The organism is Nocardiopsis sp. iso_238 (assembly GCF_056173325.1).
The window spans coordinates 6,171,525-6,227,955 of the sequence record NZ_CM149668.1 but is presented as its reverse complement, the minus strand read 5'-3'; the positions used below and the strand labels follow the sequence as shown (position 1 = coordinate 6,227,955).

Genomic DNA, 56,431 nt, shown 5'->3' with positions numbered 1-56,431 from the left:
TCCGGGGCGGTGCCGCCCGGCTCCCCGTCACCCTCGGGCGCGTCACCCTCGGGTCCGGCGTCCGTCTCCGAACCGCCGTCGGATTCGGAACGGTCGTCGGACACCGGTACGCCGTCGGCCTCGGAGCCGTCGGCGGTCTGCTCGCCGCCCGTCGGCCCCTCGCCGGCCTCGGCCGCCTTCGCCCTGGCGGCCTGCTTGCGGGCCCACTTGCGCAGCGCGCGGGGGGCCAGCGCCGCGACCAGGATCAACAGGCCGATCCCGCTGATCAGCAGGGCCTGCGTGCCCAGACCCGTCGCGTTCACCTGGATCAGCGTGTCCTGCGAGCTGATCGGCTCACCGTCGGCGTTCTGGAGGCTGACGTGCACGTTCGTGCTGCCGTTGATCCGGGCCGACAGCGGGACGTAGACCGTGGTCTTGGCTCCGGGGGCGATCTCGAAGTGGTGCGTGTACTCACCGATGCTCAGCCGCTCGGAGTTCTCCGAATAGAGCGACAGGTACACGTAGACGGCCTCGTCCTCGAGGTCGTTGGCCACGAGCACACCGGTGGTCCCGGTGCGGCTGGCCAGGGTGACCGGCTCGCCGGGGATGACGCGCACGTCCTCCCGGCGGCTCTGCACCGACTTGACCACCAGGGTGCGGGTGGCTCCGGCGAGCGCCTCGCGGTCCCGCCAGTGCACCGACTCCAGGCGCACCAGCGCGGGTCGGAACGGGTCGCTGTCACCGACCAGGATGCTGTTGAACAGCCGCACGTCCCGGCTGACGTCCTCGATCTGGCCGAGGTAGGTGGAGCTGAGCCCGTCGCCGTAGGCCTGGTCCGGGTAGTCCAGCTCCTGACGGGTCTCCTCGCGGTCCTTGGAGTCGGGGAGCTCGACCCGGTCCAGGCGCTCCGGGGAGAGCCAGGGCAGGTCGTCCGTGGCCCGCAGCACCCCCGAGGCGAACTCGGGGCTGGGGTCCCAGCCGGGTTCGGGGGCGGCGACGACCACCCGGTCGTCCTCACCGCTCTCCCCGGCGATCATCGCGGTCTCCGCCGCGAAGCGCTGGAGGGCCAGGGCCGACTCGCCCGGCTCCCACGAGGGCATCGACAGCACGTCGGTCAGACCGGAGTCCGAGACCAGCGCGTAGGGCTCCTCGTCCGCCTCCTCGTCCCCGCTCGCGGGCAGGGGGGCCTGCGCACCGGGGGTCGTGGACATCCAGGAGGCGGGCGGAAGCGCCTCCTCGGACAGCAGGAAGCGGTGGGCGCCGTGCTCGGTGAACAGCTCCTGGACGCGCTCGTCCATCATCCCCTCGGCCGGGACCGCGAACCGGTCGTCGGCCTCCAGGGCGAGAGCGCGCGCCACGGCCTCCTGACCGAGCCGCAGCGAGGCCTCGGCGTCGCCGTTCATGTCGTTGAGGAGCAACGCGACCAGGTCGGCGTCGGCGTACGGGGAGGCCACGACGGTGTCGGCGGCCAGGACCCCGCGCGCCTCGCGCAGCCACACCTGGGCGGCCTCGTCCGCGGCGCGCCCCTCGCTCCCCGGTTCCTCGACCGGGTCGTCCAACGGGCCCTCCAGGACCTGGTGGTCGGCCGCGGCCATGCGGAGGATGTCGTCAAGCGTGCCGGGGTCGACGGACCAGGTCACCGGGATGCCTTCGGTCCGCGACGGCCGCTCCTCGCCACCGTCCTCCTCGCCGTCCTCCTCCGGGGCGGCGGAGGGGTCCGCCTCCTCGTCGGTGCCCTCTTCGGAGGCCTCGGGGGAGACCGAGTCGGCGCTCTCCTCGGAGGTGGCCTCCTCACCGGCGGTCGGTGAGCTCTCGTCCGTGGCCTCGGGGCTCTCCTCGCCCCCCTGGTCCTCCTCCAGCCCCAGTTCCTCGACGAGGTCCTCGTCCCCCGCCTCGAAGGACAGGGGCACCTGCGCACCGGCCTCCAGGAGCCGTCCGAGGCGTCCGTCGGCGCCGACCGACCCGTGCAGCTCGTCGCTGAGGAAGGTGTCGTCGTCGGCGCGCTGGGGGGAGTCCATCAGCGGCCAGACCCAGGCCAGGTCCAGGGTGGGGACGTCGTCGGCGGCGGTGTAGGGGAGGAAGGTGTACTGCGCCCCGAGGGAGGCGCCGTCAGCGTCGACAGCCTCGATGACCATGGGGTACACCCCGTAGGAGCCCAGGTCCAGGTCCTCGGCGGGGGTACTCAGCGAGTACTCCAGGGTGCCGTCGGGCTCCAGCTTCCCCTTGAACTCCTCGTCGGGCCCGGAGGCGCTGGGCTGCCAGTCCTCGCCGGAGGCGAAGTCGTCCAGTTCGTCGCGCGACGTGAAGGGGTGCCGGGAGTAGCGCATGCGGACGGTGACGTCCTCGACGGTCTCCCCGGTGGTGTTGGTCACCTCGCCCGCCACCCGCAGGGTGCTGTCCTCGTCCACGGCGTCCGGGGTGATCCGGTCCACGACGAGCGGGGAGGCCGCCCCCTCCTCGTCGGGCTCGGCCGACGCGGGTGTGAGGGTGGCCGGTATCGGAAGCAGAGCGGCGGTCATGGCCATGACCGCGGCCGCGGAAGCAGTTCGACGCAACGCTTGGTTTCCTGATTCGGGTCCAGGTGTCCGTCCCGCCAGGGATACGGAAGGTGGGGCGGGGTCGGTCGGGGTGCCCGCGCGGCGCGCTCGGCCCAAGCGGGGCTGGTGGCCTCGGACTGACCGTGACATGCCACCACTTCACCCGAAGATACCGCGTTCCCCGAACCCCGGCTCTTGCGCGGACCGTTGTTCGTGGTCGTGGTCGGCCCACCCTTTCATTGACCGGGGTCCGACACCAGGGCCGCCACAGGGCCTCGGCGGTGTCGAACTGATTCGCGGTCACCCCGTGTGGCCGCCTAACCTGCGTGGTGTGCCGAACACAGAGCCTTCGCGTGAGAACGACGCCGCCCAGAACCCGTCCACGGGGGTGAACCCGCCCGCGGGTGTGCTCAGTGGTGCGCAGCGAGCGGCAGTCGCCGCGTTGGTCGACGCGATCCAACCGGTGGCCGACGAGCTCGGCGACCGTTTCGACGCCCAGGGTCAGCAACTCGCGATCGTCGGCGGTCCGGTCCGCGACGCGCTCCTCGGCCGTGACTCCAACGACGTCGACCTCACCACCGACGCCGTGCCCCAGCGCGTCCTCGAACTCATCGACGGCTGGGCGGACTCCGTGTGGACCGTCGGCATCGAGTTCGGCACCGTCGGCCTGCGCAAGCGCGGACTCCAGCTGGAGATCACCACCTACCGCAGCGAGGCCTACTCGCCCAAGTCCCGCAAGCCCGAGGTGGCCTACGGCACGAACATCCACGACGACCTGCTGCGCCGTGACTTCACCGTCAACGCGATGGCGGTGCACCTGCCCAGCCGGGAGTTCGTGGACCCCTTCGGCGGGCTCGCGGACCTCAGGGCCAAGGTCCTGCGGACCCCGGGCCGCCCGGAGGACTCCTTCAGCGACGACCCGCTGCGCATCATGCGCGCGGTCCGCTTCGCCGCGCAGCTCGGCTTCTCCCTGGCGCCCGAGGTGGCCGAGGCGGCCCGGAACATGGCGGACCGGCTCTCCATCGTCTCGGCCGAGCGCGTCCGGGACGAGCTCACCAAGCTCATGCTGAGCCCGGACCCGCGCCGGGGGATCGAGCTCATGGTGGACCTCGGCATCGCCGAGCACGTCATGCCCGAGATCCCCAGGATGCGGCTGGAGATCGACGAGCACCACCGCCACAAGGACGTCTACGAGCACTCGCTCACCGTCCTGGACCAGGCCATGGACCTGGAGCGCGAGCGCGGCCACGAACCCGACCTCGTGCTGCGCCTGTCCGCCCTGATGCACGACGTCGGCAAGCCCCGGACCCGCGCCTTCGAGGGCGGCAACAGGGTGACCTTCCACCACCACGAGGTGGTGGGCGCCTCCATGAGCCGCAAGCGGCTGTCCGCCCTGCGCTTCCCCAAGGACGTCATCTCCCAGGTGGGCACGCTGGTCGCGCTGCACCTGCGGTTCCACGGCTACGGCCGCGGCGAGTGGACGGACTCGGCGGTGCGCCGGTACGCCCGGGACGCCGGTGACCAGCTGGAGCGCCTGCACATCCTGACCAGGGCCGACTGCACCACCCGCAACCGGCGCAAGGCCGCCGCGCTCGCCCGTTCCTACGACGACATCGAGCGCCGCATCTCCGAGCTGGCCGAGCAGGAGGAGCTGGACCGCATCCGGCCCGACCTGGACGGCAACGAGATCCAGGAGATCCTGGGCGTGAAGCCCGGTCCGCTGGTGGGCAAGGCCTACCGGTACCTCCTGGAGCTGCGCCTGGAGAACGGCCCCATGGAGAAGGAGAAGGTCGTCGCGGAGCTGCGCTCCTGGGCGGCGGACCACCTGGAGCAGGACGGCCGCCGGGACGGGTAGGCCGCACGGAGCGCGGGGAGGGACGGCCCGGCGCCCCTCAGAGTCCGGGCTTGACCGCCGTGACCGCCATACCCGCGCCGAACACCCGCAGCGGAGTGCCCTCCAGGGCGCCCGAGACGCTCGGCAGGGACGGCGGACGGCGGTCGAGGGACGGCATGAGGTAGTCGATCGCGCGCACGCGCAGCCCGTGGCCGCGCAGCAGGCGCCCCAACTCCTGGCTGCTGAAGGACCGCGCGTCCGACATCCGCGCGTGGAGGGGACGCACCCAGGGCAGGAACGGGGCGGTGGCGGCGGGGCGCCGCCGCACCCCCCAGAGGACCCCGTTCGTCTCGAAGGGGAACCAGCGGTTGGACGTGGTCAGGGACAGCGCGCCGCCGGGCCTGAGCACCCGGTGGATCTCGCACAGGGCGCCGTCCAGGTCGTCCAGGTGCTCGATCACGTCGAACGCGGTGACCCGGTCGAAGGTGTTGGTGTCGAAGGCCAGGGAGTCGGGGGTCATCTTGTGCACCCCCACGCGGTCCTCCAGCTCGGTACCGGCGATGCGCACGCCGAGTTCGTCGAGCAGCGCGGGGTCGGTGTCGATGGCGTCGACGCGCACGTAGCCCGGGGCGAGCGCCACGGTGTGGGAGCCGTCACCGCACCCGACGTCCAGGAGGCGGTCGCCGCGGACGGGCAGTTGGCGGGTGACGGCCCCGACGCGTTTGGCCACCCCTCTGTCTCCACCGGACCCGCTCCTGGACCCGCTCGAAGGACCGCCGGGTCCGAAACCGCCGCTCATGGCCACCATCCCCTGCTCGTGCGCGAATGCCTGCGGGGGACACTACATTAAGTGTTGCTTTGGCTACTCATAGAGAGGGCGACATGTCGACTCGTGGTCAGAGGGCCTGACGGCGCCCTCTCCCGGAAGGACCCGCGCCCCCGGAGCGGATCCGCCGGTGCGAGGATGGCGCGATGACGATCACCACCTGGTACCTGGAGACGACCGACCCCGCCGAGCTCAGGCCCGGCCGCGAGCCGGAGGGCACCGTGGGCTTCGTCCGCGCGGAGGTACCCAGCCCCGAGCTCTCCCGGTTCCTCTACACGACGGTCGGCGGCGACTACCAGTGGACCGACCGCGCCCCCTGGAGCACCGACCAGTGGCGTGAGCGGGTGGCGGACCCGAACGTGGAGACCTGGGTGCTGTACGACCGGGGCACGCCCGCGGGCTACGCCGAGCTGGAGTCCCAGCCCGAAGGGGCGGTCGAGGTGGTCTACTTCGGCCTGCTGCCCGGCTTCCTCGGTCGGGGCCTGGGCGGGCACATGCTCACCGAGGCGCTGCGCCGGGCGTGGGACCTGGGATCCCGCCGACCGGACCGCGGAGCCACGCGCCGGGTGTGGCTGCACACCTGTTCCCTGGACGGTGACCGCGCCCTCGACAACTACCGGGCCCGGGGGCTGCGCCTCTACCGGGAGACCACCGAGGAGCAGCCGGTGGCCGGGGGCGTCGGCGGATAACGCGACCAGTCGACTCGTCGACGAGTCGACACGTCCACCCCGCTACCCGCGCGGGGCGGGCTCCCGGCCGGTGTCCTCCGGACGGGAGGGGGCCGACGGCGCGGCGGACTCCGGACCGGACGCGGCTCCCACCACCGCACGCGGGCGGCGGGCGCGCACCGCCCAGGCCGCCGCCATGAGCAGGTAGGCCAGGACCATCCCGCCCACCACCGGGGGACTGACACCGGACGGCGGGACCAGACCCGCGACGAGCGCCGCACCCAGCACGAACGTGGCGTTGAACAGCACGTCGTAGACGGAGAAGACCCGGCCCCGGTAGGCGTCGTCGACATGTCGCTGAACCAACGTGTCGACAGTGACCTTCACCGCCTGCGACACGAAGCCCAGGACGAAGGCGGCCGCCGGGAACAGGGCGGCGGAGAACGGCAGGCCGAACAGCAGCAGCGCGACGGCGGCCGTGCCGAGCAGACCGGCGATCCACGCGTCCTCACCGCACCGGGCGGTCGCCCACGGGGTGGCCACCGCGCCCAGGAAGAACCCCAGGGCGAGCAGACCGGCGGCCACCGTGAAGCCCGCGATCCCGGCGACACCGCCGCCGGTGAACGTGTTGTCGTACAGCAGCAGGGTCAGGAGCGTCGAGACGCCGAAGAGCACGCGGTGCCCGCCGATGGTGAGCAGACCGTCGCGGGCGGGCACCCGCTCTCGGATGTGCCGGACCCCGCTGGCCATGCCCCGTACGACGTCGCGCAGGGCCGCGCGGACCTCCTCCGGCTCCTCCTCCAGGTGCGGGCCCAGCTCGTCGCGGCGCAGGGTGAGCGAGACCAGGGCGGCCCCGGCGAAGCCCAGGGCCGCGGCGAGGAGGACCAGCCCGGTCCCCAGGGCCTCCGCCCCGCCCGCCACACCGATCGCCAGGCCCGCGCCGGTCCCGAGCGAGCTCGCCACGGTCCCGCAGGTCGGGGTGACCGCGTTGGCCGTCATCAGCTGGTCCCGGGGCACCACGTAGGGCAGGCCCGCCGAGAGGCCGGAGAGGAAGAAGCGGTTGACGCTCAGGACCAGCAGGGCCGCGACGAAGAACGCCGGTCCCTCGCCGGTGACGACGAGCAGCGCCGTCACCGCGGCCAGGGCCGCCTTGACCAGCGACGACACCAGGAGGACCTGGCGGCGCGGCCAGCGGTCGATGAGCACGCCCGCGAACGGGGCGACCAGGGAGAAGGGGAGCAGCAGGACGGCGAAGGCGGCCGCGACCTCCCCGGCGCCCGTGTGCTGCTCGGGATTGAAGAAGACGAAACCGGCCAGCCCGGCCTGGTAGATCCCGTCGGAGAACTGGGAGACCAACCGGGTGCCGAACAGACGGCGGAAACGGGGTCCCCGCAGGACCACACGCAGGTCAACGAAGAAGGACACGACCTGAAGACTAGGTCGTGTCCGGGTGCGGAGAGCGTGCCCGGGGCCGATCGGCCCCGGGCAGAGGGGGTGCGGCTACTCGCCCGCGATGAAGCTCTCGACCTTGTCGTGCGCCTCGGCGTCGCTGTACTGCTCCGGCGGCGACTTCATGAAGTAGGAGGAGGGCTCCAGGATCGGGCCGCCGATCCCGCGGTCCTTGGCGATCTTCGCCGCGCGGACCGCGTCGATGATGATCCCGGCGGAGTTGGGGGAGTCCCACACCTCCAGCTTGTACTCCAGGTTCAGCGGGACGTCACCGAAGGCACGGCCCTCAAGACGGATGTAGGCCCACTTGCGGTCGTCCAGCCACGGCACGTGGTCCGAGGGACCGATGTGCACCGCACCGGCGTTGAGCTCGTGCGGGATCTGCGACGTGACCGACTGGGTCTTGGAGATCTTCTTCGACTCCAGGCGCTCGCGCTCCAACATGTTCTTGAAGTCCATGTTGCCGCCGAAGTTCAGCTGGTAGGTGCGGTCGACGATCACACCCCGGTCCTCGAACAGCTTGGACAGCACCCGGTGGGTGATGGTGGCGCCGATCTGCGACTTGATGTCGTCACCGATGATCGGCACCCCGGCCTTGGTGAACTTCTCGGCCCACTCGGGGTCGGAGGCGATGAACACCGGGAGCGCGTTGACGAAGGCCACGCCCGCGTCGATGGCGCACTGCGCGTAGAACTTGTCCGCCTCGTCGGAGCCCACCGGGAGGTAGGAGACGAGGACGTCGGCCTTGGCGGCCTTCAGGGCGGCGACCACGTCCACGGCGTCCTCGGGGGACTCCTGGATCATCTCGCGGTAGTACTTGCCCAGACCGTCGTAGGTCGGGCCGCGCATGACGGTCACGCCGGTCGGCGGGACGTCACAGATCTTGACGGTGTTGTTCTCGCTCGCGGTGATGGCGTCCGCCAGGTCGTGCCCGACCTTCTTCGCGTCCACGTCGAAGGCGGCGACGAACTCGATGTCGCTCACGTGGTACGGGCCGAACTGGACATGCATCAGGCCGGGGACCCGCGACTCCGGGTCGGCGTCCTTGTAGTAGTGCACACCCTGGACGAGCGACGCCGCACAGTTGCCGACACCCACGACGGCTACACGTACCGAACCCATTGGTCCTTGCTCCTTCTTCTCCGCGAACATGGATTCCACAGCGCACGGCGACGGGCCCGCTCCGACGGCGGTCCGGGGCTCGTCATCCTGCGTCGTATTCCGTATGTGGTCAGCAGCGCGCACGGCGGTTCTGTTCCCCCTCACGGCCGTCGAAATCAGGGAGAACTGTCCATGTCTGGCTGGTTTGTTCTGATCTGACTCTATCCACGCCCGGTGGTGGGGACGCAGGCGGTCAACGGTGACGATGACACCAGGGTGGCCGCTGGTGACCACGGTGCGGGGCGGTCCCGCGCGATCCGGTGCGTGATCCCACACGAACACCTCCGAACAGGGACGACACCGAGCCGACCCGCCCGGGTGACCGCAGTCACACGCTGCGCCCCCTTCGGCCCCGAGCCGCTGAACTGCCAGGACCGGCGGTTCCAGGCAGAGGGTGACGAGGTCTTCCAAAGCGAGCGATACCCTCGCGCGTGGGTTGTGCTATATCGTTCGATCGCTCTAACGTGACCTTTGATTTGCGTGCGAAGCCGGTACAGACCCCCGAACGAAGCCATGCCGCGGCGACGTTGACGTCGGCCCAGAGCACCGACGCGACAGGGGAAGCGCTCCCGCAGGCCAACGATCAGGAGGAAGTAGCGGCCAACGTCTTCGCGACCTGTTGAAAACCTTCACCCCCGGGTGGGCGTCTCTTTATCAAGCCTTGACCACAGGCGAAAGCGGCGGAACCGGGCGAACCGCACCCGAGCCGCGCCGCTCCACGAGTACAGGTCGTGAATCACCGATCCCCCAGGGGGACCGACCCCCGTTTCCACCAAGGAATCGTCAGGCCGAGCGGCCGTGAGAGGCAATCGAGGACCACGTGAGTACCGAACGACGACGGAATGCCGACGGCGGCCGTCGCCGGGCCGACGGCCCGGACGACGGTCCGCGCGGCGACGGCGGAAGGCGCAGGGCCGGTGGCCCTCCCCGGGAAGAACGTGCGGGCGGACGGCGCCGACCTGACTCCGAGGACGCCCCGCGAGGAGACGACAGGCCCGCCCCGCGCTCCCGCAGAGCCCGCCCCCCCGGGGACGAGGCCCGCTCCGAGGGGCGCCCCCGCCCCGAGGGCGGACGCCGCCGCGCCGAGGGAGAGCGGCCCCGCCGCCCCGACGGTGAACGCCGACGCCGCCCCGAGGACGACGGTGAACGCCCCCGTCGCCGCCCCGACGGCCAGCGCCCCCGACGCCCCGAGGACGGCGACCGCCCCCGCCGCCGCCCCGACGACCCCCGCGCGGGCGGACGCCGCCGCTCCGAGGGCCCGCGTGACCCCCGCGACCGTGAACACGGCTCCCGCTCCGAGGGGCGCCGCTCCGGAGGACGGGGCTCCCGCGCCGCCGCCGCCTCGGGCGGACGCGGTGGACGAGGTGGTGGCGGAGGCCGCCGTCGCCCCCGCGAGGACGAACCGGACGACCGCCCCTGGTTCAAGCGCTTCCTGTCCAAGGCCTGGAAACCCGCGCTGGCCTTCTGCGGCCTGATGTTCATCGCCGGTGTGGCCGCCTTCGCGGTGCTCTACGCGATGGCCCCCGAACCGACGGAGCTCGCGAGGAACGCGGAGAAGGAGGCCTCGGCCACCCAGATCCTGTGGGCCGCCACGGGAGACGCGGACAAGGGTGAGGTCGCGCTCACCACCGGCGAGGTCCAGCGCGTCGCCGTCCAGCGCGACGACATCCCGGAGGAGGTCGTCGACGGCGTGCTCGCCGCCGAGCAGGCCACCTTCTACGAGGACCCGGGCATCAACATCAAGGGCATCGGCCGCGCCGTCCTCTCCGGCGGCGAGGCGGGCGGTGGCTCCACCATCACCCAGCAGATGGCCCGCAACTACTACAGCGAGCTCGACGGCGACCCGCCGCTGACCCGCAAGATCCGCGAGATCTTCATCTCGATCAAGCTGGGCCAGCGGCTCGAACCCGACGAGATCCTCACGACCTACCTCAACACGATCTACTTCGGCCGCGGTGCCTCCGGCATCGAGATGGCGGCCCAGAAGTACTTCGGCAAGAGCGTGAGCGAGCTGGACCGGGCCGAGGGCGCCTACCTGGGCATCATCATCCAGATGCCCAGCAACTTCGAGAACCCCGAGCCGGACTCCTGGACCGCCAACTACCTGGACAAGGAGCGCTGGCCCTACGTCCAGCGCCAGCTGGCCGCCATGTACGAGAACACCGGCGGCGAGCGCGGTCTGCCCGAGGCCGAGGCCCAGCAGCTCGAGGTCCCGGACTCGATCATCCCCTACGAGCCCGAGGCCGACCTGGACGACCCCAAGCAGGGGTACATCCGGCAGGCCGTGATCAACGAGGTCGAGCGGCGCTACTCGGAGCGGAACATCACCGGCGCGGACATCGCCACCAAGGGACTGGTCATCCAGACCTCCCTGGACCCGGATCTGATGAGCGCCGCGGAGGAGGCCTTCGCCGTCCTGCCGGACAGCGCGGCCGACGACACCATGCACGGGCTGACCGCCGTCGACCCGAGCACCGGTGAGATCGTCGCCTTCAACGGCGGGCCGGACGTGGCCACGGTGATCAACAACTCCCTGGTGCACCAGACCCAGGCGGGATCGGCCTACAAGCCCTACGTGCTGGCGCGCGCCCTGGCGGACGACATCGGTCTGCGCAGCCAGTTCAACGGCGACAGCGGGCTGGAGTTCCCCGGTCTGGCCAGCCCGGTGATCAACTCCAGCAACGTCGACTACGGCGAGGTGGACCTGATCCAGTCCACCGCCGACTCGGTGAACACCAGCTACGTGGACCTGGCGATCAAGGTCGACCCGGCACGCGTGGACGAACTCGCGGTCGAGATGGGCGTGCACCCGGACCGGCAGACCACCTCCACGGTCGGTCCGCTGGTCGCGCTCGGCACCCACCAGGTGAACGCGCTCGACATGGCCAGCGGCTACGCGACCTTCGCCGCCCAGGGCCGGCACTTCCCGGCGCACATGGTCACCCAGGTGACGACCGCGGACGGCGAGGTGATCGAACCGGACGACGAGGCGGAGCTGGAGAGCGGCACGGAGGTCCTCTCCGAGGGAGTCGCCGCGGACGCCACCTACGCCATGCAGCAGGCGGTCCTGGAGGGCGGCGCGAAGGAAGCGGCCCTCTCCGACGGGCGCCCGGTGGCAGGCAAGACCGGTACCTCCTCCGACGCGGTCTCGGCCTGGTTCGTGGGGTACACCCCGCAGCTGTCGGCCTCGGTGGGGCTGAGCCGCGCCCAGGGCGATCCGCTGGACTTCGGCCCGGAGGTCGGTGACGTCTACGGTGGCACCACCTCCGCGAAGGTCTGGAAGGCCTTCATGGAGATCGCCATGGAGGGCCAGGAGCACCAGCAGTTCCCGGCCCCGCAGTGGGTGGGCGAGGACCAGCGGTTCCTGCCGACCCCGAGTCCGACCCCGTCTCCGAGCGAGACCCCGGAGGAGACCGAGGAGCCGAGCGACGAGCCGAGCGAGCCCGAGTGCGAGCCCGGCGATCCCGGTTGCGAGGTGGAGGAGTCTCCCGAGGACTGCCACTGGACCGACCCGGACTGCAACGATCAGGAGAGCCCCGATCCGGAAGAGTGCGGTGGCGTCTTCCAGCCGGCGTGCGAGGACGACGAGGAGCCCAACCCCGGTGTCCCGCCGCCCGGTGGCGACCAGAACAACCAGGCCAACGGCAACAACAGCCTGATGAGGCCCAGGGACTGATCGGCTGACGGCACGGCTGAGGGCCGGTGCGCGGAGGGGAGACCCTTCGGCACCGGCCCTCCGTCGTGGAGGGCGTCGCCCGGGTCGGCCCCGCGATCCCCGGCCCAGCGCCGGTGGTACTCCGCTGCTGGTAGCCTTGGGTCCCGTATGGCTCAGAGCCTGAGCGATGCCCCCGGTGGGACCGGGCGGCGGACCGCCGGGCTCCTGCCCTCCTGCCATGGAGATTCCATGGCCGCAACAGTCCAGAGGAGGAACGTACGCTCATGCGTCGTTACGAAATCATGGTCATCCTCGACCCCAACCTCGACGAGCGCACCGTCGCCCCGTCGCTGGAGAACTTCCTGGGCGTCGTCCGCAACGACGGCGGCTCGGTCGAGAAGACGGAGATCTGGGGCAAGCGTCGCCTCGCCTACGACATCAACAAGAACTCCGAGGGCATCTACGCGGTCATCGACCTGACCGCCAAGCCCGCGACGGTCAAGGAGCTCGACCGTCAGCTCGGCATCGCCGAGGCCGTGCTCCGCACCAAGGTTCTGCGTCCCGAGGTTCACTAGGCACCCCGGTGCCCTGACCCCCTGACCCCGCTCGTTTTGTCCCCGGGACTGTTTTGTCTCTAGGGGCGCGGATGATGCGGGGAGCAGGCGAAACCGCCTGATCCCGAACTATCTCGAACCGGAGCCGATCCATGGCAGGCGAAACCCAGATCACGCTCGTCGGCAACCTCGTCGACGACCCTGAACTGCGCTTCACGCCCAGTGGAGCCGCGGTCGCCAACTTCCGTGTGGCCTCGACGCCCCGCACCTTCGACCGTCAGTCGGGGGAGTGGAAGGACGGAGAGTCCATGTTCCTCTCCTGCACCGTCTGGCGTCAGCACGCGGAGAACGTGGCCGAGAGCCTTCAGCGTGGCATGCGCGTCATCGTGCAGGGCCGCCTGAAGCAGCGGTCCTTCGAGACCCGCGAGGGTGAGAAGCGGACCGTCTTCGAGATCGACGTCGAAGAGGTCGGCCCGGCCCTGCGCAGCGCCACCGCCAAGGTGACGAAGACGCAGCGCCAGGGTGGCGGCGGCTTCGGCGGCAACCAGGGCGGCGGCGGTTTCGGCGGTGGCCAGCCCCAGGGCGGACAGTCCCAGGGCGGCTACGGCAACCAGGGCGGCGGCTTCGGTGGCCAGCAGGGTGGTCGGGGCGGCGCCCCGGCCGACGACCCGTGGGCCACCAACGGCGGCGGCGGTGGTTTCGGCGGCGGCAACAGCGGAGGATTCTCCGACGAGCCCCCGTTCTAACCAGCGGCTTCCCCACGTAACACCCGACCCGGCCCCTCCGGGGGCCGCGTCACCTTTCCATTGTCCCAGCCCATCCCCGGGAGGACCCCGGGGCTCTTGCGAAGGAGCACCACGATGGCTAAGCCGGCAGCGCGCAAGCCCAAGAAGAAGGTTTGCCTCTTCTGCCAGGAGAAGCAGTCCTACATCGACTACAAGGACACCACGCTTCTCCGTAAGTTCATCTCCGAGCGCGGCAAGATCCGTGCCCGTCGGGTGACCGGCAACTGCACGCAGCACCAGCGCGACGTCGCGACCGCGATCAAGAACGCGCGCGAGGTGGCCCTGCTGCCCTACACCAGCACCGCTCGCTAGCGGCGATATCCGAGGGAGGTCTTTGTCGTGAAGCTGATTTTGACCCACGAGGTCAACGGTCTCGGAGCCCCCGGCGACGTCGTCGAGGTGAAGAACGGTTACGGTCGCAACTACCTGCTGCCCCGAGGGTTCGCCATTCGGTGGACCCGCGGTGGTCAGAAGCAGATCGACCTCATCCAGCGTGCCCGCAAGGCGCGTGACATCCGCACCCTGGACGAGGCCCAGCAGGTCGCCGGCCAGGTCGGTGCGCTGAACGTGCGCCTCAAGCAGCGCGCCGGTCAGGGTGGTCGTCTGTTCGGTTCGGTCACGCCCGCGGACATCGTCGAGGCCGTCAAGGCCACCGGCGGTCCCGAGCTGGACAAGCGCCGGATCGAGATCAAGAACCCGATCAAGTCCGTCGGTGCCCACAAGGTCCAGGTCCGCCTGCACCCCGAGGTCGCCGCGACGATCAAGCTGGACATCGTCGGCGCCTAGTACGCGCTGACCGTTCCGGTCGGAACCCCGTCCCTCCTCGGAGGGGCGGGGTTCTTCTGTTCCCCGTGAACACGCCGAAGGGTCGAAAAGCCCCCTTTGATTACTCTTTGTAATCTAACGTGTTCTCTGTGTCGCGTTACTTTCAGTGACGCTCCGCACGGAGAGGACAGCATACCGATGGCCGTTGAAAGACTGCCCGAGACAGACCACCCTCTTGCGGTGGATCGTAGGACGATGCTGCGAGGGGCCGCCCTGACCGCCGGGGGAGTACTGCTCGGCGGGTCACTGGGTGTGTCGGTGACCGGCCAGGCCACCGCGTCCGCGACGCCCAAGGTGTACACCCGGTCCGACTGGGGCGCCCGCGCGCCCAAGGGAAGCATCGAGGTGCTCGCCAAGGGGCCGACCCACATCGTCGTGCACCACACCGCGACCTCGAACGTGTCCGACACCTCCACCAGCCATGCCGCCGCGCTCTCCCGCTCCATCCAGCGGTACCACATGGACAACAACGGCTGGAGCGACACCGGCCAGCAGCTGACCATCAGCCGCGGCGGCCACATCATGGAGGGCAGGGACAAGTCCCTCCAGGCCATCCGCGACGGGAAGCACGTGTTGGGCGCGCACACCGCCAACCACAACTCGCACACGATCGGCATCGAGAACGAGGGCACCTACACCTCGTCCACGCCGCCCGGCGCGCTCATGACCTCGCTGGTCGACACCTGCGCGTGGCTGTGCCTCGTCTACCGCCTGGACCCGCAGGAGGCGATCGTGGGACACCGCGACTACAACGCCACCAACTGCCCCGGCGACAAGCTCTACTCGATGCTGCCCAAGCTCCGTGACGACGTGGGGAGCAAGCTCCGGCAGCAGCTGAGCCACCTGAGTGGCCCCGCCGGACAGGAGCTCAGCCTGGAACAGCTGCCGAGCTACCCGTCCGTGCCGAGCTCGGAGCGGATCGCGACCTTCTACCACGGTCCCACGGTGGGAGACCTCGACACGGGTTTCTAGGGAAGAGCCCGTTCCTGACCAGCCGCCCCTGTTCCCCCGCAGGGGCGGCTGTACCCCTTTGCACCTCCGCTTCGCTTCGGTGCGTGTTCGGCGCCTTTGCAGAGGGATTCTTCATCCTCGTCCACGCCTGACGCTCGTTCCTCGCTAGCGGCTCGACTCGTCTTGCAGAACCCTCTCCGGCGCTCGAACGGGGCACCCCCTTGTGGTGGAGATGGACAGGCGGGACTCACGCCTGTGGCTGATGCGATCGAATGGCGCACCCCCTTGTGATGGAGGTGTGTTTGAGGCATTGGGTCACCCGTACGACGACGCCCTTGTTCTTCTGAGGTAGCTGAGGGGGGCGGTGAACCTCGTGCCCGTGGCCAGGGTCGACTTGGTGACTTGGTGACTTGGTGACTTGGTGACTTGGTGACTTGGTGACTTGGTGACTTGGGGTCAGGGGCGGTGGGCGCCGGTGACGAGCCAGGCCTCGCCTCGGGCACGCAGGCCCAGCGTGACGGCGCGGGCGAGGATCCATACCGCGAAGGCGACCCACAGACCCACCAGGCCGCCGGTCTCCGAGGTGGCGAGGCTGGGGATGACCAGGGCGAACGGCAGGAAGGCGAGCATCGTCCACAGGGAGGCCCAGGCCAGGTAGCGCTGGTCCCCGGCGCCCATGAGGACACCGTCGAGCACCATGGTGACGCCGCTCAGCGGCTGCATGAGTGCCACCACCACGAGGGACGCCGTGATGAGCGCGGCCACGCTCGGATCCGAGGTGAAGGGCACGTGGGCCCAGGGCAGCACGAGGAAGACCACGGCGGTGAACAGGAGCCCCGACATCACCCCCCACTCGACCATGCGCCGGGTGGCGTCCCTGGTGCCGCGGACGTCGCTGGCGCCGAGGTAGCGTCCCACGATGGACTGCCCGGCGATGGCGATCGCGTCCATCGCGAACACGAGCAGGGCCCAGATGTTGTAGCTGACCTGGTGCGCGGCGATGGACTCGTCACCGAGCCGCGCGGCCACGGCGGTGGTCACCAGCGCCACCACGCGCATGGACACGCTGCGCAGGAACAGGGCGAAACCGGCCGAGGCCGAGGAACGCAGGCCCGCCACCGACGGTGCGAGCGAGACGCCCTCGCGCCGGGCGGAGCGGGCGATGACGGCCACGTACCAGAACGCGCCGCCGCCCTGGGCGATCACCGTCGACCAGGCGGATCCGGCGATGCCCCAGTCGAACACGAGCACGAAGCTCGCGCACAGCACCGCGTTGCCCACGTAGGAGGCGACCGCGACCACCAGCGGGGTGCGGGCGTCCTGGAGTCCGCGCAGCACCCCGGTCCCGGCCATGACGATCAGCAGGAACGGCGTGCTCAGCAGGCTGATCCGCAGGTAGGTGAGGGCGTAGGGGGCGACCTCGGGCGAGGCGCCCAGGAGGTCGATCATCCATGGGCCCAGCGGCCAGCCGATCCCGATCGCGGCGATCCCCAGCAGGATCGCGAGCCAGAGCCCGTCCACCCCGTCCCGGACGCCGCCGGGGATGTCTCCGGCGCCGAACTTACGCGCCACCGCGGCGGTGGTCCCGTAGGCGAGGAAGACGCACACCGCGGCCAGGGTCAGCAGGACCTGTCCGGCGATGCCGAGCCCGCCAAGAGCCTGGGTGCCCAGGCTGCCGACGATGGCGGCGTCGGTGAGCAGGAAGAGGGGTTCGGCGATCAGCGCGAAGAACGTGGGGACGGCGAGGGCGAAGATCTCGCGGTCGTGGCGGTGCCGGAAGGGGGCCGCCGAGAGCAGTTTGGCCATGACGGAGCCACAGTACCGGACAGGCGTTCGACGGCCCGTGTGGCGTCGGGCACCAAGGCGGCGAAGCCTGTGGATAACCTGTGGAAAGCCGCCCTGTGAGACATCTTGCACCTCCCGGCGGTGAACCGTGTTTTCCCAGTTCAAACGGTCTATGGGCGACTCGCGACAAAGTTATCCACAGGTGATGTGCATAACCTCTGTGCGCAATGCCCCACGGGGCTTCGGTTGTGGTGGTAGGGGTTGTCCACAGGCGCGCCGAGCGGCGTCTTCGGCACCCCGGATGGGGCATCCTGGAAGAGTCGGTCCGATCCGGGCCGACGCACGCGGCCGGTGTGGGGAGAAGTACGTGAGTGTCGCTGAGCAACCACCTGAAGAGGGCGGATACGAGCGCACCCCACCCCACGACATCCAGGCCGAACAGAGCGTTCTGGGCGGCATGCTGTTGTCCAAGGACGCCATCACCCAGGTCGTCGAGATCATCCGCTCCGCGGACTTCTACCGCCCCGCGCACCAGATCATCTACGACAGCGTCGTGGACCTCTTCTCCCGGGGCGAGCCGGTCGACGCCATCTCGGTCAACGCCGAGCTGACCAAGCGCGGCGAGGCCACCCGGGTCGGCGGAGCCCCCTACCTGCACACGCTCACTGAGGCGATCCCCACGGCCGCCAACGCGGGCTACTACGCCAAGATCGTCTCGGACCGCGCGGTCCTGCGCCGCCTGGTCGAGGTCGGCACCCGCATCGCGCAGATCGGCTACGCGGGCGACGGCGAGGTGGACGACCTCGTCGACCACGCCCAGGCGGAGATCTACAAGGTCGCGGAGAAGCGCACCGGCGAGGACTACGTGGTCCTCGGTGACATCATGCCCGGCGCCCTCGACGAGATCGAGGCGATCGGCGCCAACGACGGCAGCATGACCGGCGTGCCCACGGGTTTCGCCGACTTCGACGCCCTCACCAACGGCCTCCACCCCGGCCAGATGGTGATCATCGCCGCCCGCCCAGCAGTGGGCAAATCGACCCTGGCCCTGGATTTTGCTCGCGCCGCGTCCATCAAGAACGAGATGGCGTCGGTCTTCTTCAGCCTGGAGATGGGGCGCAACGAGATCGTCATGCGTCTGCTCTCCGCCGAGGCGCGGGTACCGCTGCACACCATGCGGTCCGGTCTGATGACCGACGAGGACTGGGCCCGGCTGGCGAGACGGATGGGCGAGGTGGCCAGCGCGCCGCTCTTCATCGACGACTCCCCGAACATGTCGATGATGGAGATCCGGGCCAAGTGCCGTCGTCTCAAGCAGCAGCACGACCTCAAGTTGGTGATCGTCGACTACCTCCAGCTGATGAGCTCACCCGGCCGGGTGGAGAGCCGCCAGCAGGAGGTCTCCGAGATGTCGCGTTCGCTCAAGCTCCTGGCCAAGGAGCTGGAGGTGCCCGTGGTGGCGCTGTCCCAGCTGAACCGTGGTCCCGAGCAGCGCACCGACAAGCGCCCCCAGGTCTCCGACCTGCGCGAATCCGGGTGTCTGGTGGCGGAGACCCGGATTCTTCGAGCGGACACGGGAGCCGAGACGACACTGGGTGAGCTTCACTCGAGTGGGGAACGGGACGTACCCGTCTGGTCGCTCGACGAACGACTCCGCATGGTGCCCCGTACCATGTCACACGTCTTCTCCAGCGGGGTCAAGGAGGTCTTCCGGCTCAGACTGGCCTCCGGTCGTGAGGTGATCGCCTCCGGGAACCATCCCTTCCTGGCGTTCGACGGTTGGGAGGCCCTTGAGAAGCTGTCCGCCGGTGACCGTGTCGCCGTGCCGAGGAGCGTGCCGAGGCCGGAGACGCTGAGGAGGTGGCCCGAAGCCGAGGTCATCATGCTGGCTCACCTCATTGGTGACGGTTCCTTCGTGAGGCGTCAGCCGCTTCGTTACGCGAACACGGACGAGGACAACCTCGCAGTGGTGACCGAGGCGGCGCAGCACTTCGGTGTCACGGCGGTGCGGGACGAGTACGCTTCGGCCCGGACGATCACGCTCCGACTTCCCGCTCCGTTCCACCTCACCCACGGGAAACGCAATCCCATCGCGAAGTGGCTGGACGACCTGGGTCTCTTCGGTCTGCGCAGCCACGAGAAGTTCGTCCCCGAGGAGGTTTTCGCCCTCTCGAACGAGCAGGTCTCGCTCTTTCTCCGGCACCTCTGGGCGACCGACGGATCGGCCCACTGGAACGAGAACGGGGGCAAGGCGCGGATCTACTACGCATCCACCAGCCGCCGCCTCGTGGACGACGTGGCCCGTCTTCTGGCCCGGTTGGACATCATGAGCCGGATCAAGAAGGTCCGCAAGGGAGAGCACCGGGTCGGCTACACCCTGGACATCAATGGTGTTGACGAACAGAGGCGCTTCGCCGAAGTGGTCGGGTGCCACGGTGCTCGTGCGGAGCGGCTCGCGGCATGTGTCTCCGGTCTGGCCGCTCGATCGTCCAACACCAACGTGGACACGGTGCCGGTCGATGTCTGGGGACGAGTGCGTACGACGCTCACCGAACGGGGCATGAGTCATCGTCGGTTCGCCACGGAGATGGGCACGAAGTTCTCCGGGAACGCGGTGTGGAAGTCCGCGCCCAGCCGAACCCGCCTGTCCCGTGTGGCCTCGGTACTCGGTGACGCGGATCTGGAACTGTTGGCCACCAACGACGTCTTCTGGGACACCGTGGTCGAGGTGGAACCGTTGGGCGAACGCGAGGTCTTCGACGCGACCGTCGCTGGCACGCACAACTTCGTCGCGAACGGCATCAGTGTCCACAACTCGATCGAACAGGACGCGGACATGGTGATCCTGCTCTACCGCGAGGACGTGCACGACAAGGAGTCCCCGCGCGCGGGCGAGGCCGACATCATCGTGGCCAAGCACCGTAACGGCCCCACCGCCGACGTGACCGTGGCCTTCCAGGGCCACTACAGCCGGTTCGTCGACATGGCGCCGGGCTAGCCGGTGGGTGGGACGGCCTTCTGACGGTGTAGGTACGGGGCGTGACCACAGGCGGCTGAATGGGCCGCTTCGGTCACGCCCCGTTGTATCGGTCAATCCATTAGTCGACTTATGTGCTAGCCGTAATGTCGACAAAGAGACACGTCGACATTACTGTGCGGAGTCGCTGGTCACGGCCCCTTCGCGGAGTTCCAGACGCCGACCGGTGAACCTCTGACGCGCCCTGCGGTCGTGCGTCACCAGCACCAGGGCGCCCGTGTACCGGGACAGCGCCTCCTCCAGCTCCTCGACGAGGCCGGGGGAGAGGTGGTTGGTCGGCTCGTCCAACAGCAGCAGGTCGTGGGTGCCCGAGGTCAGCCGTGCTACCTCGATCCGGCGGCGCTGACCCACGGACAGCGAGGACACCGGCTGGTCGAGGTCACCCACCCGGAACAGCCCGAGCGAGGCGAGTTCGTCCCGGTACTCCTCCGGGTGGCCGGGGCGTCCGGAGGAGTAGGCCTGGAGCACGGACCGCCCCTCGGGCACCGGGGCGTCCTCCTGGCGCAGGAGACCCACGCGTCGGGGCGGAACCACCCGGCCGGAGTCGGGGGTCAGCTCCCCGGACAGCACCCTGAGCAGGGTGGTCTTCCCCGCACCGTTCGGACCCGTGACCAGGACCCGTTCGCCGGGGGCCAACGACAGCGCGCCGACCTCCAGCCGGTGGTCCACCCGGACCCGCTCCAGCTCCGCGACCGGGGCGTCCTCCGGTACCGGACCGGTGAACCCGGCGGCCATCCGGAGGGGGACCGGCGGGGGCGCCACAGGGTGCGCGGTCAGCCGGGCCATCCTCTCCTTGGCGTTGCGGATCCGGCCCATCGAACCGTGTGCCGCCCCGCGCATCCGGAACGCCCCGTGCCCGAAGCCGGCCTTGTCCATCATGCGCGGGATGGCCCGCAGGGCGGCGATGTTGTTGTCGGCCAGGCGCCGCTGCCGGGCCAGGTCCCACTTCCAGTCCTCGTACTCGCGGGACCAGCGCGCCCGTGCCGCGGCCCTGGCGGTGAGGAACCCGTCGTACCCGTCGCCGTACCTCCGGACCCCGTGCGTGTCCGCGTCCACCTCCAGCACCGTGTCGGTGACCCCGGCCAGGAAGGCCCGGTCGTGGGTGACCGCGACGACCGTGCCCCGGTGGTTCCGGAGCCGCGCCTCCAACCAGGCGACCGCCTGGTCGTCCAGGTCGTTGGTGGGCTCGTCCAGCAGAAGGAGTTCGGGCGAGGCGGCCAGGGTCGCCGCCAGCGCCAGCCGCGAACGCTCCCCGCCGGACAGCGTCCGCAGCGGTCGGTCGCGGTCCAGGGAGGGCAGGCCCAGGCCGTGCAGTCCGGCGTCGACACGGGCGTCGGCGTCGTAGCCGCCGCGCGCCTCGAACTCCGCCAGGAGGTCGCCGTAGGCGTCCAGCTCCTTGGGGGTGGCGCCGCCGAGGGAGGCCTCGACGGTGTGGACGCGCGCCTCCAGGTCCCTGAGGTCCCGGAGTGCGTCGTCCACCGCGTCGGCGACGTTGCCTTGCCGAACACCGCCGGACACCCGCTCCAGGGTCTGGGGCAGGTACCCCACGCCGCCGGGGGCGCGCACGGTGAGCTCCCCGTTGTCGGGGGCCTCCGCGCCGGCGAGGAGGCGGAGGAGGGTGCTCTTGCCGGAGCCGTTGTCACCGATCACGCCCACGCGTTCGCCGGGGCGGACGGTCAGGCTGACCCGGTCGAGGACGGTGTGGTCCCCGTAGCGTTTGGTGATCTCGCTCAGGGCGAGTTGGGATCGGTGTCGCATGCCTGTTCCGAGCATGTGGCCCTCCTGTTCTGCGTGGTTCCGGTGTGGGGTGCCACGGAGCGCGGGGGCGGGCCGGTGTTTCGGTCATGGGTGCACAGGGGTGCTGAAGGACCGGAACACGGAGAAAGAAAGGCTGCCCGTACGCGACCGCGGTGTGGGGACGCCGACGGAGCGGGCCCGACCGCGGTGCGGTGGGGCGTGTGCTCGGAACGTGGGCGTCCGGCGCGGATCACAGGTGGATGTGGAGCCTCATAGACAAGACGATACGTATCGTTGTGGGCACCGTCAAGGCTGCGGGGTGAGACGGGGATCACTAGAGAGGGTTGCTCTGGGGCCTAAATAGAGACATCCACATTTGGATTTATGGTCTTGCCGATTTATCGACATAGCGACGAAGGGGCTCCGAAGCGTAAGGGGGCCGCGCATGACGAAGGGCCGCCCGCGTGGTGCGGGCGGCCCTTCGTGATCTGTCGTCGGCGTCGCGGGCTAGAGCCAGCGCGCCTCGGGTCGAGTGCGGCCACTCTCGTCGGTGACCAGGACCCAGTGCATGATCGGGTGCTCCGAAGTGGTGTCGGTGTCCTCGTGGTCCGTGCGCGGACGCGGGACCAGCGCGGGCTCGGGGGCCAGGCCGGAGAGTCGGCGGCTCGCCGCGGTGGACCGGGTGCGCCGGGGGGCGGTCGTGGAGTGAGAGAGGTGCGGCCCGTTCTCGGTCCTGCGTGCCATGAAGCCCTCCTCGTTTCCTTATCAGATGACCCAAGTTAACCCTATGTTCACCTTCGAGTCAATTGGGTTCCTTCGTGGCGAGTCCGATGCGCAGGGCCTGCGCGCCGGGCCGGGCTCCAAAGTGAACGGAAGGTGAACGGATCGGTAACCGGGTTGTACCCGGGGCGCGCCCGGTTCACTCCGGTCCCCGGACACGAAGAAGCACCCGCCGCTGGGGCGGGTGCTCCGTGAACGTCCGTGGTCGGCGCGTCCGGCTACTCCTTGAAGATCAGTCCCACGACCTCCAGGTAGAGCTGCTCCGGGTAGGGAATGAAGGCGATCTTGCTGAGCGCCTGGTCCTGACCGGCGGACTCCATCACGAAGGTGCCGTATCCGAGGAAGCGGCCGATCAGCGTCCGCTCGAACCTCATGTCGGTGACCTTGCCCAGCGGCATCATGTTCACCTGCCGGGTGATCAGCCCCGTGGTCAGCAGCAACCGCGCCGACGTGATCACGAAGTAGTCCACGGACCACTCTGCGACCCGCCAGACGAACCACACCAGTACGAGCAGCCACAACCACCACACGAGGGCCAGGGTCGCGGCGCTGTTGGCGCCGATCGTCTGGCTCAGGATGGCCGCGAACACCAGGGCCGCCAGAACCGCACCCACGGGTCCGATGAGGACCGCGGGGTGCCGACGGATGGTCACGACGTCCTGCTCGTGCGGCAGGAGATAGCGGTTCACCGATGCCGGAGCCGCGTTACTTGAGGCTACGAGCTTCATGAAACCCGACCCGTCCCCGCCTACGACAGCAGCGTGTTGACGAACCGGGACATCGACTCAGCGCCGCCCACCAGGAGATCCAGTCCGCTCTGGATCACGCCGGCCGCGCTTTCAGGTTGCGTGAGCAGATAAAACGCCACGAAACCAATGAGCGCGTAACCGCCCCATTTCTTCAACTTCGCCACGACTGACTCCCCTTGGAATCCACCTGACCCACCAACCCAGCTGCGATTGTCGCACCGACCATCTTGCCCGTAAAGCCTGGACCACACTCTCGGCGTGGCGGTATGTCGGACGTTCACCCCTTGCGGGCTGTGTCCGGTTTCGGTGGCGTTGGTAACCGAGTGACTGAAGGTCCGGAAAGAGTTCCCGTTCTGGTGCAGGTCAGGGCGGTGGCGCCGGTCGCGGTGGCGCGCTCTCCCGTGTCTGGAACAGGGCGCGGGGCACGTCTCCAGGCTCCGGAGGAGGGGCCACCGACCCCGGGGGACGGGTGGCGGAGAGCCAGGATCTTCGCGAACCGAAGAGGCGAGTAGTGCGCGCCCGAAACCGTTACGGGGGTGCCGTGTGGGCTCTAGCGCTGTTCCGCGAAGGCCAGTGCGAGTACCTGGAGGTGCTGCCGGGCGATCCGCTCCACGAGGTCCGGGGTGGCCCGGCCGGTCACGTCCTGGGCGCCGTGTCTGGCCGCGTCCACGCACCGCGAGACCGTGGAGGAGTGGTGCACGTCGGAGAACTCCGACGACAGGCGGTTGACGACGGGGCTGAAGTGCGGGTCGCGGGCGGCCTGGGCGGTCGAGGGGGAGGTGTTCTCGGGCATCTCACTCCTTGGGGCTGCGGGGCTGCGGGGGCGGAACAGCACGGCGCGTGTACGGCTCGGGGCTTTGAGTAGCCACTGGAGGGTTGCCGGAGCGCCGCGCCGGAAAGGGGCGGCGACGTTCGGATATCAGTGGGCTGAGCCCCTTGTGGGGTGGTTTCGGTCTGGCAGGTGCACCCGGTTACGGGTAGTCAGGAACCATCATCACTCTAATCTGTTACGTTCCAATCTCGAAATGAATTCGGCTAATGCAACACCGTGTCGGTTGCCCTCCGACCAAGCCAGCTCCACCTGGGGAGACGCCTCGGGGTGTGGGCGCGTGATGGGACCAATGCCCGATTTTCGGGCGTTCATTCACCCCGGCACTAAAAGAGCCGAAAAAGCGCCCAACCGGTGATCCGGTTGGGCGCTCGTGCCTCGCGTCGCGGGGTTCTGGTTCAGGAGCAGCCGTACAGACGGTCGCCCGCGTCGCCCAGCCCCGGGAGGATGAAGCCGTTCTCGTCCAGACGCTCGTCCACCGCCGCCGTCACCACGCGCAGCGTGGCGCCGTGGTCGTCGGGCAGGGTTTCGGCCAGTTTCTGCTCAACGGCGACCAGGCCCTCGGGCGCCACCAGCAGACAGATCGCGGTGATGTGGTCGGCGCCCCGGTCCACCAGCAGCTTGAGCGCCGCGGCCAGGGTTCCGCCGGTGGCCAGCATCGGGTCCAGCACGTAGCACTGGCGGCCCGACAGGTCCTGCGGGAGGCGGTCGGCGTAGGTGGCGGGCTGGAGGGTCTCCTCGTCGCGCGCCATGCCGAGGAAGCCGACCTCGGCGGTCGGCAGCAGGCGGGTCATGCCGTCGAGCATGCCGAGGCCGGCGCGCAGGATCGGGACGACCAGCGGCGTGGGGCGCGTCAGCTGGGTGCCGGTGGCCTCCACGAGCGGGGTCCGGATGGTGACCTCTGTCACGCGGACGTCCCGTGTCGCTTCGTAGGCGAGCAGGGTGACCAGCTCGTCCGTCAGCCGCCGGAAGGTCGGTGAGTCGGTCCGCACGTCGCGCAGGGTGGTCAGCTTGTGCGCGACCAAGGGGTGGTCGACGACCAGGGTTTCCAAAGCGTTCTCCGGGTGAGCTGGGATAACGGGACGGTGGATGGGGAGAGGGGCCAGCCCGAGTCTAACCGCGCGTATCACCCGAACCAGGGCTCCCCACAGCCCCCGCCTCCCCTTCCGCCCGTTCTCGGCGGCGTCGGGTGGGAAACAGGTGCGCACGGGTTCGGTCACGGGGGCGCGGTGAACCCGTGTCTCGTGAGAGCGTTAGGGCGTTCCACGGCGGACGAGGGTCCACGACGCAGTGAGGGTGATCGTTACCATGGCACTCGCACGGGCGGGCCGGGCTCCACTCGTCCGCACCGAAACACCGTCCGGGTTGGGGTGACGATGACAGTGCTCGATCATGGTGACGACGACTCGGGTGACTTCGCGGCCGTCGCGTACAGGGAAGAGGAGTACTGGGACGTCGACCTCCTCCCGATCGCGCTGACACACGATCTCAAGGGGCTCATCCACGCCCTGCGCCAACAGCCGAGCATCAGCGGCTCCCTCGGGCTGGTGTCGGTCGGTGACGACTTCTTCATCATCGTCCGGGTGTACGGCGAGGAGGTGTCCCTCTTCCTGTCCGACGTGACCGCCTCGGTCGACTGGCAGGTGGCCCGGGACGCCCTCGACTACCTGGACATCGACCTCCCGGAGGACGACGACCTCGACCAGGTCCTGCCCGCGGGCGACCTGTCCGTGGTCGCGGACCTCGGCCTGGACGAGATGGAGCTGGGCGCCCTCGCGGGCGACCTGGACCTGTATCCGGACGAGGTGCTCGCGAGCGTGTCCGAGCGTCTGGGATTCGCCCAGGCCTTCCAGCGTGTCCTGGACGGTATGGGGTAGGGGCACGCCTGGAAGACCACCAGGGTAGAGATCAGGAGGGCACGCGGTGTCGACCTTCGCAGCCGTCTTCGCTCCGAACGGCAAGACGTGGCGGGGTACTGAGGTCGATCTCGGTGACGTGGACGCCATCGACGACGTCACCGACCTCATGCTGGACCTCGCCACGGACTGGGGCAGCGAACTGACCCTCCTGTTCGTGGACGCGGACGACGAGTGGTTCGCCGTCGTCCGGATGGACGAGTCGGATCCGGATCCGAGGGTGTACCTCTCGGACGGCCGGGTGGTGCACGACCACCCGCTGGCCGGAGTGCTCTCCGAGGCCGGGGGGCTCGGCTCCTCGCAGCCCGTCGAGAGCGCGGGATCCCGTCCCGACCCCCGCCCGGACGGTGACGGGCGGCTCCTCACTGACCTCGGGGTGACCGAGGACGAACTCGCGGACCTGTCCGTGGGTGGCGGGGTCCTGCCCGGTGACGTGATCGCGATCATCGCGGAGCGCTCGGGGTTCGCCGACATCTTCGACTCGATGAGGCTGTGACCGGGTGACCGGCCTGCCCGAACTCGACCGGGGCGCGGTCGACGAGGCGATGCTCGCCGCCCTGGCCGAGGCCGAGCGGGCCCTGGCCACCGACGACGTCCCGGTCGGCGCCGTGGTGCTCGGGCCCGACGGCGCCGTGCTCGGACGGGGACACAACAACCGTGAGGCCACCGGGGACCCGACCGGCCACGCCGAGGTGCTGGCGCTGCGCGCGGCCGCCGAGGGGCACGGTGAGTGGCGCCTGTCCGGGTGCACCCTCGTGGTCACCCTGGAGCCCTGCGTGATGTGCGCCGGGGCCACGGTGCTCTCCCGGGTGGACCGGTTGGTCTACGGCGCGCGCGACGCGAAGGCCGGTGCGGTGGGCTCGATGTGGGACCTGGTCCGGGACCCGCGCCAGAACCACCGTCCGGAAGTCGTTCCACCCGATCTGATCAGCGCCGACATCGCCGCTCGGTGCTCGGATCTGCTGACGGGGTTTTTCGCACGGCGCCGAGTCCGGTAGAGTACCTCTCGGTGGATTCGCCTAGTGGCCGATGGCGCCCGCCTCGAAAGCGGGTAAGGGGCAACCCTTCGAGGGTTCAAATCCCTCATCCACCGCCACCAGCCGCCCCCGGCACAGCCGGGGGCGGTTTTTTCGTGCCTGCGGCCCCCTCAGGCGGTGGAGCCGCCCGCCGGTTCGGGGCCGGACAGGTCAGCGATGGCCCCGTCCAGCCAGGTCACCCAGAAGAGCTCCAGGTCGATGCCGCCCTGGAGCACCAGCCCCTGGACCCGGTCCCTCTCCGTGCCGTGCCCGCGCGCGGTGTCGCGCCGCTGGAACTCCCGGTACTCCGCCAGGCGGGCGGCGTGCAGCTCGCGGTGGCGGCGCAGCTCCTCAAGCAGGTCGGCGCCGACCCCCACGACCCCCGCCGCGCGCAGGCGCAGCATCAGGGGGTCGCGGAGGGCGCGCGGCTCCTCCTGCTCACCGACCCAGCGCCCCAGCTCGTCCCGGCCCGGGCCCAGTACCTCGTACGCCTTGCGCTGGCCCCGGGTGGGCGAGTCCGTCGGCAGCGCCCGGATGAACCCCGCCTTCTCCAGCTTGCCCAGCTCCCGGTAGATCTGCTGGTGGGTGGCGGACCAGAAGTACCCGATGGAGCGGTCGAAGCGCCGGGTGAGTTCCAGTCCGGAGGAGGGCTTCTCCAGCAGGGCGGTCAGGATCGCGTGGGGCAGGGACATGAGCGCATTCTAGGCAGGGGCGGCTACAGGGCGGCGGCGAGCTCGGTGCCCTGCTTGATGGCGCGCTTGGCGTCCAGCTCGGCGGCCACGTCGGCGCCGCCGATCACGTGCACGGTGCGACCGGCGGCGGTGAGCGCGTCGGCCAGGTCGCGGCGCGGGTCCTGTCCGGCGCACAGCACCACGGTGTCGACGGCGAGCACGCGCTCCTCTCCGTCCACGGTGACGTGCAGGCCCTCGTCGTCGATCCGGCGGTAGTCGGCGCCCGCCACCATCTCCACGCCCCGGTGGCGCAGCTCCAGGCGGTGGATCCAGCCGGTGGTCTTGCCCAGGCCCTTGCCGACCTTGGAGGTCTTGCGCTGGAGCAGGTGGACGGTGCGGGGCGGGGCGGCCCGTCGGGCCGTGCCCAGTCCGCCGCGCTCCCGGTACCCGGTGTCCACGCCCCACTGGCGGAAGAACGTCTCGGGGTCCTGGCTGGCGTCCTCCCCGCCGTCGGTGAGGAACTCCGCCACGTCGAAGCCGATGCCGCCGGCGCCGATGATCGCGACCCGCTCTCCGACCTCGGCGCCGCCGCGCAGCACGTCCACGTAGCTCACCACGCTGGGGTGGTCCGCGCCCGGGATGGCGGGGGTGCGCGGGGTGACGCCGGTGGCGATCACGACCTCGTCGTACCCGTCGAGGTCGGCAGCGGTCACGGTGGTGTCCAGGCGCACGTCCACGCCGTGCCTGTCCAGCTGGACGCGGAAGTAGCGGAGGGTCTCGTCGAACTCCTCCTTACCGGGCACGCGGCGGGCCATGTTGAGCTGGCCGCCGATCTCCGGTGCGGAGTCGAAGAGGGTGACGGTGTGGCCGACCTCGGCGGCGGAGACGGAGAAGGCGAGCCCGGCCGGGCCGGCGCCGACCACGGCCACGTTTCTGCGGGTCCGCGTGGGGGACAGGACCAGCTCGGTCTCGTGGCAGGCGCGCGGGTTGACCAGGCACGAGGTGATCTTGAGCTGGAAGGTGTGGTCCAGGCAGGCCTGGTTGCAGCCAATGCAGGTGTTGATCTCCTCGGCCCTGCCCGCTTCGGCCTTGGCGACGAAGGCGGCGTCGGCGAGCATGGGGCGGGCCAGGGAGACCATGTCGGCCCGGCCCTCCGCGATGATCCGCTCCGCGACCTCGGGGGTGTTGATGCGGTTGACCGCCACCAGGGGGACGGTCAGCTCCTTCTTGAGGCGCTGCGTGATCCACGTGTAGGCGCCGCGCGGCACGGAGGTGGCGATGGTGGGGACCCGGGCCTCGTGCCAGCCGATGCCGGTGTTGATGATGTCGGCGCCCGCGGTCTCGATCCGCCTGCCGAGCTCGACCACCTCGTCGTAGGTGGAGCCGTCGGGGACGAGGTCGAGCATGGACAGGCGGTAGACGAGGATGAACTCCTCGCCGACGCGCTCGCGGACCCGGCGGACGATCTCCAGGGGGAGGCGGACGCGGTTGTCGAAGGAGCCGCCCCAGCGGTCCTCGCGCTTGTTGGTGGCGGGCGCGATGAACTGGTTGATGAGGTAGCCCTCGGAGCCCATGACCTCGACGCCGTCGTACCCGGCGCGCCGGGCGAGCTCGGCGCAGCGGGCGAAGTCCTCGATGGTGCGCTCGATCTCGTCCTCGGTGAGGGCGTGCGGCACGAAGGGGCTGATGGGGGCCTGGAGGGCGCTGGCGGAGACGGACTCCTCGCTGAAGGCGTAGCGGCCGGTGTGCAGGATCTGCATGGCGATCCGGCCGCCCTCGCGGTGCACGGCCTCGGTGATGAGGCGGTGCTGGGCGACCTCGTCGTCGTTGGTGAGCTTGGCGCTGCCGGTGAAGGTGGCGCCCTCGGGGTTGGGGGCGATGCCGCCGGTGACGATGAGGCCGACGCCGCCGCGCGCGCGTTCGGCGTAGAAGGCGGCCATCCTCTCGAAGCCGCGGGGGGCCTCCTCCAGGCCGACGTGCATGGAGCCCATGATCACGCGGTTCCTGAGGGTGGTGAAGCCCAGGTCCAGGGGTTCCAGAAGGTGGGGGTACTCGCTCATGACCTCTCCTCGCGGGGTGCCTCCGGCCGGTGTCCTGCCGGTCCGACTTCATTATGCAACAAGTTGCACAATAAGTCGTGAGGCGCCCCGGGCCCCCGGACGATCGGGGGCTCAGACCACCACGGGCAGGGGGACCGGGCGCTTGGCGGTGCGGCCGTCCCCGGAGGAGCGCCCCCGCAGGCGGCGCACGGCCCAGGGGCCGAGGAACGACCCCAGCCACCGCACCTCCGACGCGGCCGACCGGAACACCCCGGGAGCCGACCGCTCCGGCAACGGGTCGGCCCAGGTCTCGTCGCTCCCCGGGATGCCGAGCGCGTGCGCCACCGCCCCGGCGATCCTCCGGTGCCCCTCGGGGGAGCAGTGCAGCCGGTCCGCGCCCCACAGGCGGCGGTCCGCGGCCACCTCGTGGGCGGCGGTGTCGGCCACCGCGACCCCGTGCCGCCCGGCCGCCGCCCGGACCCGCTCGTTGAAGTCGAGCACGCGCGGCACCAGGGGCCGGGCCAGCGGGGCGATACGCGCGATGTCGGGGAAGGTCATCGTGGCCACCCGCGCGCCGACCCCGGTGAGCTCCGCGAACATCGTCTCCAGGTGGTCCACCACCGCGTCCGCGTCGTACCCCGGCCGGATGAGGTCGTTGACCCCGGCGAAGACCGTCGCCACGTCCGGGCGCAGCTCCAGGGCGTCCTTGAGCTGCTCCTCGTGCACCTGCCGGGCCAGACGGCCGCGCACCGCGAGGTTGGCGTAGTCCACCCGCGCGCCGGTCGCGGCCAGGTGCTCGGCGAAGCGGTCCGCCCACCCCCGGTACCCGGACTCCTCGTCGCCGTCCCCGATCCCCTCGGTCTGGCTGTCCCCGAGTGCGACGTACCGCAGATTCCCGTCCAACCTCATGTCCCACACCTTTCCTGGGTGTCAGCGAACAATACTCAAGAAAACGACTATTCATCTTGTTCACCACCCAGGTTCGGATCAACCCCTCGAACCGGTCCGGATTCGGCATGGCCGCGACCACGAGCGTGGCGGTCCGGCACTTCCGGCCGGGGCGCTCCTAGCGTGGGCCGGGGGCGACACGTCCGGCCCCCGGCCACGCCGTGTCCCGGGAGGGTCCCTTGAGCAGGAACACCGTCGCTGAGCAGCTGGTCCGCACCCTGGTCGCGGCGGGGGTGACCCGCATCTACGGTGTCGTGGGGGACAGCCTCAACCCGGTGGTGGACGCCGTCCACAGCACCGACGGCATCGAGTGGGTGCACGTCCGCAACGAGGAGACCGCGGCCTTCGCGGCGGCCGCCCAGGCCCAGATCGACGGGAAGCTGGCCGTCTGCGCGGGGTCCTGCGGCCCCGGCAACACCCACCTCGTGCAGGGCCTCTACGACGCCCAGCGCAGCGGAGTCCCCGTGCTCGCGCTGGCCTCGCACATCCCCTCGCGCCAGATCGGCACGGGCTTCTTCCAGGAGACCCACCCCGAGCGGCTCTTCGGCGACGTCACCGAGTTCCGCGAACTGGTCTCCCACCCCGACCAGATGCCCCGCCTGGCCCGGATCGCCGTCCAGCACGCCCTGGGCACCCCCGGCGTGGCCGTCCTCGTCCTGCCCGGCGACATCGCCGGACGCAGGGCGACGGGACCCGCCGACACCAGCCCCGTCACCGCCGGACGGGCCACCGCCTGGCCGAGCGAGGACGACGTCCGCGAGCTGGCCCGGCGGATCAACGAGGCGGACACGGTCGCCCTGTTCTGCGGCGCCGGGGTACGCGACGCCCACGAGGAGGTCATGGCCCTCGCCCAGCGGGTCAAGGCACCGGTCGGCCACACCCTGCGCGGCAAGGAGTGGATCCAGTACGACAACCCGTACGACGTCGGCATGATCGGCCTCCTCGGCTACGGGGCCTGCTACGACGCCCTCCAGGAAGCCGACCTCACGGTGCTGCTCGGCTGTGACTTCCCCTACGACGACTTCCTGCCCAAGGACAACGTGGTCCAGGTGGACCACGACCCGCGCAGGCTCGGCCGCCGCGTCCCGCTCCGGCTCGGCGTGCAGGGGGACGTCGCCGCGACCCTGCGCGCGTTGCGGCCCTCGGTCCGGCCGAAGGAGGACGACACCTTCCTCCGGGACGTCCTCCGCCGCCACGAGCGCGCCCTGACCAAGGTCGTGGACGCCTACACGAAGAACATCGAGCGCCACACCCCGATCCACCCCGAGTACGTGGCGAGCGTCCTCGACGCCCTGGCGCCGGACGACACGGTCTTCACCGTCGACACCGGTATGAACAACGTGTGGGCCGCCCGGTACCTCACCCCGAACGGCCGCCGCCGGGTGATCGGCTCCTTCACCCACGGCACCATGGCCAACGCCCTGCCGCACGCCGTCGGCGCCGCCTACGCCACCCCGGACCGCAAGGTGGTGTCGCTGTCCGGTGACGGAGGCCTGAGCATGCTCCTCGGCGAGCTCATCACCGTCCACCAGCACGACCTGCCGATCACGACGGTCGTGTTCAACAACTCCTCGCTCGGCATGGTGCGGCTGGAGATGATGGTGGACGGGATGCCCGCCTTCGAGACCGACCACGCGCCGGTCGACTACGCGAAGATCGCGGAGGCCATCGGCATGCGGTCGATCCGGGTCGAGGACCCCCGGGACGTGCACGACGCCCTGCGCGACGCCCTGGCCGCCCGTACCCCCGTGCTGGTGGACGTGGTCACCGACCCCAACGCGCTGTCGATGCCCTCCCGGATCACCGCCGACCAGGTCACCGGCTTCGCCCTCTCGGCGGGCCGTACGGTCCTGCGCGGCGGGGTGGGGTCGATGATCGACCTCGCCCGCTCCAACCTGCGCAACATCCCCCGGCCCTAGGACCCGTCGCCCCGTCGACGAATCGCCGTGTCGACATGTCGTCGAGTCAACGGTCCCGGCTCTGAAAGGCCCTCCGGTAGGCCTGCGGGCTCGTGCCCACCACCGCGCGGAACCGCTCACGGAACGCGGTGGGGGAGCCGAACCCCGCCTGGGCGGCGATCCGGTCCACCGGGTGACGGGTGGACTCCAGCAGGTACTGGGCCCGGCGCACCCGGGCCCGGTGCAGCCACCGCAGCGGCGTGGTCCCGGTCTGCTCACGGAACCTGCGGCTCAGGGTCCGGGTGCTCACCCCGGCGTGCGCGGCGACGTCCGCCAGGGTGAGGTCGCGCCCGGAGTTCTCCTCCAGCCACCGCAGCAGCGGCTCCCAGGCGGTGCCGTCCGGGACGGGCGGGGTCTCGTGGGCGACGAACTGCGCCTGGCCGCCCTCGCGCTCCAACGGCATCACCGAGAGCCGCGCCGTGTCCGCCGCCACCGCCGACCCGTGGTCGGAGCGGACCATGTGCAGACACAGGTCCAGCCCCGCCGCCGCCCCGGCCGAGGTGAGGAACTGGCCGTTGTCCACGTAGAGGACGCCGGGATCGACGGTCACCTCCGGATGGAGCTCGGCCAGGGCGTCCGCGCCGCGCCAGTGCGTGGTGGCGCGCAGCCCGTCCAGCAGCCCCGTGGCGGCCAGCACGAACGCTCCCGTGCAGATGGAGGCGATCCGGGTCCCGTTCGCGGCGGCGGCGCGCAGGGCGTCCAGCAGTGCGGGCTGCGGGGGCGCGAACGGGTCCTCCGCCCCGGGGACGATCACGGTGTCCGCCTCGGCCAGCGCCTCCAGCCCCCGGTCCGCGCGCAGGCGGAAGGGGCCCGCGCCGACCTCCGGCTCGGGCGCGCAGACCAGGACCCGGTAGGCGGCGTCGCCCCCGGGCAGACGGCTGCGTGAGAACACCTCGACGGGCGTGGTCAGGTCGAAGCCGATCACCCCGTCGAAGGCGGTGACCACCACTGTGTGCATGCCCCGGAGCCTACTGGCTGGAATCCGTTGGACCCTGTCCTTCCAGCCACTGTCACCGCTCCCGGGCCTTCCGTAGCTTCGTGCCGAGGCCTCCGGAAGGGGAGGCCCGACCACACGAGGGGGAGGACGATGCTGGCCCAGGTCGTGCTGTTCGACGGGTTCGACCCGATGGACGTGATCGCGCCGTTCGAGGTCCTGTACGCGGGTGGGACCGCTAGCGGCGGCGCGCTGACGGTGGAACTGGTCTCCGCCGAGGGGGCCCGGGAGGTGCCCAGCGGGAACGGGGTGCCACTCCGGGCCACCGCGCGCCTGGACCCCGGCCGCGCCGACGTGGTCGTGGTGCCGGGGGCGGTGGGGAGCGTCCCCGACCCGGACGCGGTGGACGAGGAACCCGATCCGGACTCGATCCCGGCGATCCTCGGACGCGCCCTCACCACGGAACTGCCGGGGCTGCTCGGCGCCGCCGTGGCCCGGGAGGACACGCTCGTGGCGGCCGTGTGCGGCGGTTCCCTGCTGCTGGCCATGGCCGGGCTGACCGAGGGGCGCGCGGCCACCACCCACCACCTGGGTCTGGACCTGCTGGACGCCACCGGCACCACGGCGGTGGACGCCAGGGTCGTGGACGACGGCGACCTGGTCACCGCCGCCGGGGGCACCTCGGGGCTGGACCTGGGCATCCACCTCCTCGAACGCGAGCTGGGGCCCCGGATCGCCCACGCGGTGGAGCGGCTCTTCGCCTACGAACGACGCGGCGTGGTCTGGCGGGCCGAGGGCCCCGTCCCCGTGGCCTGACCGGTCGCGGACCCATCACCGGAAGGAGGAACAGTGTCGGTTGCCGGAACCTGGGACCTGACCATCAGCACGCCGATCGGGCGGATCAGCCCGCGGATGCGCGTCACCGAGGAGGGCGGGGAGCTCAGCGGGGTCGTCTGGAGCGAGGGGGAGGAGCCGGACGAGCTGGTCGGCCTCACCCTCGAAGGTGATCTCCTCACCTGGCGGCAGGCGGTCACGAGGCCCCTGCGGTTGAACCTCGTCTTCGCCCTGACCGTCGACGGTGACCGGATGACGGGTACCTCGAAGGCGGGACGTCTGCCCGCGTCCAGGGTCGTGGCCCGGCGCGTGGGCTGAGCCGGGCACGCGGAAAGGACGAAGGCCCCGACCGGTCTCCCGGTCGGGGCCTTCGCTCCTGTGGCGGAGGATAGGGGATTCGAACCCCTGAGAGGTTGCCCTCAACACGCTTTCCAAGCGTGCGCCCTAGGCCACTAGGCGAATCCTCCGTGGACAACTCTACAGGCTTCGCGACAGTGCTTCGAACGGCTTCCGGGCCGCCCGGGGGAGGGGCCCGGCGCGGGTTGCGGGGGTCTCCGGTTCGGATACACTCGGGGCAGACCCCTCGTGCGGCGTCACCCTACGAACCTCCCCAGGGCCGGAAGGCAGCAAGGATAAGTGGGCTCTGGCGGGTGCGCGGGGGGTCCTTTCTTGTTTCCGGGGGTACCTCGCCCCAGCGCCGCCCCCTTCCCGGTTTCCCCGACCAGGTGCGAGTTGTCTCCGCCAGCGGGTTGAATGGGACCGAGGCAGGGACACAGGGGAGTGATCACACCGTGAGCATCGCGCTGTACCGCAAGTACCGTCCCGCGACGTTCGGTGAGGTGCGCGGTCAGGAACACGTGACCGACCCGCTGCGCCAGGCGTTGCGCAGCGGACGCATCAACCACGCCTATCTCTTCAGTGGTCCGCGCGGCTGCGGCAAGACCACCAGCGCGCGCATCCTGGCCCGCTCCCTCAACTGCGAGCAGGGCCCGACCCCCGACCCGTGCGGCACCTGCGACTCCTGCGTGGCGCTCGCCCCCGACGGCGGCGGCAGCATCGACGTGATCGAGATCGACGCCGCCTCCCACGGTGGTGTCGACGACGCCCGCGACCTGCGGGAGCGCGCGTTCTTCTCGCCGGTCAACTCGCGGTACAAGATCTACATCATCGACGAGGCGCACATGGTGACCCGCGAGGGTTTCAACGCGCTCCTCAAGCTGGTGGAGGAACCCCCGCCGCACCTGAAGTTCGTGTTCGCCACGACCGAACCCGAGAAGGTCATCGGCACGATCCGTTCGCGGACCCACCACTACCCCTTCCGGCTCATCCCGCCGAGCACCCTCCGGGAGCTCATGGAGGACCTCCTCAAGCAGGAGGAGGTCTCCTACGACCCGTCCGCGCTGCCGCTGGTCGTGCGCGCGGGCGCCGGTTCGGCCCGGGACACCCTCTCGGTCCTGGACCAGCTCATCGCCGGTTCGGACGAGGGCGGTATCACCCGTGAGGGCGCCGTCTCCCTGCTCGGCTACACCGACTCCAGCCTGCTCGGTGAGATGGTCGACGCCCTGGGCGCCCGCGACGGGGCCGCCGCGTTCGGCCTGGTGGACCGGGTCGTGGAGGGCGGGCACGACCCGCGCCGCTTCACCACGGACCTGCTGGAGCGCTTCCGCGACCTCGTGGTGCTGGCCGCCGTCCCGGACGCCCTGGACAAGGGACTGGTGAACGTCTCGCCGGAGTCCGTGGAGCAGATGAAGGACCAGGCCGCCAGGTTGGGTCCGGCCACGCTGTCCCGGGCCGCCGAGATCCTCAACCAGGGGCTTACCGAGATGCGCGGCGCGACCGCGCCCCGGCTGCTGCTGGAGCTCATGTGCTCGCGCATCCTGCTGCCCGCCACCGACGGCGACCAGGGCACGGCGCTGCTGGCCCGCGTGGAGCAGATGGAGCGGCGACTGGCCTCCGGTGCGGTGGCCCCGGCCCCGGCCACGGCCGCGCCGGTGACACCCGCACCCGCGCCGGTCGCCCCCGCTCCGGCCCCGCAGGCGGCTCCGGCCCCCGCGCCGCAGGCCGCGCCGGTACCCGCTCCCGAGGCTCCCGCGCGCCCCAGCTCTCCCGAACCCGCGCCGAGCCCGGCGCCGAAGGCCGCCCCGAAGCCTCCCCAGGCCGCGACCGGTGAGCCCGAGGGGTGGGACGCCCCGCCGCGCAGCGCCCCCGCACCGGCCCCGCAGCGTCAGGCCCCCGCCGGTGGCGGCGGACTCGACCTGGGCCGGGTCCAGGGCGCCTGGCCCCAGATCCTGGAGGCGGTCAAGGGCCGCCGCCGGTTCACCTGGATGGTGCTGACCGGCGGCGACGTCCAGCCGGTCGGGGTCGAGGGCAACAGCGTGCTGCTGCGCTTCAACAAGCCCAACGAGGCCAAGGGGTTCAGTAACAGCGGCAGTGACCAGGTGGTGGCCGGCGCCATCCAGCAGGTCCTCGGGATCGAGGTCCGGGTGGCCCCCGCCACCGGCGGGGCACAGGCCGCGCCCCAGCGCCGAGCCGAGCCCGCACCGGCACCGGCGCCCACGCCGCAGGCCGCCGGTGAGCCCGAGGGGTGGGACGCCCCGGCCTCCCGGCCCGAACCGGCACGGCCCGCCGAACCGGCCCCCGCACCGGAGGCCCCGCGCCCCGAGCGTTCGGCCGGACCACCGCCGGACCGGATCGTCACCGGCCTCCAGGAGCCGCCGCCCGACCCCTACGAGGACGGCGCCTCGGCTCCGCCGCCGGACGACGGCGGTTTCGGCCGCCCCGCCCAGCGTGCTCCGGAGCGGGCGCCCGAGCCGAGCCGTCCGGCCCCGGGCGGCCCCGCCCCGAAGCCCCAGGGGGGCACGGGCGGTACCGCGGCTTCGGCTTCCCCGGGCAGTGGTGCCGCGCTCATCGAGACGGAGCTCGGCGGCAAGCTGCTGGAGGAGATCGAGCACAACGGCGAGGGTTAGCTCGGGACGGTTCCGGGTCCGGTCAGGGGCGCAGTCCGCGCAGGACGGTGTCCACGAGCCGGTCCACGTACTCGTGGGTGATCGGCGCGGTGCGCAGCAGCCACCGGTGGTTGACCGGGCCGTTGAGCAACTCCACGACGAGGTCGAGGTCGACGTCCCGCGCGAGCTGACCGGCGGCCTGCCCGGAGCGCAGCCGGTCCTTGACCGCCTCGCTGTTGGGTCGGACGAGCTGTTCGGTGACGGCCCGGGCGAACTCCTCGTCGTGCTGGACCTCGGCGGTGAAGGCCCGGGTGGTCCGGTCCATCGCGGGGTCGTTGAACTCGTCGACGGTGGCGCGGAGTACCGTCCTGAGGTCGGCGGCGAGGTCGCCGGTGTCGGGCAGCGGTTGACCGGCCTCGGCTCCGGTCAGGCGGGTGAAGACCTCGAAGACGACGGCGGCCTTGGACGGCCACCAGCGGTAGATGGTCTGCTTGCCCACCCGGGCGCGGGCGGCGATGGCCTCCATGGTGAGTCTGGAGTAGCCGACCTCACCCAGCAGTTCCTCGGCGGCGTCGACGATGGCGTTCTGCGCGCGTTGGCTCCGACGGCGGGGGTCCGGGGCCCGTCGGCTCTGTTCATCGGTGTTGTCGGCCATGTCTCCACGGTAACCGCTCCAAAATGACGAGACGTATCGTCTCGGCAGGGGTAGCATCAGGTGTGACGGCTAAGACGGGACGATATGTCTCGCCTGCCTGATGACGAGAGGAGTCAACGGCATGGCCAAGAACAGTGACAACCTCCTCGGGATGGGTGGTCAGCGCACCACCGTCTCCCGTTCCACGCTCCGTGGCGGCCAGGGCGGAACCAAGGGCGGGCCCAGCGACTCCGCGCGTGAGCAGAAGCAGGAACTCCTGCGCAGGCTTCGTGAGAAGCACGCCACCCCGGAGCCCGGGGACACCGAAGGCCGGTCGTGACCCTCGGCGTCGGCCCCCGCCCGAGAACGGTGGGGGCCGACCCGGCTCAGGGTGAACCGGCCGCCCAGGACCGCCCGTCCGGTGTGTCCAGCCACACCCGCTGCCCCCCGTCGGCTCCCACCGCCAGGCCGAACCGGTCCGGGCCGGGTTCCCCCAGGTCGGACCAGGTGGTCAGGGCCTCCTCCACCTCGTCCCAGATGCTCCTGGGGCCGCCCTGCTCGATCATCCACGAGGTGCCGTAGGGGTAGACCCGCACCCACGAGTCCCCCCGCGCGTCGCACAGCCACATGCCCGACCCCGTACCGATCCACCGCCGCCGCATCCGCCAGTCGGGGACCATCACCGAGACCGCGAAGGCCGAGGCGAAGGCCAGCATCGGGGCGACGGGGTCGACCTGGGTGAGCCGGTACTCGTCCGGCTGCTGACCGGCGTCCCTGGCCGGGAGGGGCGTCGCGTCCGGGGTGCGCAGGGGTACGAACCCCACGCCTCCGTGGAACCGGCCCACCGCCCTGACCCCGGCCGTCCCCGCATCCGTCGCGGCCCGTTCGAGGCGCATGAGCACCCCGGCGCTCTCCAGCAGCCCCCAGGGGCACACGACCAGCCCGTCGTCGGTGAGCTGGTCCAGCCAGGCGCCGGGCACGCGGCGCACCCCGCACGCGCTGACGATCCGGTCGAAGGGCGCCCCCTCCGCGTACCCGCCGTACCCGTCGGCCAGGCGCGTGTCGGGGGCGAGGCCCGCGTCGCGGAGCGCGCCCCGGGCGGCGCCGAGCAGCCGTTCGTCGATCTCCACCGAGGTGACCGCGCCGTCCCCGAGCCGGTGGGCGAGCAGCGCCGTGTTCCACCCCGTCCCCGTGCCGACCTCCAGCACCCGCTGCCCGTTCGCGAGCCGGGACAGCTCCAGCATGCGCGCGAGCACCGTGGGCGCGGAGCTGCACGAGGTGGCCGGATCCCGGCCGCCTCCGCGCTGCGCCGGTACCTCCGGACCCTCGACCCGGGTGACGATGGCGTTGTCCGCGTAGACGGCGGCCAACCAGCGGTCCGGGTTGCCGGAGGCGTTGAGCGCGCTGCCGTTCGCGGCGAGCGCTCCGTGCTCCGGGATGAACAGGTGGCGGGGCACGGAGCGGAAGGCGTCGACGAGTGCGGCGTCGGTCAGCGTGCCGTCCGCGATTATCGCCTCGATCAGAGCCGAGTTGCGCTCTCTGGCGGTCAACACGTCCTCAGTCCCCTGGTGGTCCGGCTGTCCTCGGTCGGGGTACGGCCGCCGGAGCGGCCGACCAGCCCCGTCGAACATCCTTTCAACCCAGGGTCACACTTGCGCTACTCTTCGCTCTCTTGCCTGGTGAAATCAGGTCAACGGTGCGACCAAGCGCGCGTTGTCCCGACGGGCCCCCGCCTGTTCGTACGCGGGGTAGTCCACGTAGCCCCGGGCGCCGGACGTGTAGTGGAAGTCCTTCTCCCTGATCACCGACCACGGGACCCCGGCCGCGAGCCGCTCCACCACGTCGGGGTTGGAGATGTAGGGGCGGCCCACCGACACGAGGTCGGCGCGCCCTCCGGCCACGAGCGCGGCGGCGCTCTCCGGGGTGGTGGCCTCGTGCTCGCCGGTGTTGCCCACCAGCGTGCCGGGCCAGTCCCGCCGCGCCTCGGCCAGTGCGGGGTGCACGGGGTCGGCCGTGACGTGCAGGTAGGCGAGGTCGAGCGGGGCCACCTGGCGCAGCAGCTCCCGGTAGACCGGGGCGGGATCGCGCTCGACCATCTCGAACTGGCTGTTGCCGGGGGAGAGCCGCAGCCCCACCCGGTCTGCGCCGACGGCGTCCGCGACCGCCTCGGTGACCTCCACGGGGAACCGGATCCGCCCGGCGGTCCCGCCGCCGTACGCGTCCGTGCGCCGGTTGGTGTTGTCCGCGAGGAACTGGTGCGGCAGGTACCCGTTGGCCCCGTGGATCTCGACCCCGTCGAACCCGGCCCGCACCGCCGCGCGCGCGGCCTCCGCGTACGCGGCCACGGTCCCGGTGATCTCCCGGAGGGTCAGCGCGCGCGGGGCGACCGGGGCCACCTTCCCGTCCAGCGTGTGGACGGGGTCCGTTCGCGGGACGACCGAGGGGGCCCCGGGGGTCCCGCCGTCGGGGCGGTTGGCCGGGTGGCCGCCCCGTCCGGCGTGCATGATCTGGGCGAAGATCCGCCCGCCCGCGGCATGCACGGCGCCGGTGACCCGCCGCCAACCCTCGACCTGCGCCTCCGAGTACAGGCCCGGTTCGGTGAGGAACTGCTGCCCGTCGACGCTGGGCGAGATCCCCTCGGAGACGATCAGGCCAGCGCTGGCGCGCTGGGCGTAGTAGGTGGCCATGAGCTCGCCGGGCACGCCGTCCCGGTCGGCGCGCAGGCGGGTCATCGGGGCCATGACCACCCGGTTGGGCAGGTGCAGCGACCCGAGTTCGTAGGTGTCGAGGAGCGGGTTGCCGTGGGTCTTCGCGGTGTTCATGTGAGGAGCGTAGAATCTGACACCCGTGTGAGGTTCAAGCGTTCGTGGCCAGGGTCACAGGGGAAGACGGGAGGCGCCCGTGCGCATCGGAGAGCTGTCCGCGCGGAGCGGGGTGAGCCCCCGTTCGCTGCGCTACTACGAGGAGCGGGGTCTGCTCGCCTCCACACGCACCGTGGGCGGGCACCGCGAGTACGGCGAGGAGGCCGTGGAGCGGGTGGACCGCGTCCGGTGCCTGCTCGGGGCCGGACTCTCCACCGAGGTCATCCGTGATCTGCTGCCCTGCGTGTACGCGCGGGAACGCGGCGAACCCGCCCCGGACCTGCTCGACTGGCTCAGGCTCGAACGCGACCGGGTCACCGGGGCGATCCGGGGGCTGGAACGCACCCGCGAGGCCCTGGACCAGGTGATCGAGAACGCCCGCGTCTCCCCGCCCGACGTCCGGGCGAACGGCCCCCGGGCCGCCGCGCGTGACCGGGACGCCGGTGCGCGCGACCGGGGCGCCGGCGGACGTGGCCGGGACGCCCCGGTCGGACCGGTTACCCTCACAGGCAAGTGACACGAAGCTATGAACAGCACCACGTGTGTGGCGAGGAGACGGCCGTGAACCCTGGCGGAATGGACATGCAGGCCCTGCTCCAGCAGGCCCAGCAGATGCAGCAGCAGCTGGCACAGGCCCAGCAGGCCCTGGAGGAGGCCGAGGTCGTGGGCACCTCCGGCGGCGGCCTGGTCAAGGTCAAGCTGAGCGGGCGCGGTCAGGTCGAGGACATCACCGTCGACCCCAAGGCCGTGGACCCCACCGACGCGGAGGAGACCGCGCAGACCGTGGCGGACCTGGTCCTGGCGGCCATCCGTGACGCGGAGGCCCAGGTCGAGCGCCTCCAGCAGGAGAAGATGGGCCCGCTGGCCGAGGGCCTGGGCGGCGGCGGGATGCCCGGCGGCATGCCCGGCCTCCCCGGCTTCTAGCCGCCCGGGGCACCTTCCCGGTGCCCTCCGGGGATCCCGCGCGGGATCCCCGGAACCCCTCACGGTCGCCGCGTCGCCGCTCCGGTACCGCCAGTCGGCACGGGAGCGGCGACGGACCCCGGCGGCTTTTCCACGACGCGGTCGGGAGACGGGCGCGAGAGGTCACCGCCCCCCGATACGGTGGGGGGAGGGGCAGGAGTGGCCCCGCCGGGCCCCTGCCCGGTTCCGACCGAGTGGGTAGGCATGTACGAGGGCGCGGTTCAGAGTCTGATCGACGAGCTGGGGCGACTGCCCGGCGTCGGTCCGAAGAGCGCGCAACGCATCGCCTTCCACCTGCTGTCCGCGGAACACGCGGATGTCAAACGCCTGGTCAACGCACTCGTCGAGGTCAAGGAGCGGGTTCGCTTCTGCTCGATCTGCGGCAACGTCGCAGAGGAGACCGAGTGCCGTATCTGCCGTGACGCCCGCCGCGACGCCGCTGTCATCTGCGTCGTCGAGGAGTCCAAGGACGTCGTCGCCATCGAACGCACCCGCGAGTTCCGCGGGCGCTACCACGTGCTCGGGGGCGCCATCAGCCCCATCGAGGGCGTGGGCCCCGACGACCTCCGGGTCAAGGAGCTCATGACCCGCCTGGCCGACGGTCAGATCACCGAGCTGATCCTGGCGACCGACCCGAACCTGGAAGGGGAGGCCACCGCGACCTACCTGGCGCGGCTGGTCAAACCCATGGGCCTGAAAGTCACCCGGCTCGCCAGCGGGCTCCCCGTCGGCGGCGACCTCGAGTACGCCGACGAGGTCACTCTGGGGCGCGCCTTCGAGGGCCGCCGCAGCCTGGAGTTCTAGCTCACACTTCGCCGTAATCGGCCCGAAATATGAGTAACCTCCGCTCTGGCGGGTAGCCCGAACGCCGGTGTGTCAAGACGCCACGCCCTCCCCTCCGCAGGTCGGAAGGGGTGCCTTGGTCGTCGCTGGCTACACTTCATTGTTAATTGTCTTGATCCCAACTCCTCAGGAGCATCGATCGTGGCCCTAATCGTGCAGAAGTACGGTGGGTCTTCCGTGGCTGACGCGGAAGCCATCAAGCGAGTAGCCCAAAGGATCGTGGCTCAGAAAAAGGCGGGACATGACGTCGTGGTCGTGGTCTCGGCCATGGGCGACACGACCGACGAACTGCTGGACCTGGCCGAACAGGTCTCCCCGATGCCCCCCGCCCGCGAGCTCGACATGCTCGTCACCGCGGGTGAGCGCATGTCGATGGCCCTCGTGGCGATGGCCATCGAGAACCTGGGCTACGAGGCCCGATCCTTCACCGGCTCCCAGGCCGGGGTCATCACCACGTCGTTGCACGGCAACGCCAAGATCATCGACGTGACCCCGGGCCGTATCCAGGAGGCCATCGGTGAGGGTTCGATCTGCATCGTGGCCGGTTTCCAGGGCGTCTCCCAGGACACCAAGGACATCACCTCCCTGGGCCGTGGCGGTTCCGACACCACCGCCGTCGCTCTCGCCGGCGCGCTGAACGCCGACGCCTGCGAGATCTACAGCGACGTGGACGGCGTGTTCACCGCCGACCCGCGCGTCGTTCCCTCCGCGCAGCGCATCCCGCAGATCTCCTACGAGGAGATGCTGGAGATGGCCGCCAGCGGCACGAAGATCCTGCACCTGCGCTGCGTCGAGTACGCGCGCCAGTACAACATTCCCCTGCACGTCCGTTCGTCGTTCAGCCAGAAGCCCGGAACGTGGATCGTTTCGGAAGTCGAGGAAAGCGAAGGCATGGAACAGCCGATCATCTCCGGGGTCTCCCACGACCGGAGCGAAGCCAAGATCACCGTCGTCGGCGTCCCCGACAAGGTCGGTGAGGCCGCGACGATCTTCAAGTCGCTCGCGGACGCCGAGATCAACATCGACATGATCGTGCAGAACGTGTCGGCGGTCTCCACCTCCCGCACGGACATCTCGTTCACCGTCCCCAAGGACTTCGGCAAGGAGGCGGTCGGCGCCCTGAAGAAGGTCCAGGAGCAGGTCGGCTACGACTCCCTGCGCTACGACGACAAGATCGGCAAGGTCTCCCTGATCGGTGCGGGCATGCGCTCGTACCCGGGCGTCACCGCGCGGTTCTTCGACGCGATCGCCTCCTCCGGCACCAACGTCGAGATGATCTCCACCTCGGAGATCCGCATCTCGGTCATCGTCGAGGAGGACCAGGTCGACGCGGCGGTCCAGGCCGCGCACAGCGAGTTCCAGCTCGACGCCGACCAGGTCGAGGCTGTCGTCTACGGAGGTACCGGCCGATGAGCAACCGTCTTCCCACCCTGGCCATCGTCGGTGCCACCGGCGCCGTCGGCACCGTCATGCTCGACATCCTCACCCAGCGTGAGAACGTGTGGGGCGAGATCCGGCTGGTCGCCTCGGCGCGCAGCGCGGGCAAGGTCCTGAGCGTGCGCGGCGAGGACGTCGTCGTGCAGGCGCTGGCCCCCGAGGTCTTCGACGGCGTGGACGTCGCCATGTTCGACGTGCCGGACGAGGTGTCCAAGGAGTGGGCGCCGATCGCCGCGGCCCGCGGCGCGGTGGCCGTCGACAACTCCGGCGCCTTCCGCCTGGACTCCGACGTCCCGCTGGTGGTTCCCGAGGTCAACGCGGACCAGGTGCGCAACCGTCCGCGCGGCATCATCTCGAACCCGAACTGCACCACCCTCTCGATGATCGTGGCGATCGGTGCGCTGCACCGGACCTACGGCGTCAAGGAGCTCGTGGTCTCCTCCTACCAGGCCGCCTCCGGCGCCGGCCAGGAGGGCATCGACGTCCTGCGCGACCAGATGGCCAAGGCCGGCGGGGACCGCACCCTCGGTGACAGCTCGGGCGACATGCGCTCGGCCGTCGACGAGCTCGGCCCCTTCCCGGCGCCGCTGGCCTACAACGTCGTGCCGTGGGCGGGTTCGCTCAAGGACGACGGCTGGTCCTCCGAGGAGCTGAAGGTCCGCAACGAGTCCCGCAAGATCCTGGGGCTGCCGGACCTGAAGGTCTCCGCGACCTGCGTGCGCGTCCCGGTCATCACCACGCACTCGCTGGTGGTCCACGCGACCTTCGACAGTGAGGTCGCCGCCGACGACGCCCGCAAGCTGCTGGCCGGTGCCGAGGGCGTCAAGGTCGTGGACGACCCCGCCAAGGGCGAGTTCCCGACCCCGAACGACGTCGTGGGCACCGACCCGACCTGGGTCGGCCGCATCCGGCAGTCGATCGACGACCCGAAGTCGCTCGACCTCTTCCTGTGCGGGGACAACCTGCGCAAGGGCGCGGCGCTGAACACGGCGCAGATCGCCGAGGTCGTCGCCAAGGAGTTCACCCAGGCCTGAGCCGTCACCGAAGGGCGGTGGCCCGTTCCCTCGCGGAACGGGCCACCGCCCTTCGGCGTGCCTACCGGCGGCCCCGGGGCCGGGCCAGTGACAACTTGTAGAGGAGTCGACACTGCTCGACCGAGCCGATGAGGTCGGAGGTCTCGACCGGGCGGTCGCCGCAGTAGTGGGTGCGTTCGACGACCAGGACCGGCACCCCGGGGGCGGAGTCCAGGAGGGCGGCCTCGGAGTCGCGCAGCGCGCGGACCCCCACCTCCTCCACGACCCGGTCCACGGGGAACCCGGCGGCGCCCAACCGTTCCAGGGTGCCGGTCTCGGTGGCGTCGAAGGGTGTGCGCAGGGTCCCGGCGGTGAGGATCGCCGGTTCCCAGGACCGGTGCAGGGTGACCGGACGGTCGGAGGAGAGCCCCCGCGAGGTGGTGCGGTACACCGGGTCGCCGTCGCGCAGGCGGAGCCGGGTGCTCAGCGGGGCGGTGCACCGCTCCTGCTCGGTGCTGACCCGTTCACGGCTGAGTTGTCCCAGGCCGGAGCCGGAGGTGGCGTCGGTCCGGGAGAGCCGGAAGGTCTCCGGGACGGTCCGCACGAAGTACCCGGAGCCGGGCCTGGCCTCGACCAGCCCCTCGGTGACCAGGAGGCGCAGAGCGGTGCGGGAGATCTGTTCGCTGACCCGGTAGGACCGGGCCAGGCGCGTGCGTGACGGGAGACGGGTGCCCGGGGTGATCTCGCCGTTGAGGATCGGTTCGCGGAGCTGTTCGGCCAGCCACAGATACCGGGGTTGCCTGGACACCGCTCACCCGTCCTCTGCCGCGCCCCTGCTCGGAGGGGTGGCTCTGGCCGGACGCGCGGATCGGTGGTCACGGGTGGCCGTGCGGTCACCGTCGCCGGTGCCGACCGCGGGCCGGAGGGAGGGAGTGGACCTGCCAGTTCGCCGAAGCTCGCCCATGGTTCCAGTAAAGCAGTGGGAAAGCCCGGCGGGGGGCGCTACCGGAAAGTAGTCGTCCGGAAGCCCTGCGGAACCACGGATTCGGAGGTGCGTTGGCAGATGCGAGGAAACGCCCGAAAGCGTCGGAATGCGCGTGACTGATCGCCACCAAATACTACGCTATGTGACCAGGGAGTCACTTCTTGCTTGGGGGAGTCATGATCACGAACCTGTCGGAGCTCGCTGATCGAGTGAGCCTGTCGCAGATGGACAGCGGCGAACGCACCTTCGCCTGGATGAGCGGCATCACCGGTGTCCTCTTCCTCCTCGTGTTCCTCGCCGTCGCCGTGCTGGTGATCACCGCCGTCATCTCGACCCTGGCCAACGGCGACACCACCGGCGGGGGCAAGCTCCTGTGGATCCTCTTCATCCTGTGGATCCCGCTGTTCGGCGCGGTCGCCTGGTTCGTGGTCGGCAAGAAGGGGCACCTCAACCGCTTCCTGGGCATCGACAAGGGCAAGGCCCGGCACACCGTCCCGGGCAGCATCGGGCAGCACAGCAACATCCCACCCGACCAGACCGGCCTCGGCCACGCCTGACCGCACGCGAAGGGGCCCCGGGTGATCCCGGGGCCCCTTCGCGTCGTCCACAGCCTGTGGACAAGTTTCCCTGTCGACTTGTCGACGGGATCAGCCCTGGAAGCAGGGGCCGGGCTCCATCACCGTCTCCAGGGCCGCGTACCGCCCCTCCGGGCTCCGGACCAGGCGGCGCAGCCCGGTCACCGCCGAGCGGGGGATCGGCCCGTACACATGGGGGAAGAGCACGTCCGCGCCGACACCGGGCGGCGGGACGGGCGCGGCCGCCTCCCACCGCACCTCGGCGCCCACCTTCTCCGTGTCCACCACCAGCACGACCAGCGCCTCCTCCGGGGCGGAGTAGAAGGCGTCGGCCACCGCCAGCATGGTGGCCTCGTCGGGCGACGCGTGCAGGAACCCCTCGGCGCCCAGGGAGTCGGCCTCGACGTCACCGTCGGCGCGCCAGCGTGAGAGTTCGGTCAGGTGCAGTACATGAGCCATGCAGCGGACGCTACCGCGTCATCCCCGGACGCGCGTGGACCAGGGGTTCCCGGACACGTCGCGGGAACGACGGACGCCCCGGCCGGGGACTCGGGCCGGGGCGTCGCGTACGGGGGTGCTACAGGATGATCCGCATGGGCTCTTCCAGGATCTCCGCGAGCTCCTTGAGGAAGGCGGCGCCCACGGCCCCGTCGACCGCGCGGTGGTCCACGGACAGCTCCAGGGCGATGCGGTTGCGCACCGCCACCTCACCGTCCACGACCACGGCCTCCGGGCGCATGGCGCCGACCGCGAGGATGGCGGCCTCCGGCGGGTTGATCACGGCGGAGAAGCTGTCGATACCGAACATGCCCAGGTTGGACACGCTGAAGGTACCGCCGCTCATCTCCTGCGGCTTCAGCTTGTTGTCCCGGGCCTTGCCCGCGAGCTCACGCGTGCGCGTGGAGATCTCGGACAGGGTCGCCTTGTCGGTGTCGTGCAGCACCGGCACGACCAGCCCGGCGTCCACGGCGACGGCCACGCCGACGTTGGTCCGGTGGTGCTGGACCAGGGTGTCGTTGACCCAGGAGGTGTTGACCTCCGGGTGCAGCTTGAGCGCGGTGGCGCAGGCCTTCACGATCAGGTCGTTGAAGCTGACCTTCACGCCCGTGCTGGACAGCTGCTCGTTGATCTGTCCCCGGAAGGCCTTGAGGGCCTCGGCGTCGATCGAGCGGCGCAGGTAGAAGTGCGGGACCGTCTGCTTGCTCTCGGTCAGACGGCGCGCGATCACCTTGCGCACGTTGCTCGTCCTGACCTCCTCGGAGCCCCGGACGTCGTCCTGGGTCGGGGCGGCCTGGGCGGCGGGCGCGGGGGCGCTCGGCGCGGGGGCGCTCGGCGCGGGGGCGGCCGGGGCCTCCTGGGCGGCGGCACCGTCCTTGGCGGCCTCGATGTCGGCGCGCACGATCCGGCCCTTGGGACCGGAACCCTGGATCTTCGTGATGTCCAGGCCGTACTCCTTGGCCAGCCTGCGGGCCAGGGGGGAGGTCCGGGGACGCTCACCGGCGGGCTCGTCGGCGGCGGGGGCGGGCGCGGCGGCGGCCTGCTCCTCCTCCTTCGGCTCCTCCTTGGGGGCCTCGGTGGCCGGGGCGGCGGGCGCGGCCGCCTCCTCGGGCACCGCGTCCGGGGAGTCCGCGATGAAACCGATGACCTCACCGATGGGCACGGTGTCGCCCTCGGAGAAGTTCTGCTTGACGAGGAAACCGTCCTCGTAGGCCTCGAACTCCATGACGGCCTTGTCGGTCTCGATCTCGACCAGCACGTCACCGGAGGCGACCTTGTCCCCCACCTTCTTGACCCAGGTGGAGATGACGCCCTCCTCCATGGTGTCGGAGAGGCGGGGCATGTGGATCTCGCTCATTGACTACTCCCTCTACCCGACCCGTTTGCCGACGGCGCTCAGGGTTTCCTTGATCGCGGTGCTGATCGACTCGACCGACGGCAGGGCGGCGGTCTCCAGCGGCTTGGCGTACGGCATGGGAACCTCGGCCATGGCCACCCGGCGCACCGGGGCGTCCAGGTAGTCGAAGGCCCCCTCCTGGATCGACGCGGCGATCTCCGCGCCGATGCCGTAGGTGAGCCAGTCGTCCTCGCAGATCACCGCGGCACCGGTCTTCTTGACCGAGTCCACGAAGGTCTGCCGGTCGAGGGGACGCAGGCTGCGCAGGTTCACGACCTCGACGCTGATGTCCTCCTCGGCCAGCTTCTCGGCCACCTGGGTGGCGACCATGGCCATCCGGGAGTAGCCGATCAGCGTGATGTCGCTGCCCTCGCGGGTCACGGCGGCACGGCCGATGGTGGCGACGTTGTCGTTCTCCGGCTCCGCGTAGTCCTCGGGCACCTCACCCTTGGAGTTGTACAGGCCCAGGTTCTCCAGGAACAGCACCGGGTCGTCGTCGCGGATCGCGGCGCGCAGCATCGAGGAGGCCTCGGCCGGGGTGCTGGGAGCCATCACCTTGAGGCCGGGGATGAAGGAGTAGAACAGCTCGATGTTCTGCGAGTGCGTGGCGCCGAGCTGCTGACCGCCGCCACCGGGGGTGCGGATGACCAGGGGGACGCTGGTCTGGCCGCCGAACATCCCGTAGATCTTGGCGGCGTGGTTGATGATCTGGTCGATGGCGATCAGCGAGAAGTTGATCGTCATGAGCTCCACGACCGGGCGCAGGCCCAGCATGGCGGCGCCGACGGCGGCGCCGACGAAGCCCTCCTCCGCGATGGGGGTGTCCTTGACCCGGCGGGGGCCGAACTCCTTGAGGAGCCCCTCGGTGATCTTGTAGGAGCCCTCGAAGACGCCGATCTCCTCGCCGATCACGAGGACGTTCTCGTCACGCACCATCTCGGCGCGCAGGGTGTCGCGCAGGGCCTGGCGATAGGTGATCACGGACATGTGAGTGGTTCCTTCCTATTCCGCGAACACCGGGTCGGCGGGCATACGCCGCGACTCGTTCGGCACCGGGGTGGCGTAGGTGTAGTCGAAGAGCGTGGACACGTCCGGCTTCGGGCTGTTCTCCGCGAAGTCGGCGGCCTCCGTGACCTCGGCCTTGACCGAGGCGGCGATCTCGTCGCGCAGGTCGTCGGTGAGGATCCCGGCCTTGGCCAGCTGGGCGTCGAAGATCACGATCGGGTCGTTCTCCTCGGCGCGGGCCGACTCGCGCTGCTCGTCGGTGCGGTACTTGGCCGGGTCCACGACGGAGTGGCCCTTCTGCCGGTAGCTCCAGGCCTCCAGCAGGAACGGGGTCTGCTCCTCGCGGGCGCGCTCGACCAGTCGGGTGGCGGTGTCGCGGACGGCCAGGACGTCACGGCCGTCGACGCGCTCACCCTCGATGCGGAAGGCGGCGCCGCGCTTGTACAGCTCGGGCTCGGCGGAGGACATCTCCACGGTGGTGCCCATGCCGGTGAAGTTGTTGATCACCACGAAGACGACCGGCAGGTTCCACAGCTTGGCGATGTTGAGGGACTCGTGCCAGGCGCCGATGTTGGTGGTGCCGTCGCCCATCTGGCACATGACGACCTCGTCGCCGCCGCGGTAGGTGACGGCGAGCGCCGCACCGGTGGCCAGGGGGAGCTGACCGCCGACGATGCCGTAGCCGCCGAGCATGCGGGTCTCGGTGTCGTACATGTGCATGGAGCCGCCCCAGCCCTTGGACACGCCGTCGACGCGTCCGTAGAGCTCGGCCATGACCCGCTTGGGGTCCATGCCCTTGCCGATCGCGTACCCGTGGTCACGGTAGTTCGTGAACAGGTAGTCGCGCTCCTGGAGGGCGGTCATCAGACCGACGACGGTGGCTTCCTCGCCGAGGTTGAGGTGGCAGTAACCGCCGACGCGGGCCTGGGTGTAGGCCTGTCCGGTGCGCTCCTCGAAGCGTCGGATGAAGAGCATCTGGCGGTAGTAGTCGAGGAGGGTCTCCGGCTTCTCGTTGCCGATGCCGGAGTCCTTCCGGGTCCGGCGTCGGGACGCGGAGGCCCGGGCGGTGCCGCCCTTCGGCTTGGCCGTGTCAGCCATGGTGTGCCTTTCTACGTGCGCGGAGGCCGCGCGACTCCGTCCTGTGGGTCGGAGACGCGGCCCGCCCGGACCCCGCTGTCAGGCGTGGTCCCGGCGCGTGCCGCCGCCGGGCTCATCGGCGGCGACACTGTGGCTGTTGCGGGGCGCGTCCGGTCGGGCCTGGCGGGGCCCGGGTGCGGACGCGAAGCGAATCGGGTCGCGTGTGCAGTTGTCGCGCCGCGACCCTTGACGGCATTGCTTCCCGGTCTGGGGTGCGGTAAGCATCCGCCGGGAGGTCGGCCGAGTTCGTTCACCGGCCGGATGAACAACCCCGTGCCACCAGGGGGCACGCGCGTGTGTGATGTGACGTGCGTCGCGCACACTCTACGGTCTGATCGATGATCGATCAATACAACTTTAAGCCAGAAACCCGAAGTTTGGTGCAAACCACCAGGTGGTCGCAGGAGCCGCCCAGGTGGGAAGGAAGGGGGCGGGGCGGGGAAACCCCGCACCCGGTGGCGGAACGCGGCTAGCGACTGCCCTCGTGGGTCCGCAGCGCCGCCTCGACGTAGTTCATGACGTGGTCGCTGAGCATCTGTCCGACGGCGGGGTCGCCCTCGCGGAAGGCCCGCGTGATCTGCGCGTGGTCGGCGGCCTTGGCGTGCAGCTCCATGTTGAGCCAGCGCACCGACAGCGCCGTCCACACCTCGACGCCCAGGGACTCCCAGGTGTGCAGCAGCACGCTGTTGTCCGCCGCCCGCACGACCTCGCGGTGGAACTCCACGCTGTGCCGGATCTGCTCCGTGACGTTCCCCTCGGCGGTGGCGCGCTGGAGCGCCTCCACCTCGCGTTCCAGGACGGAGGGGTCCTCCGCGAGGCGCGGCGCGGCCAACTGTGCGGCGACCAGCTCTAGACCGGCGCGGACGGGGTAGATCTCCGCCATGTCCTGGACTCCGAAGGCCCTGACCCGGGCCCCCTTGTTCGGCACGGTCTCGATGAGCCGCAGCGTCTCCAGCTCGCGGAGCGCCTCACGGACCGGTGCCTGGCTGACCTTCAGCTCCGTGGCGATCCGGCGTTCCACGATGCGCTCTCCGGGCTGCCAGCGTCCGGACAGCAGACCCTCGACCAGTACCTGCCGGATCTGTTCCCTCAGCGGCTCACGGGCCAGCTTCGAGGGGTCCTCCGGCAACTGTGGGAGGTCGACCATCCAGGGCCCTTCCGTCTTCCGACCCGTGCGCGACCAGCACACGTGCCGACACACTCCAGCGTCTGACAAGCTCCTTGAAGGGTGCCACACGCGCACGTGTCCGCCGGACGGTCGGCCTCGAAGCGCTAACGGAACCCTCACGAACCGGTCGCGTGCGGGTGAAGCGCGCCGGTCGTCGACGTGGGCTTCCGGCAAAGTCCGAGGTGGAAGGGTCACACTTGACCCGGGAACCCACCAATGAGGGCGACTGTCCGGGTAGGCTCGCGTGTTGGCAATATCCACCCAAAGCCGTACGGAGAGTTACCCACGTCACGGTGATGGCCCGACGAGAGCGCCCTGACCTGCGCTGACCGAAGCAATCGCGGTAACGAGCGCCCACACAGACGCCACTGTCGACCAGTTCCGTTCCCTGGACGTCGAGCCTGCCGGCGGCCGGTCACGACCACCGTGAACCAGTCCGAAGGTTCGACCGTCGAACGGGGTGTAAGGGGTATGCCCCCGGTACGTCACCACACTCCGTGTCGGCCCCCGGGCACGTCAGGATCAGTCCCAACAACCGCGGCTAGCCCGTCCCCCACGCCTCAAGCAGTGCCACAGGCAAGCCCACGACGTGTGAGACAGCACTGAGCACATGACGCAATCTTCGCGGACCCGGCACGCGTGGTCCAGACAGTTGACAACGCCACACGAACCGGAGCGGCGCAAGCCGGAACCCGGACCCTACAGCGGCCCGATCCCCGTGGTGCCGAGCAAGGAGCTCGCGCCGGGGCCGCCCGTCGTGCGCGCGGTCAGGTGGCCGAGTGTGAGCGAGATCGCGTGGGGGCTGGCCTCCGACCGCATCGCGATCATGCTCTTCGTGGCCCTCATCGTCATGACGATGCTGGCCGCGGGACCGCTGCATCCGGTCGACAACCTCCTCAACGAACTCCCCCGGCCCTACTGGGACACGCTGCGCGAGCCGATGATCTTCTGGCCGGACAACGTGGCCTCCCGTTACGTGGCGCTGCCGGTCCTGGGCGTCACCACGCTCCAGCTGGCCTACTGGCACCGCAGCTGGCGGCCGATCATCCTGGGGGCGGGCGGCGTCTTCGGGATGATGTCCCTGGTCTCCGTGATGAAGCTGCTGTTCAACCGGGGCCACGCCAAGTACTACGACCCGGACTTCTTCGCGGGGGCGGGCAACGTCGCCTTCCCCTCCGGGCACGGGGCCAACGCGATCCTCATCTACGGTCTGGTGCTGTTCCTCATCATCCGGTTCGGCGCCGCGCGGCCCCACATCATCCGGCGGTTGGCCTACTGCATCGTGGGCATCGCGCTCCTCCAGTCGACCGTCTCGATCTACCTGCACTTCCACTGGTTCACGGACCTGCTGGCCGGGATGATCGCGGGCGGGTTCGCGCTCAGGCTCACGATCCGCCTGGACCGGATGATCCCGCACGGCCACACCGTGCAGTGGTGGCCCTGGTACGGCAGGGAGACCGAGACCGCCTCCTAGGGCGAGACCAGACCGCCTCCTGGACCGAGACCGCCTCCTGGGACCAGCCCCCGGAAGAACACCCGTCGAGACGCTCGGCGGGTGTTCTTCGCGTTCGGACCCGGTTCGGAATACCCCGTAGGGGTATATGTGTCATGGGAGACGCGCGAACAACGCGGACGTCCGTGGTCGGGAGGCCCCGGGCGTGCAGGGTCGGAGCAGAGAGGGGTCGACATGACGACGCATCAACACGGTGACGACGACGGCCGCGCGCACGAGGGGAACGCCGACCACGGGGACCAGGGCGGCCACAACGGTCACGGAGGCCATGGCGGTCACGGCGGTCACGGGGACCACGCGGCGATGTTCCGCACCCGGTTCTGGTGGAGCCTGCTCCTGAGCGTGCCCGTGGTGTTCACCAGCCACATGATCTCCGGGTGGCTCGGCTACGACGTCCCCCAGGCCCTCACCTGGGTGCCCCCGCTCCTGGGCACCGTGGTCTTCCTCTACGGCGGCTGGCCGTTCCTCGCCGGCGTCCCCGGTGAGCTGCGCGAACGCAGGCCCGGGATGATGACCCTGGTCGCGATGGCGATCTCCGTCGCCTTCGTCGCGAGCCTGCTCTCCACCTTCGGGGTGGTCGGCATGGAGCTCGACTTCTGGTGGGAGCTGGTCCTGCTGGTCGTGGTGATGCTCCTCGGCCACTGGCTGGAGATGCGCGCCCTGGGGCAGGCCTCCGGGGCGTTGGAGGCCCTGGCCGCCCTGCTGCCGGACCGCGCCGAACGGGTCGGTCCCGACGGCGGGATCGAGGAGGTCCCCGCCGCCGAACTGCGCACGGGCGACACCGTCCTGGTCCGCTCCGGCGGCCGGGTCCCCGCCGACGGCACCGTCGTCCAGGGGTCCGCCGCCGTCGACGAGTCCATGATCACCGGGGAGTCCCGCACCGTCACCCGTGCCGAGGACGACCGGGTGGTCGCCGGGACGGTCGCCACCGACTCCGCCCTGCGGGTCCGCGTGGACGCGGTCGGGGACGACACCACCCTCGCGGGCATCCAACGCCTGGTCAGCGAGGCCCAAGAGTCGAAGTCGCGCTCACAGGCACTGGCCGACCGCGCGGCCGCGCTGCTGTTCTGGTTCGCCCTCGCCGCGGCCGTGGTCACCGCGGCCGTGTGGGGTCTGGTCCTCGGAGAGGGCAGCCAGGCCGTCGAACGGACCGTCACGGTGCTGGTCATCGCCTGCCCCCACGCGCTGGGGCTGGCCATCCCGCTGGTCATCGCGATCTCCACGACCCTGTCGGCGCGCAACGGCATCCTGGTCAAGGATCGGCTGTCGCTGGAGCGGACCCGGCTCGTGGACACGGTGCTCTTCGACAAGACCGGAACCCTGACCAGGGGAGCCCCGGCGGTCGGTGACTCCGCGGCCGTCGACGGGTGGACCGACGAACGGGTCCTGGCCCTGGCCGGGGCGGTCGAGGCCGACTCCGAGCACCCGCTGGCCAGGGCGATCGTCCGGGCCGCCCGGGAGCGGGGGCCGGTGCCCGAGGCCACGGACTTCCGCTCGCTGACCGGACACGGCGTCCGGGCGGTCGTGGACGGTGCCGAGGCCCATGTGGGCGGGCCCGCGCTCCTGGACTCCCTGGGCGTCACGGAACCCACTGAACTGGTCGAACGCACCGGGTTCTGGCGCGACCGGGGCGCCACCGTCCTGCACCTCGTGGTGGACGGGTCCGTGGTCGGGGCGATCTCCCTGGCCGACGAGGTCCGCCCCGAGTCCGCGTCGGCCGTCCGCCAGCTCCAGGAGCAGGGGGTGCGCGTGGCGATGGTGACCGGTGACGCCCGCAACGTCGCCGACGCCGTCGCCACCGAACTCGGCCTGGACGAGGTGTTCGCGCAGGTGCTGCCGGACCAGAAGGACGCGGTGGTCCGCGACCTCCAGGAACGGGGCCACCGGGTCGCCATGGTCGGTGACGGGGTGAACGACGCTCCCGCCCTGGCCCGGGCGGACGTGGGTGTCGCGATCGGCGCCGGGACCGACGTGGCCATCGAGTCCGCCGGGGTGGTGCTGGCCTCCGACGACCCGCGCGGTGTGGTGTCGGTCCGGAGGCTGTCCCGGGCGGGCTACCGGAAGATGGTCCAGAACCTGGTCTGGGCCGCCGGGTACAACGTCGCGGCGGTTCCGCTGGCCGCCGGGGTGCTGGCCCCGGTCGGCATCGTGCTCGCCCCGGCGGTGGGCGCCGTGCTGATGAGCCTGTCCACGATCATCGTGGCGCTCAACGCCCAACTGCTCCGGCGTCTGGACCTGCGTCCCGCCGACTGACCGGGCGCGGTCCGGAACCGCCCCTCCGGAAAGAGTGGAACCCCTGCCGGTCTGGACCTGCGGGGGACCGGGTGTCACCATTGTGGTGCCGCGGACTCCCTCTTGTAGCGGGAGAGGGCCCGCGGGAACAAGGCCGCCGCCCCGACCGGTTACGGGGCGGCGGCCGCTCCGCGCGACCGGTCGGGGCGGTCACGAAGCGGGTGCCGGATGTTTCACGTGAAACACCCGGCACCGGTCGGTCAGTCGCCCGCCAACGCCCTCTCCGGGCGCCGCACGGGGGCGGGGTGGTCCATGCAGTGGCCCATCGCCCGGTGCCAGCGGTTCCCGCGCAGGTCAGGTTCGAGGGCGGCCAGCGCGGCGGCGTACTTGCTGAACCGGGCCTCCCGCACCCCGAGCGCGTGCAGTCGCCGCTCCGTCGCGGTCAGCCCGCCCCGGGTCTTGACCTCCAGCAGCACCACGTTCGGGCGCATCCGCACCTCCCAGTCGCCCCGGTAGCCCACCAGGTCGTGGTCGATCGTCACCCGCTCCTCGCCGGACAGGGCCACGACGGTGGTCCGCCGGTAGTCGGTCACCGCCGAGGGCAGCAGGACGTCCGGCGGAGAGAGGCGACAACGGGTCAGCGACCGGTCGAGGAAGTCGCGGGTCCGCCAGGTCAGGCGGTCCACGGGGGAGCCCGGGGGCAGTTCGACGCGCACCTTGTCGGTGATCCCGCGCGCCCCCTTCAGCTTCACCTCGAACATCGTCGTTC

50 protein-coding genes, 2 tRNA genes and 1 other RNA gene (2 of these 53 only partly in view) are annotated in these 56,431 nt (G+C 70.7%); 27 read left to right on the top strand and 26 right to left on the bottom strand.

Annotated elements, in window-relative coordinates; all coding sequences use genetic code 11:
• A protein-coding gene (locus tag AC0VYL_RS27950) for a DUF6049 family protein (RefSeq protein WP_475483586.1) crosses the window boundary here: on the bottom strand, positions 1–2,504 show its 5' portion. 127 nt of this gene lie to the left of the window's left edge; only the first 2,504 of its 2,631 coding nucleotides appear in the window; it begins with the start codon at positions 2,502–2,504; the stop codon falls past the left edge of the window.
• Positions 2,505–2,847: 343 nt separating this feature from the next.
• On the opposite strand from AC0VYL_RS27950, the gene AC0VYL_RS27945 reads away from it, so the two are divergent.
• Positions 2,848–4,371 (top strand): CCA tRNA nucleotidyltransferase, encoded by a 1,524-nt coding sequence (locus AC0VYL_RS27945; protein ID WP_475457511.1) that lies wholly within the window; start codon positions 2,848–2,850, stop codon positions 4,369–4,371.
• A 37-nt stretch (positions 4,372–4,408) separates the two neighbouring features.
• Here AC0VYL_RS27945 and AC0VYL_RS27940 read toward each other — a convergent pair whose 3' ends face one another.
• Positions 4,409–5,149, bottom strand: coding sequence for a class I SAM-dependent methyltransferase (locus AC0VYL_RS27940; protein WP_475481948.1), 741 nt, complete (start codon positions 5,147–5,149; stop codon positions 4,409–4,411).
• Between the two features lie 173 nt (positions 5,150–5,322).
• On the opposite strand from AC0VYL_RS27940, the gene AC0VYL_RS27935 reads away from it, so the two are divergent.
• Positions 5,323–5,865: a GNAT family N-acetyltransferase gene (locus AC0VYL_RS27935; RefSeq protein WP_475457507.1), complete on the top strand. Its 543-nt coding sequence runs from the start codon at positions 5,323–5,325 to the stop codon at positions 5,863–5,865.
• Positions 5,866–5,907: 42 nt separating this feature from the next.
• On the opposite strand, the gene AC0VYL_RS27930 is transcribed toward AC0VYL_RS27935, so the two are convergent.
• Complete coding sequence (locus tag AC0VYL_RS27930) at positions 5,908–7,269, bottom strand: MFS transporter (protein WP_475481947.1); 1,362 nt, start codon at positions 7,267–7,269, stop codon at positions 5,908–5,910.
• Positions 7,270–7,344: 75 nt separating this feature from the next.
• The gene (locus tag AC0VYL_RS27925) at positions 7,345–8,415 is read right to left on the bottom strand and encodes an inositol-3-phosphate synthase (protein ID WP_378735446.1); all 1,071 of its coding nucleotides are present in this window, start codon (positions 8,413–8,415) and stop codon (positions 7,345–7,347) included.
• Between the two features lie 859 nt (positions 8,416–9,274).
• Between AC0VYL_RS27925 and AC0VYL_RS27920 the strand changes: the two genes are divergently transcribed.
• The 6 genes from AC0VYL_RS27920 to AC0VYL_RS27895 all read left to right on the top strand — a co-directional run bounded on the left by AC0VYL_RS27920 (position 9,275) and on the right by AC0VYL_RS27895 (position 15,245).
• A complete protein-coding gene (locus AC0VYL_RS27920; protein WP_475481946.1) occupies positions 9,275–12,130 on the top strand; it encodes a transglycosylase domain-containing protein in 2,856 nt (951 codons plus the stop codon).
• Between the two features lie 263 nt (positions 12,131–12,393).
• Positions 12,394–12,684 (top strand): 30S ribosomal protein S6, encoded by a 291-nt coding sequence (gene rpsF, locus AC0VYL_RS27915; protein ID WP_017545727.1) that lies wholly within the window; start codon positions 12,394–12,396, stop codon positions 12,682–12,684.
• Positions 12,685–12,815: 131 nt separating this feature from the next.
• Positions 12,816–13,409: a single-stranded DNA-binding protein gene (locus tag AC0VYL_RS27910; protein ID WP_475481945.1), complete on the top strand. Its 594-nt coding sequence runs from the start codon at positions 12,816–12,818 to the stop codon at positions 13,407–13,409.
• Positions 13,410–13,523: 114 nt separating this feature from the next.
• Entirely contained in the window at positions 13,524–13,760 is a 237-nt protein-coding gene (gene rpsR, locus AC0VYL_RS27905) for a 30S ribosomal protein S18 (RefSeq protein WP_013155832.1), read from the top strand.
• A gap of 27 nt (positions 13,761–13,787) precedes the next feature.
• Positions 13,788–14,234, top strand: a complete 447-nt coding sequence (gene rplI / locus AC0VYL_RS27900; protein ID WP_017579428.1) for a 50S ribosomal protein L9 — start codon at positions 13,788–13,790, stop codon at positions 14,232–14,234.
• A gap of 177 nt (positions 14,235–14,411) precedes the next feature.
• Positions 14,412–15,245: a peptidoglycan recognition protein family protein gene (locus AC0VYL_RS27895; RefSeq protein ID WP_475481944.1), complete on the top strand. Its 834-nt coding sequence runs from the start codon at positions 14,412–14,414 to the stop codon at positions 15,243–15,245.
• A gap of 435 nt (positions 15,246–15,680) precedes the next feature.
• Here AC0VYL_RS27895 and AC0VYL_RS27890 read toward each other — a convergent pair whose 3' ends face one another.
• A complete protein-coding gene (locus AC0VYL_RS27890) occupies positions 15,681–17,030 on the bottom strand; it encodes an MATE family efflux transporter (protein WP_475481943.1) in 1,350 nt (449 codons plus the stop codon).
• A 346-nt stretch (positions 17,031–17,376) separates the two neighbouring features.
• On the opposite strand from AC0VYL_RS27890, the gene AC0VYL_RS27885 reads away from it, so the two are divergent.
• Positions 17,377–20,007 carry a replicative DNA helicase gene (locus tag AC0VYL_RS27885; RefSeq protein WP_475481942.1) on the top strand — a complete coding sequence of 877 codons (2,631 nt, stop codon included), beginning with the start codon at positions 17,377–17,379 and terminating at the stop codon, positions 20,005–20,007.
• A 150-nt stretch (positions 20,008–20,157) separates the two neighbouring features.
• Here the strand turns inward: AC0VYL_RS27885 and abc-f are convergent, their stop codons facing one another.
• The 6 genes from abc-f to upp form a co-directional block, all read right to left on the bottom strand.
• A complete protein-coding gene (abc-f, locus tag AC0VYL_RS27880) occupies positions 20,158–21,804 on the bottom strand; it encodes a ribosomal protection-like ABC-F family protein (protein ID WP_475481941.1) in 1,647 nt (548 codons plus the stop codon).
• Between the two features lie 486 nt (positions 21,805–22,290).
• Positions 22,291–22,527: a hypothetical protein gene (locus tag AC0VYL_RS27875; protein ID WP_475457490.1), complete on the bottom strand. Its 237-nt coding sequence runs from the start codon at positions 22,525–22,527 to the stop codon at positions 22,291–22,293.
• A gap of 254 nt (positions 22,528–22,781) precedes the next feature.
• A complete protein-coding gene (locus tag AC0VYL_RS27870) occupies positions 22,782–23,291 on the bottom strand; it encodes a PH domain-containing protein (protein WP_378735462.1) in 510 nt (169 codons plus the stop codon).
• 20 nt (positions 23,292–23,311) lie between these two features.
• Positions 23,312–23,476 (bottom strand): hypothetical protein, encoded by a 165-nt coding sequence (locus AC0VYL_RS27865; protein WP_017545737.1) that lies wholly within the window; start codon positions 23,474–23,476, stop codon positions 23,312–23,314.
• A gap of 386 nt (positions 23,477–23,862) precedes the next feature.
• On the bottom strand, positions 23,863–24,105 hold the full coding sequence (locus AC0VYL_RS27860) for a hypothetical protein (protein WP_431868011.1): 243 nt from the start codon (positions 24,103–24,105) through the stop codon (positions 23,863–23,865).
• Positions 24,106–24,539: 434 nt separating this feature from the next.
• The gene (gene upp / locus AC0VYL_RS27855) at positions 24,540–25,193 is read right to left on the bottom strand and encodes a uracil phosphoribosyltransferase (protein ID WP_475457487.1); all 654 of its coding nucleotides are present in this window, start codon (positions 25,191–25,193) and stop codon (positions 24,540–24,542) included.
• A 324-nt stretch (positions 25,194–25,517) separates the two neighbouring features.
• Between upp and AC0VYL_RS27850 the strand changes: the two genes are divergently transcribed.
• The 4 genes from AC0VYL_RS27850 to AC0VYL_RS27835 all read left to right on the top strand — a co-directional run bounded on the left by AC0VYL_RS27850 (position 25,518) and on the right by AC0VYL_RS27835 (position 27,153).
• Positions 25,518–26,018 carry a tRNA adenosine deaminase-associated protein gene (locus tag AC0VYL_RS27850; RefSeq protein ID WP_378735469.1) on the top strand — a complete coding sequence of 167 codons (501 nt, stop codon included), beginning with the start codon at positions 25,518–25,520 and terminating at the stop codon, positions 26,016–26,018.
• Between the two features lie 46 nt (positions 26,019–26,064).
• Entirely contained in the window at positions 26,065–26,553 is a 489-nt protein-coding gene (locus AC0VYL_RS27845) for a tRNA adenosine deaminase-associated protein (protein WP_475457485.1), read from the top strand.
• Between the two features lie 49 nt (positions 26,554–26,602).
• Entirely contained in the window at positions 26,603–27,055 is a 453-nt protein-coding gene (locus AC0VYL_RS27840) for a nucleoside deaminase (RefSeq protein ID WP_475463294.1), read from the top strand.
• 10 nt (positions 27,056–27,065) lie between these two features.
• Positions 27,066–27,153 (top strand) — tRNA-Ser (locus AC0VYL_RS27835).
• A 51-nt stretch (positions 27,154–27,204) separates the two neighbouring features.
• Here AC0VYL_RS27835 and AC0VYL_RS27830 read toward each other — a convergent pair.
• The 3 genes from AC0VYL_RS27830 to AC0VYL_RS27820 all read right to left on the bottom strand — a co-directional run bounded on the left by AC0VYL_RS27830 (position 27,205) and on the right by AC0VYL_RS27820 (position 30,692).
• Complete coding sequence (locus AC0VYL_RS27830) at positions 27,205–27,765, bottom strand: PadR family transcriptional regulator (protein WP_475481940.1); 561 nt, start codon at positions 27,763–27,765, stop codon at positions 27,205–27,207.
• A gap of 23 nt (positions 27,766–27,788) precedes the next feature.
• Positions 27,789–29,804, bottom strand: a complete 2,016-nt coding sequence (locus AC0VYL_RS27825; RefSeq protein WP_475481939.1) for an oxidoreductase — start codon at positions 29,802–29,804, stop codon at positions 27,789–27,791.
• Between the two features lie 111 nt (positions 29,805–29,915).
• Positions 29,916–30,692: an SGNH/GDSL hydrolase family protein gene (locus tag AC0VYL_RS27820; protein ID WP_475481938.1), complete on the bottom strand. Its 777-nt coding sequence runs from the start codon at positions 30,690–30,692 to the stop codon at positions 29,916–29,918.
• A 218-nt stretch (positions 30,693–30,910) separates the two neighbouring features.
• On the opposite strand from AC0VYL_RS27820, the gene AC0VYL_RS27815 reads away from it, so the two are divergent.
• On the top strand, positions 30,911–32,650 hold the full coding sequence (locus tag AC0VYL_RS27815; RefSeq protein WP_475481937.1) for a pyruvate dehydrogenase: 1,740 nt from the start codon (positions 30,911–30,913) through the stop codon (positions 32,648–32,650).
• Between the two features lie 46 nt (positions 32,651–32,696).
• Here AC0VYL_RS27815 and AC0VYL_RS27810 read toward each other — a convergent pair whose 3' ends face one another.
• Positions 32,697–33,647, bottom strand: a complete 951-nt coding sequence (locus AC0VYL_RS27810) for a GlxA family transcriptional regulator (protein ID WP_475481936.1) — start codon at positions 33,645–33,647, stop codon at positions 32,697–32,699.
• Positions 33,648–33,776: 129 nt separating this feature from the next.
• On the opposite strand from AC0VYL_RS27810, the gene AC0VYL_RS27805 reads away from it, so the two are divergent.
• The gene (locus AC0VYL_RS27805; RefSeq protein ID WP_475481935.1) at positions 33,777–34,439 is read left to right on the top strand and encodes a DJ-1/PfpI family protein; all 663 of its coding nucleotides are present in this window, start codon (positions 33,777–33,779) and stop codon (positions 34,437–34,439) included.
• A gap of 33 nt (positions 34,440–34,472) precedes the next feature.
• Positions 34,473–34,775: a hypothetical protein gene (locus AC0VYL_RS27800; RefSeq protein ID WP_475481934.1), complete on the top strand. Its 303-nt coding sequence runs from the start codon at positions 34,473–34,475 to the stop codon at positions 34,773–34,775.
• Positions 34,776–34,836: 61 nt separating this feature from the next.
• Here the strand turns inward: AC0VYL_RS27800 and AC0VYL_RS27795 are convergent.
• Positions 34,837–34,924, bottom strand: a tRNA-Ser gene (locus tag AC0VYL_RS27795).
• A 107-nt stretch (positions 34,925–35,031) separates the two neighbouring features.
• Here AC0VYL_RS27795 and ffs point away from each other — a divergent pair.
• Both ffs and AC0VYL_RS27785 read left to right on the top strand, forming a co-directional pair.
• Positions 35,032–35,127: signal recognition particle sRNA small type (gene ffs / locus AC0VYL_RS27790), an RNA gene on the top strand.
• 121 nt (positions 35,128–35,248) lie between these two features.
• Entirely contained in the window at positions 35,249–37,423 is a 2,175-nt protein-coding gene (locus AC0VYL_RS27785; RefSeq protein ID WP_475481933.1) for a DNA polymerase III subunit gamma and tau, read from the top strand.
• Between the two features lie 22 nt (positions 37,424–37,445).
• Here AC0VYL_RS27785 and AC0VYL_RS27780 read toward each other — a convergent pair whose 3' ends face one another.
• Positions 37,446–38,057, bottom strand: coding sequence for a TetR/AcrR family transcriptional regulator (locus tag AC0VYL_RS27780; RefSeq protein WP_475457471.1), 612 nt, complete (start codon positions 38,055–38,057; stop codon positions 37,446–37,448).
• Positions 38,058–38,178: 121 nt separating this feature from the next.
• On the opposite strand from AC0VYL_RS27780, the gene AC0VYL_RS27775 reads away from it, so the two are divergent.
• Positions 38,179–38,376 (top strand): DUF6243 family protein, encoded by a 198-nt coding sequence (locus AC0VYL_RS27775; protein WP_475481932.1) that lies wholly within the window; start codon positions 38,179–38,181, stop codon positions 38,374–38,376.
• Positions 38,377–38,422: 46 nt separating this feature from the next.
• Here the strand turns inward: AC0VYL_RS27775 and AC0VYL_RS27770 are convergent, their stop codons facing one another.
• Positions 38,423–39,586, bottom strand: a complete 1,164-nt coding sequence (locus AC0VYL_RS27770; protein ID WP_475463291.1) for a methyltransferase domain-containing protein — start codon at positions 39,584–39,586, stop codon at positions 38,423–38,425.
• Positions 39,587–39,721: 135 nt separating this feature from the next.
• On the bottom strand, positions 39,722–40,858 hold the full coding sequence (locus AC0VYL_RS27765) for an alkene reductase (protein ID WP_475481930.1): 1,137 nt from the start codon (positions 40,856–40,858) through the stop codon (positions 39,722–39,724).
• 79 nt (positions 40,859–40,937) lie between these two features.
• Here AC0VYL_RS27765 and AC0VYL_RS27760 point away from each other — a divergent pair, with 79 nt between their 5' ends.
• The 5 genes from AC0VYL_RS27760 to AC0VYL_RS27740 all read left to right on the top strand — a co-directional run bounded on the left by AC0VYL_RS27760 (position 40,938) and on the right by AC0VYL_RS27740 (position 45,174).
• A complete protein-coding gene (locus AC0VYL_RS27760; RefSeq protein ID WP_475481929.1) occupies positions 40,938–41,414 on the top strand; it encodes a MerR family transcriptional regulator in 477 nt (158 codons plus the stop codon).
• Between the two features lie 59 nt (positions 41,415–41,473).
• Positions 41,474–41,821: a YbaB/EbfC family nucleoid-associated protein gene (locus AC0VYL_RS27755; RefSeq protein WP_378736166.1), complete on the top strand. Its 348-nt coding sequence runs from the start codon at positions 41,474–41,476 to the stop codon at positions 41,819–41,821.
• A gap of 243 nt (positions 41,822–42,064) precedes the next feature.
• Positions 42,065–42,664: a recombination mediator RecR gene (gene recR / locus AC0VYL_RS27750; protein WP_475457463.1), complete on the top strand. Its 600-nt coding sequence runs from the start codon at positions 42,065–42,067 to the stop codon at positions 42,662–42,664.
• 180 nt (positions 42,665–42,844) lie between these two features.
• The gene (locus AC0VYL_RS27745; protein WP_475457460.1) at positions 42,845–44,116 is read left to right on the top strand and encodes an aspartate kinase; all 1,272 of its coding nucleotides are present in this window, start codon (positions 42,845–42,847) and stop codon (positions 44,114–44,116) included.
• Positions 44,113–45,174: an aspartate-semialdehyde dehydrogenase gene (locus AC0VYL_RS27740; RefSeq protein ID WP_475457458.1), complete on the top strand. Its 1,062-nt coding sequence runs from the start codon at positions 44,113–44,115 to the stop codon at positions 45,172–45,174. Before AC0VYL_RS27745 ends, AC0VYL_RS27740 begins: the two co-directional genes overlap by 4 nt.
• A 61-nt stretch (positions 45,175–45,235) precedes the next feature.
• Here AC0VYL_RS27740 and AC0VYL_RS27735 read toward each other — a convergent pair whose 3' ends face one another.
• Positions 45,236–45,961 carry a GntR family transcriptional regulator gene (locus tag AC0VYL_RS27735; protein ID WP_475457456.1) on the bottom strand — a complete coding sequence of 242 codons (726 nt, stop codon included), beginning with the start codon at positions 45,959–45,961 and terminating at the stop codon, positions 45,236–45,238.
• A 353-nt stretch (positions 45,962–46,314) separates the two neighbouring features.
• Here AC0VYL_RS27735 and AC0VYL_RS27730 point away from each other — a divergent pair, with 353 nt between their 5' ends.
• A complete protein-coding gene (locus AC0VYL_RS27730; RefSeq protein ID WP_475457454.1) occupies positions 46,315–46,695 on the top strand; it encodes a PLD nuclease N-terminal domain-containing protein in 381 nt (126 codons plus the stop codon).
• Positions 46,696–46,785: 90 nt separating this feature from the next.
• Here AC0VYL_RS27730 and AC0VYL_RS27725 read toward each other — a convergent pair whose 3' ends face one another.
• The 5 genes from AC0VYL_RS27725 to AC0VYL_RS27705 all read right to left on the bottom strand — a co-directional run bounded on the left by AC0VYL_RS27725 (position 46,786) and on the right by AC0VYL_RS27705 (position 51,896).
• Complete coding sequence (locus AC0VYL_RS27725; RefSeq protein ID WP_475457452.1) at positions 46,786–47,172, bottom strand: DUF952 domain-containing protein; 387 nt, start codon at positions 47,170–47,172, stop codon at positions 46,786–46,788.
• 118 nt (positions 47,173–47,290) lie between these two features.
• Positions 47,291–48,568: a dihydrolipoamide acetyltransferase family protein gene (locus AC0VYL_RS27720; protein WP_475481928.1), complete on the bottom strand. Its 1,278-nt coding sequence runs from the start codon at positions 48,566–48,568 to the stop codon at positions 47,291–47,293.
• A gap of 12 nt (positions 48,569–48,580) precedes the next feature.
• Positions 48,581–49,594, bottom strand: coding sequence for an alpha-ketoacid dehydrogenase subunit beta (locus AC0VYL_RS27715; protein ID WP_378735515.1), 1,014 nt, complete (start codon positions 49,592–49,594; stop codon positions 48,581–48,583).
• Positions 49,595–49,609: 15 nt separating this feature from the next.
• On the bottom strand, positions 49,610–50,710 hold the full coding sequence (gene pdhA / locus AC0VYL_RS27710; protein WP_378735517.1) for a pyruvate dehydrogenase (acetyl-transferring) E1 component subunit alpha: 1,101 nt from the start codon (positions 50,708–50,710) through the stop codon (positions 49,610–49,612).
• A gap of 508 nt (positions 50,711–51,218) precedes the next feature.
• A complete protein-coding gene (locus AC0VYL_RS27705; protein ID WP_378735519.1) occupies positions 51,219–51,896 on the bottom strand; it encodes a GntR family transcriptional regulator in 678 nt (225 codons plus the stop codon).
• 778 nt (positions 51,897–52,674) lie between these two features.
• On the opposite strand from AC0VYL_RS27705, the gene AC0VYL_RS27700 reads away from it, so the two are divergent.
• Positions 52,675–53,391, top strand: a complete 717-nt coding sequence (locus tag AC0VYL_RS27700; RefSeq protein ID WP_475463289.1) for a phosphatase PAP2 family protein — start codon at positions 52,675–52,677, stop codon at positions 53,389–53,391.
• A 342-nt stretch (positions 53,392–53,733) separates the two neighbouring features.
• Entirely contained in the window at positions 53,734–55,683 is a 1,950-nt protein-coding gene (locus AC0VYL_RS27695) for a heavy metal translocating P-type ATPase (protein ID WP_475463287.1), read from the top strand.
• Between the two features lie 239 nt (positions 55,684–55,922).
• Here AC0VYL_RS27695 and AC0VYL_RS27690 read toward each other — a convergent pair whose 3' ends face one another.
• Positions 55,923–56,431 carry the 3' portion of a polyphosphate polymerase domain-containing protein gene (locus AC0VYL_RS27690; RefSeq protein WP_475481927.1) on the bottom strand. Its footprint extends 328 nt past the window's final position, so 509 of the gene's 837 nt are visible here — the last part of the coding sequence; its start codon lies off the right edge, out of view; the stop codon is at positions 55,923–55,925.

Excerpts from the sequence above, each read along its gene's own strand:
- AC0VYL_RS27940 (WP_475481948.1), bottom strand. The coding sequence starts at position 5,149 with ATGAGCGGCGGTTTCGGACCCGGCGGTCCTTCGAGCGGGTCCAGGAGC.
- AC0VYL_RS27935 (WP_475457507.1), top strand. The coding sequence starts at position 5,323 with ATGACGATCACCACCTGGTACCTGGAGACGACCGACCCCGCCGAGCTC.
- AC0VYL_RS27925 (WP_378735446.1), bottom strand. The coding sequence starts at position 8,415 with ATGGGTTCGGTACGTGTAGCCGTCGTGGGTGTCGGCAACTGTGCGGCG.
- rpsF (WP_017545727.1), top strand. The coding sequence starts at position 12,394 with ATGCGTCGTTACGAAATCATGGTCATCCTCGACCCCAACCTCGACGAG.
- AC0VYL_RS27910 (WP_475481945.1), top strand. The coding sequence starts at position 12,816 with ATGGCAGGCGAAACCCAGATCACGCTCGTCGGCAACCTCGTCGACGAC.
- rpsR (WP_013155832.1), top strand. The coding sequence starts at position 13,524 with ATGGCTAAGCCGGCAGCGCGCAAGCCCAAGAAGAAGGTTTGCCTCTTC.
- AC0VYL_RS27895 (WP_475481944.1), top strand. The coding sequence starts at position 14,412 with ATGGCCGTTGAAAGACTGCCCGAGACAGACCACCCTCTTGCGGTGGAT.
- AC0VYL_RS27890 (WP_475481943.1), bottom strand. The coding sequence starts at position 17,030 with ATGGCCAAACTGCTCTCGGCGGCCCCCTTCCGGCACCGCCACGACCGC.
- abc-f (WP_475481941.1), bottom strand. The coding sequence starts at position 21,804 with ATGCGACACCGATCCCAACTCGCCCTGAGCGAGATCACCAAACGCTAC.
- AC0VYL_RS27875 (WP_475457490.1), bottom strand. The coding sequence starts at position 22,527 with ATGGCACGCAGGACCGAGAACGGGCCGCACCTCTCTCACTCCACGACC.
- AC0VYL_RS27870 (WP_378735462.1), bottom strand. The coding sequence starts at position 23,291 with ATGAAGCTCGTAGCCTCAAGTAACGCGGCTCCGGCATCGGTGAACCGC.
- AC0VYL_RS27860 (WP_431868011.1), bottom strand. The coding sequence starts at position 24,105 with ATGCCCGAGAACACCTCCCCCTCGACCGCCCAGGCCGCCCGCGACCCG.
- AC0VYL_RS27850 (WP_378735469.1), top strand. The coding sequence starts at position 25,518 with ATGACAGTGCTCGATCATGGTGACGACGACTCGGGTGACTTCGCGGCC.
- AC0VYL_RS27840 (WP_475463294.1), top strand. The coding sequence starts at position 26,603 with ATGCTCGCCGCCCTGGCCGAGGCCGAGCGGGCCCTGGCCACCGACGAC.
- AC0VYL_RS27830 (WP_475481940.1), bottom strand. The coding sequence starts at position 27,765 with ATGTCCCTGCCCCACGCGATCCTGACCGCCCTGCTGGAGAAGCCCTCC.
- AC0VYL_RS27825 (WP_475481939.1), bottom strand. The coding sequence starts at position 29,804 with ATGAGCGAGTACCCCCACCTTCTGGAACCCCTGGACCTGGGCTTCACC.
- AC0VYL_RS27820 (WP_475481938.1), bottom strand. The coding sequence starts at position 30,692 with ATGAGGTTGGACGGGAATCTGCGGTACGTCGCACTCGGGGACAGCCAG.
- AC0VYL_RS27810 (WP_475481936.1), bottom strand. The coding sequence starts at position 33,647 with ATGCACACAGTGGTGGTCACCGCCTTCGACGGGGTGATCGGCTTCGAC.
- AC0VYL_RS27805 (WP_475481935.1), top strand. The coding sequence starts at position 33,777 with ATGCTGGCCCAGGTCGTGCTGTTCGACGGGTTCGACCCGATGGACGTG.
- AC0VYL_RS27780 (WP_475457471.1), bottom strand. The coding sequence starts at position 38,057 with ATGGCCGACAACACCGATGAACAGAGCCGACGGGCCCCGGACCCCCGC.
- AC0VYL_RS27775 (WP_475481932.1), top strand. The coding sequence starts at position 38,179 with ATGGCCAAGAACAGTGACAACCTCCTCGGGATGGGTGGTCAGCGCACC.
- AC0VYL_RS27765 (WP_475481930.1), bottom strand. The coding sequence starts at position 40,858 with ATGAACACCGCGAAGACCCACGGCAACCCGCTCCTCGACACCTACGAA.
- AC0VYL_RS27755 (WP_378736166.1), top strand. The coding sequence starts at position 41,474 with ATGGACATGCAGGCCCTGCTCCAGCAGGCCCAGCAGATGCAGCAGCAG.
- recR (WP_475457463.1), top strand. The coding sequence starts at position 42,065 with ATGTACGAGGGCGCGGTTCAGAGTCTGATCGACGAGCTGGGGCGACTG.
- AC0VYL_RS27740 (WP_475457458.1), top strand. The coding sequence starts at position 44,113 with ATGAGCAACCGTCTTCCCACCCTGGCCATCGTCGGTGCCACCGGCGCC.
- AC0VYL_RS27730 (WP_475457454.1), top strand. The coding sequence starts at position 46,315 with ATGATCACGAACCTGTCGGAGCTCGCTGATCGAGTGAGCCTGTCGCAG.
- AC0VYL_RS27725 (WP_475457452.1), bottom strand. The coding sequence starts at position 47,172 with ATGGCTCATGTACTGCACCTGACCGAACTCTCACGCTGGCGCGCCGAC.
- AC0VYL_RS27720 (WP_475481928.1), bottom strand. The coding sequence starts at position 48,568 with ATGAGCGAGATCCACATGCCCCGCCTCTCCGACACCATGGAGGAGGGC.
- AC0VYL_RS27715 (WP_378735515.1), bottom strand. The coding sequence starts at position 49,594 with ATGTCCGTGATCACCTATCGCCAGGCCCTGCGCGACACCCTGCGCGCC.
- pdhA (WP_378735517.1), bottom strand. The coding sequence starts at position 50,710 with ATGGCTGACACGGCCAAGCCGAAGGGCGGCACCGCCCGGGCCTCCGCG.
- AC0VYL_RS27705 (WP_378735519.1), bottom strand. The coding sequence starts at position 51,896 with ATGGTCGACCTCCCACAGTTGCCGGAGGACCCCTCGAAGCTGGCCCGT.
- AC0VYL_RS27695 (WP_475463287.1), top strand. The coding sequence starts at position 53,734 with ATGTTCCGCACCCGGTTCTGGTGGAGCCTGCTCCTGAGCGTGCCCGTG.